Source organism: Microvirga splendida, assembly GCF_016427565.1.
Taxonomy (GTDB): domain Bacteria; phylum Pseudomonadota; class Alphaproteobacteria; order Rhizobiales; family Beijerinckiaceae; genus Microvirga; species Microvirga splendida.
This window is the reverse complement of record NZ_JAELXT010000002.1, coordinates 331770-389440: the sequence shown is the minus strand read 5'-3', so window position 1 is coordinate 389440 and position 57671 is coordinate 331770. Positions and strand designations below refer to the sequence as shown.

49 protein-coding genes and 1 pseudogene (1 of these 50 only partly in view) are annotated in these 57671 nt (G+C 66.2%); 33 read left to right on the top strand and 17 right to left on the bottom strand.

The features are described from left to right. Positions 1–39 precede the first annotated feature (39 nt). From JAO75_RS04000 to JAO75_RS03990, 3 genes are read left to right on the top strand one after another with little or no spacing between them, the layout of a single operon-like run. Positions 40–336, top strand: coding sequence for a hypothetical protein (locus JAO75_RS04000; RefSeq protein ID WP_199046852.1), 297 nt, complete (start codon positions 40–42; stop codon positions 334–336). Then, complete coding sequence (locus tag JAO75_RS03995; protein WP_199046851.1) at positions 336–2153, top strand: AAA family ATPase; 1818 nt, start codon at positions 336–338, stop codon at positions 2151–2153. Before JAO75_RS04000 ends, JAO75_RS03995 begins: the two co-directional genes overlap by 1 nt. Next, complete coding sequence (locus JAO75_RS03990; RefSeq protein WP_199046849.1) at positions 2150–3151, top strand: metallophosphoesterase family protein; 1002 nt, start codon at positions 2150–2152, stop codon at positions 3149–3151. Before JAO75_RS03995 ends, JAO75_RS03990 begins: the two co-directional genes overlap by 4 nt. On the opposite strand, the gene JAO75_RS03985 is transcribed toward JAO75_RS03990, so the two are convergent. Then, positions 3148–3798 (bottom strand): hypothetical protein, encoded by a 651-nt coding sequence (locus JAO75_RS03985; RefSeq protein WP_199046847.1) that lies wholly within the window; start codon positions 3796–3798, stop codon positions 3148–3150. The two genes, JAO75_RS03990 and JAO75_RS03985, sit on opposite strands and share 4 nt — an antisense overlap. A gap of 362 nt (positions 3799–4160) precedes the next feature. Between JAO75_RS03985 and JAO75_RS03980 the strand changes: the two genes are divergently transcribed. From JAO75_RS03980 to JAO75_RS03970, 3 genes are all read left to right on the top strand, one after another. Further along, entirely contained in the window at positions 4161–4832 is a 672-nt protein-coding gene (locus tag JAO75_RS03980) for a trna delta -isopentenylpyrophosphate transferase (RefSeq protein WP_199046845.1), read from the top strand. Positions 4833–4941: 109 nt separating this feature from the next. Next, positions 4942–7113 carry an SF1B family DNA helicase RecD2 gene (gene recD2 / locus JAO75_RS03975; RefSeq protein ID WP_246742345.1) on the top strand — a complete coding sequence of 724 codons (2172 nt, stop codon included), beginning with the start codon at positions 4942–4944 and terminating at the stop codon, positions 7111–7113. Between the two features lie 65 nt (positions 7114–7178). After that, positions 7179–7346: a hypothetical protein gene (locus JAO75_RS03970; protein WP_199046843.1), complete on the top strand. Its 168-nt coding sequence runs from the start codon at positions 7179–7181 to the stop codon at positions 7344–7346. Here JAO75_RS03970 and JAO75_RS03965 read toward each other — a convergent pair. Then, the gene (locus JAO75_RS03965; RefSeq protein WP_199046842.1) at positions 7289–9172 is read right to left on the bottom strand and encodes a glycosyltransferase; all 1884 of its coding nucleotides are present in this window, start codon (positions 9170–9172) and stop codon (positions 7289–7291) included. The two genes, JAO75_RS03970 and JAO75_RS03965, sit on opposite strands and share 58 nt — an antisense overlap. Positions 9173–9240: 68 nt before the next feature. On the opposite strand from JAO75_RS03965, the gene JAO75_RS03960 reads away from it, so the two are divergent. Both JAO75_RS03960 and JAO75_RS03955 read left to right on the top strand, forming a co-directional pair. Beyond that, positions 9241–10125: a transporter substrate-binding domain-containing protein gene (locus JAO75_RS03960; RefSeq protein ID WP_199046841.1), complete on the top strand. Its 885-nt coding sequence runs from the start codon at positions 9241–9243 to the stop codon at positions 10123–10125. 104 nt (positions 10126–10229) lie between these two features. Then, positions 10230–11951, top strand: a complete 1722-nt coding sequence (locus JAO75_RS03955; RefSeq protein ID WP_199046840.1) for a lysine--tRNA ligase — start codon at positions 10230–10232, stop codon at positions 11949–11951. 4 nt (positions 11952–11955) lie between these two features. Here the strand turns inward: JAO75_RS03955 and JAO75_RS03950 are convergent, their stop codons facing one another. Beyond that, on the bottom strand, positions 11956–12588 hold the full coding sequence (locus tag JAO75_RS03950; protein ID WP_199046838.1) for a S24 family peptidase: 633 nt from the start codon (positions 12586–12588) through the stop codon (positions 11956–11958). Between the two features lie 153 nt (positions 12589–12741). On the opposite strand from JAO75_RS03950, the gene JAO75_RS03945 reads away from it, so the two are divergent. Beyond that, complete coding sequence (locus JAO75_RS03945; protein ID WP_199046835.1) at positions 12742–13086, top strand: DUF952 domain-containing protein; 345 nt, start codon at positions 12742–12744, stop codon at positions 13084–13086. Further along, entirely contained in the window at positions 13083–14168 is a 1086-nt protein-coding gene (locus JAO75_RS03940) for a quinone-dependent dihydroorotate dehydrogenase (RefSeq protein ID WP_199046833.1), read from the top strand. Before JAO75_RS03945 ends, JAO75_RS03940 begins: the two co-directional genes overlap by 4 nt. 9 nt (positions 14169–14177) lie before the next feature. Here the strand turns inward: JAO75_RS03940 and JAO75_RS03935 are convergent, their stop codons facing one another. Next, entirely contained in the window at positions 14178–15515 is a 1338-nt protein-coding gene (locus JAO75_RS03935; protein WP_199046831.1) for an MATE family efflux transporter, read from the bottom strand. An 8-nt stretch (positions 15516–15523) separates the two neighbouring features. Further along, positions 15524–15787: a DUF6460 domain-containing protein gene (locus JAO75_RS03930; protein WP_199046829.1), complete on the bottom strand. Its 264-nt coding sequence runs from the start codon at positions 15785–15787 to the stop codon at positions 15524–15526. Between the two features lie 94 nt (positions 15788–15881). Between JAO75_RS03930 and JAO75_RS03925 the strand changes: the two genes are divergently transcribed. Then, positions 15882–16823 (top strand): alpha/beta hydrolase, encoded by a 942-nt coding sequence (locus JAO75_RS03925; RefSeq protein ID WP_199046827.1) that lies wholly within the window; start codon positions 15882–15884, stop codon positions 16821–16823. Here the strand turns inward: JAO75_RS03925 and JAO75_RS03920 are convergent. The 4 genes from JAO75_RS03920 to JAO75_RS03905 form a co-directional block, all read right to left on the bottom strand. Beyond that, positions 16820–17491 (bottom strand): response regulator, encoded by a 672-nt coding sequence (locus tag JAO75_RS03920; RefSeq protein ID WP_199046825.1) that lies wholly within the window; start codon positions 17489–17491, stop codon positions 16820–16822. The genes JAO75_RS03925 and JAO75_RS03920 overlap by 4 nt on opposite strands. A 128-nt stretch (positions 17492–17619) precedes the next feature. Further along, positions 17620–18072: a secondary thiamine-phosphate synthase enzyme YjbQ gene (locus JAO75_RS03915; protein ID WP_199046824.1), complete on the bottom strand. Its 453-nt coding sequence runs from the start codon at positions 18070–18072 to the stop codon at positions 17620–17622. Positions 18073–18074: 2 nt separating this feature from the next. After that, on the bottom strand, positions 18075–19823 hold the full coding sequence (locus JAO75_RS03910) for a cisplatin damage response ATP-dependent DNA ligase (protein WP_199046823.1): 1749 nt from the start codon (positions 19821–19823) through the stop codon (positions 18075–18077). Continuing rightward, positions 19820–20983 carry a ligase-associated DNA damage response exonuclease gene (locus JAO75_RS03905; RefSeq protein ID WP_199046822.1) on the bottom strand — a complete coding sequence of 388 codons (1164 nt, stop codon included), beginning with the start codon at positions 20981–20983 and terminating at the stop codon, positions 19820–19822. Before JAO75_RS03905 ends, JAO75_RS03910 begins: the two co-directional genes overlap by 4 nt. A gap of 602 nt (positions 20984–21585) precedes the next feature. Between JAO75_RS03905 and JAO75_RS03900 the strand changes: the two genes are divergently transcribed. Further along, a complete protein-coding gene (locus JAO75_RS03900) occupies positions 21586–22575 on the top strand; it encodes a class I SAM-dependent DNA methyltransferase (RefSeq protein WP_246742344.1) in 990 nt (329 codons plus the stop codon). Position 22576: 1 nt separating this feature from the next. On the opposite strand, the gene JAO75_RS03895 is transcribed toward JAO75_RS03900, so the two are convergent. Further along, positions 22577–23395, bottom strand: coding sequence for an SDR family oxidoreductase (locus JAO75_RS03895; protein ID WP_199046821.1), 819 nt, complete (start codon positions 23393–23395; stop codon positions 22577–22579). 268 nt (positions 23396–23663) lie between these two features. Between JAO75_RS03895 and JAO75_RS03890 the strand changes: the two genes are divergently transcribed. Together JAO75_RS03890 and pdeM are read left to right on the top strand one after the other, a co-directional pair. Continuing rightward, positions 23664–26306 (top strand): ligase-associated DNA damage response DEXH box helicase, encoded by a 2643-nt coding sequence (locus JAO75_RS03890; RefSeq protein WP_199046820.1) that lies wholly within the window; start codon positions 23664–23666, stop codon positions 26304–26306. After that, positions 26303–27004, top strand: a complete 702-nt coding sequence (gene pdeM / locus JAO75_RS03885; protein WP_199046819.1) for a ligase-associated DNA damage response endonuclease PdeM — start codon at positions 26303–26305, stop codon at positions 27002–27004. The genes JAO75_RS03890 and pdeM overlap by 4 nt, the downstream gene beginning before the upstream one ends. Positions 27005–27234: 230 nt before the next feature. Here the strand turns inward: pdeM and JAO75_RS03880 are convergent, their stop codons facing one another. From JAO75_RS03880 to JAO75_RS03870, 3 genes are all read right to left on the bottom strand, one after another. Beyond that, positions 27235–27996 carry a TIGR02186 family protein gene (locus JAO75_RS03880; RefSeq protein WP_199046818.1) on the bottom strand — a complete coding sequence of 254 codons (762 nt, stop codon included), beginning with the start codon at positions 27994–27996 and terminating at the stop codon, positions 27235–27237. Next, positions 27993–28922 (bottom strand): sulfite exporter TauE/SafE family protein, encoded by a 930-nt coding sequence (locus JAO75_RS03875; RefSeq protein WP_199046816.1) that lies wholly within the window; start codon positions 28920–28922, stop codon positions 27993–27995. Before JAO75_RS03875 ends, JAO75_RS03880 begins: the two co-directional genes overlap by 4 nt. Positions 28923–29025: 103 nt before the next feature. Further along, positions 29026–32181 (bottom strand): SEL1-like repeat protein, encoded by a 3156-nt coding sequence (locus JAO75_RS03870; RefSeq protein ID WP_199046813.1) that lies wholly within the window; start codon positions 32179–32181, stop codon positions 29026–29028. A 320-nt stretch (positions 32182–32501) separates the two neighbouring features. Between JAO75_RS03870 and JAO75_RS25450 the strand changes: the two are divergent. From JAO75_RS25450 to JAO75_RS03830, 9 genes and pseudogenes are all read left to right on the top strand, one after another. After that, positions 32502–32748: pseudogene (locus JAO75_RS25450) on the top strand (MerR family transcriptional regulator); the annotation flags it as partial. After that, positions 32746–32961 (top strand): MerR family DNA-binding protein, encoded by a 216-nt coding sequence (locus JAO75_RS24740; protein WP_343234546.1) that lies wholly within the window; start codon positions 32746–32748, stop codon positions 32959–32961. The pseudogene JAO75_RS25450 and the gene JAO75_RS24740, both read left to right, overlap by 3 nt. Positions 32962–33247: 286 nt before the next feature. Further along, the gene (locus JAO75_RS03860) at positions 33248–35041 is read left to right on the top strand and encodes an acyl-CoA dehydrogenase C-terminal domain-containing protein (protein ID WP_199046811.1); all 1794 of its coding nucleotides are present in this window, start codon (positions 33248–33250) and stop codon (positions 35039–35041) included. A gap of 125 nt (positions 35042–35166) precedes the next feature. Then, the gene (locus tag JAO75_RS03855; protein WP_199046809.1) at positions 35167–36375 is read left to right on the top strand and encodes an acetyl-CoA C-acetyltransferase; all 1209 of its coding nucleotides are present in this window, start codon (positions 35167–35169) and stop codon (positions 36373–36375) included. 146 nt (positions 36376–36521) lie between these two features. Beyond that, a complete protein-coding gene (locus JAO75_RS03850) occupies positions 36522–38726 on the top strand; it encodes an FAD-dependent oxidoreductase (protein ID WP_199046807.1) in 2205 nt (734 codons plus the stop codon). 48 nt (positions 38727–38774) lie between these two features. Next, complete coding sequence (locus JAO75_RS03845; protein WP_199046805.1) at positions 38775–39284, top strand: DinB family protein; 510 nt, start codon at positions 38775–38777, stop codon at positions 39282–39284. Next, positions 39281–39829, top strand: a complete 549-nt coding sequence (locus JAO75_RS03840; protein WP_199046803.1) for an acyl-CoA thioesterase — start codon at positions 39281–39283, stop codon at positions 39827–39829. Before JAO75_RS03845 ends, JAO75_RS03840 begins: the two co-directional genes overlap by 4 nt. A 52-nt stretch (positions 39830–39881) precedes the next feature. After that, positions 39882–40505, top strand: a complete 624-nt coding sequence (locus JAO75_RS03835) for a 2-hydroxychromene-2-carboxylate isomerase (protein ID WP_199046802.1) — start codon at positions 39882–39884, stop codon at positions 40503–40505. Between the two features lie 9 nt (positions 40506–40514). Then, positions 40515–41222, top strand: coding sequence for an aspartate/glutamate racemase family protein (locus tag JAO75_RS03830; RefSeq protein WP_199046801.1), 708 nt, complete (start codon positions 40515–40517; stop codon positions 41220–41222). Between the two features lie 57 nt (positions 41223–41279). Here the strand turns inward: JAO75_RS03830 and JAO75_RS03825 are convergent, their stop codons facing one another. Continuing rightward, positions 41280–44789 carry a PAS domain-containing hybrid sensor histidine kinase/response regulator gene (locus tag JAO75_RS03825; RefSeq protein WP_199046800.1) on the bottom strand — a complete coding sequence of 1170 codons (3510 nt, stop codon included), beginning with the start codon at positions 44787–44789 and terminating at the stop codon, positions 41280–41282. A 72-nt stretch (positions 44790–44861) separates the two neighbouring features. Continuing rightward, a complete protein-coding gene (locus JAO75_RS03820) occupies positions 44862–45776 on the bottom strand; it encodes a LysR family transcriptional regulator (protein ID WP_199046799.1) in 915 nt (304 codons plus the stop codon). A gap of 100 nt (positions 45777–45876) precedes the next feature. On the opposite strand from JAO75_RS03820, the gene JAO75_RS03815 reads away from it, so the two are divergent. The 5 genes from JAO75_RS03815 (at position 45877) to JAO75_RS03795 (ending at position 49771) form a co-directional block, all read left to right on the top strand. Next, positions 45877–46311 carry a DoxX family protein gene (locus JAO75_RS03815; protein ID WP_199046798.1) on the top strand — a complete coding sequence of 145 codons (435 nt, stop codon included), beginning with the start codon at positions 45877–45879 and terminating at the stop codon, positions 46309–46311. Positions 46312–46322: 11 nt separating this feature from the next. Continuing rightward, positions 46323–46817 (top strand): VOC family protein, encoded by a 495-nt coding sequence (locus JAO75_RS03810; protein ID WP_199046797.1) that lies wholly within the window; start codon positions 46323–46325, stop codon positions 46815–46817. A 57-nt stretch (positions 46818–46874) separates the two neighbouring features. After that, on the top strand, positions 46875–47309 hold the full coding sequence (gene mscL / locus JAO75_RS03805; protein ID WP_199046796.1) for a large conductance mechanosensitive channel protein MscL: 435 nt from the start codon (positions 46875–46877) through the stop codon (positions 47307–47309). A gap of 112 nt (positions 47310–47421) precedes the next feature. After that, positions 47422–48624, top strand: a complete 1203-nt coding sequence (locus JAO75_RS03800; RefSeq protein WP_199046795.1) for a pyridoxal phosphate-dependent aminotransferase — start codon at positions 47422–47424, stop codon at positions 48622–48624. 97 nt (positions 48625–48721) lie between these two features. After that, positions 48722–49771: an AbrB family transcriptional regulator gene (locus JAO75_RS03795; RefSeq protein WP_199046794.1), complete on the top strand. Its 1050-nt coding sequence runs from the start codon at positions 48722–48724 to the stop codon at positions 49769–49771. A 3-nt stretch (positions 49772–49774) separates the two neighbouring features. On the opposite strand, the gene JAO75_RS03790 is transcribed toward JAO75_RS03795, so the two are convergent. After that, positions 49775–50662: a MurR/RpiR family transcriptional regulator gene (locus JAO75_RS03790; protein WP_343234545.1), complete on the bottom strand. Its 888-nt coding sequence runs from the start codon at positions 50660–50662 to the stop codon at positions 49775–49777. 142 nt (positions 50663–50804) lie between these two features. On the opposite strand from JAO75_RS03790, the gene JAO75_RS03785 reads away from it, so the two are divergent. The 5 genes from JAO75_RS03785 (at position 50805) to JAO75_RS03765 (ending at position 57340) form a co-directional block, all read left to right on the top strand. Continuing rightward, complete coding sequence (locus tag JAO75_RS03785) at positions 50805–51575, top strand: N-formylglutamate amidohydrolase (RefSeq protein WP_425523149.1); 771 nt, start codon at positions 50805–50807, stop codon at positions 51573–51575. Between the two features lie 162 nt (positions 51576–51737). Further along, positions 51738–53273: an amino acid permease gene (locus tag JAO75_RS03780; RefSeq protein WP_199046789.1), complete on the top strand. Its 1536-nt coding sequence runs from the start codon at positions 51738–51740 to the stop codon at positions 53271–53273. Between the two features lie 59 nt (positions 53274–53332). Then, entirely contained in the window at positions 53333–54703 is a 1371-nt protein-coding gene (locus JAO75_RS03775; RefSeq protein ID WP_199046787.1) for a glutamine synthetase family protein, read from the top strand. A 70-nt stretch (positions 54704–54773) separates the two neighbouring features. After that, positions 54774–56165, top strand: a complete 1392-nt coding sequence (locus JAO75_RS03770; RefSeq protein WP_199046785.1) for an aldehyde dehydrogenase family protein — start codon at positions 54774–54776, stop codon at positions 56163–56165. Between the two features lie 11 nt (positions 56166–56176). Beyond that, a complete protein-coding gene (locus JAO75_RS03765) occupies positions 56177–57340 on the top strand; it encodes an iron-containing alcohol dehydrogenase (RefSeq protein ID WP_199046783.1) in 1164 nt (387 codons plus the stop codon). A gap of 61 nt (positions 57341–57401) precedes the next feature. On the opposite strand, the gene JAO75_RS03760 is transcribed toward JAO75_RS03765, so the two are convergent. Next, a protein-coding gene (locus JAO75_RS03760; RefSeq protein ID WP_199046782.1) for an NADPH-dependent FMN reductase crosses the window boundary here: on the bottom strand, positions 57402–57671 show its final stretch. It continues 327 nt past the right edge of the window; the window shows 270 of its 597 coding nt (coding positions 328–597); the start codon falls outside the window, past its right edge; it ends in the stop codon at positions 57402–57404.

The window sequence follows — 57671 nt, the reverse complement described above, 5'->3', positions numbered from 1 at the left end:
TGAAGCTCGACCATTCACCTGCAGCGGAGCCGCGATTCCATGACCAGCCTGTCACGCCTCGAAACAGACCAGCTCCGCCGCCTGGAGGAGATGCGCAAGACCTTCGATAAATTGCGCGCCGAGCGGATCAGGGCCGAGGGCGAGGTCGAGCGTCTGGCGCGTGAACTCGAAGAGGCGCGCGCACTCGCCAAGGCAGAGCTCGGAACCGACGACGAGGCGCAGATCCAAGGCTTGATCGACGAGGCCCAGGCACGAAACGCCAAGCTCGCGGAGGAGTTCGGCGTAGCCCTGCGCGAAGTCGAGACGCGCCTCAGGCAACTTGGAGACGAGCGTTGATGTTGGCCTCTGCCACTCACGATGTCGGCCGCGCTGAGGCATCGCTCGCGCGCCTCGAAGGGCGGCGCGATGCTATCCGCACGCGGGTCAACGAGCTGACGCGCGAGATCGAATTCGCCAAGGGCCGCCTTGCGGTCAAAGACGAGGTGGAAGCCTTCATCGAGGCTGTTCATGGCTCGGCGAGCCGCCGCAGCCTTGCGGCCTTCGAGACGCTGCTGACGGCCCTCGTGCAGGAGGTGCTGCCCGGCGAGAAGCCTGTGGCTCTGGAACTGTCGACAGAGCGGGGCCTTGCCTCCCTCGACATCTGCGTGCGGCGCCCGGACGGCTCGCTTGAGGACGTGCTGGAGGACAATGGCGGCGCGCTCACCAACGTCATCGGCATGGCCCTGCGCCTGATCGCCGTGGTCAAGGCGGATGTCGCGCGCTTCCTGGCGCTGGACGAAGCGGATTGCTGGATCGCGCCGGAGCGCGTGTCGTCCTTCTACACGGTGCTGGAAGACGGCGCGGCACGCCTTGGCGTGCAGTGCCTTGCGGTCTCGCATCATGACCTGTCGCAGTTCTCCGGCAAGTTTCATATCGCGCGCATCGTCGGCGAGCCCGCCACCGGCGTCGAGGTGCTGTCCTCCGACACCGGCCAGCTTTGGGACGATGCCCAGCCGGGGCTGCGCTTCATCCGCCTCGTCAACGTGCAGGCCTATACGGATGCGACGCTGCATCTCGGCCCCGGCGTCAATGCGCTCATCGGGCCGAACAACCGCGGCAAGTCCACCTTCATCCGTGCTCTGCGGGCGGTGTTCTACGGCGAGGCCCGCGACAGCCTCGTGCGCGCCGGCGCGAAATCCGCCATGGTGGAGATCGGCGTCGCCGGAAACCGCCTTTTGCGCTTCACGCGCCAGCCGCGCCGCTCGCCTGTCAACATCTGGTCCCTGCATGAGGCCGATGGCTCCGTCGTCGAGGCGCAGGGCATGCGCTACGAGACCGGTGGGCGCGCGGTGCCGGATTGGGTCGCCGATCTCATCCGCATCCGCAAGGTCGAGGATCTCGACGTCCACATCGCGCATCAGAAATTCCCCGTTTTCCTGCTGGGCGAAACGCCGTCGCGCCGCTCTGCGGTTCTCTCCATCGGCCAGGAGGCTGGCTATATCCGCGACATGCTGGTCATCCACCGTGAGCGCTGCCGCCGTGACAACGATCTCGTGCGAAACGGCGAGCGGGAGCTGATCGCTTTGAGCGAGACGCTCGATGGGCTCGCCGAACTCGAGCCTTTGAAGGAGAAGCTGTCCGCTGCGCGCCGGCAGGCGGAGCATCTCACCATGGAGGCGGCACGGCTGGAGCAGCTGCAGAAGCATGCGGCGCAGCTTGCCACGACGCGTCGGCGACTGACGACGGCCGAGGCGCGCGCCCGCATTACCGAGATGCTTCCTCCCGCGGAGCGGCTTGCCGATCTCACCCGTACGGTCGAGCGCGCCCGCGAGCGTGAGCGCATCGGGCGGCAGGTGCTGCAGCTCGGCCGCGATCTGACGCGTGCCCGAGCGCGGCTGGACGCGTTGCATGGCCTGCCGCAGGCCGTGCCGGCCCTTGAAAACACCGCCTCGGCACAAAATATCCTGAAGCGGATGAACGATCTTCATGCAGCCTCCCGGATTGCCGGAAGCCGCATGGCTCAGGTCGACGAGGGGCTGACATCCCTGCAGGCCGAGATGGCGCGCCTCGTCGAGGAGACCGGCGGGCTGTGCCCCACCTGCGGTTCGCCCGTTAGACCTGAGACCCTGCTCGACCACCACGCCCATTCGCCCACGGAGCGGCTCACCGCATGATCCTGACCGGAGATCGTCTTCCCTCTTTTGCCTGCAACGGCATTCTCGTGATCGGGGACCCGCATGTGGGCTCGCGGCGTCCGGGTCGGCGCAAGGATGCGGTGTGGCCTCAGGCCGTGCTCGGCAAGCTGGAGCGCTGCGTGTCCATCGCCAACGAGCGGCAGCTCGCCGTTGTCATTCTCGGCGACCTCTTCGACCGTCCGGTTGAGACCGATGTGGCGCTCAAGAACCAGCTCATCCGCGTGCTGAAAGGCTTTCGCCACCGGCCCCTCGTGAACGTGGGCAACCACGACATCCAGCACACGACGCTCACCGACAGCGACTCGCTGGCGCTGCTGGGTCTCTGCGATGTGGTCGACGTGGTGGCGACATCCGCGCCTGTGGCCGAGTTCGAGATCGGAACCCGCCGGGTCGGCGTCGGCATGACGCCCTACGGCCAGGCCATTCCCACCGATGCGCGCGGCTCTTTCACCAGTGTCGATCTCCAGGCCTGGTTCACGCATCACGATATCGCCTTCGACGGGGGCTATCCCGGTGCCGTTCCGCCGTTCGCGGTCGAGGGCTGCGATGTGCTGATCAACGGGCACATCCATAAGACGCAGAAGGCCGTTCTTGCGGGCCGCACGCGCTGGCTCAACCCCGGCAACATCACGCGCCAATCCGTCGATCTCGTGGATCACGTGCCGCGCGCCTGGGTTCTGGATGGCAGCGGCGAACTGGAAGCGCAGGCGCTGCCCTTCGAGAGCAACGTGTTCGATCTCACCGGACGCGTCGTCGACGCCGCCGACGAGGCGCTGGTGGCGCGCGAGGTGGAGAGCGCCTTCGTCACCCTGCTTCAGGCAGAATCCTCAACCGAGCTGAAGCGCAGCGGCGACGGCTCGATCATCCGCGACGAGATCGAGGCGAAGTTTACCGCCGACAGCACCTCGGACGCCGTGCGCGCCATCGTACGCTCGCTGCTGGGCGAGGCGGTGGAGCGTCACGCGGCGCAGTCTTAAAACGCAAACGGGTCTGCGAAGGGGAGGCGGCGCCGGCGCACCTGTGTCTCGGGCAGGATCGGGCGGTTGATGTCGACCGCAACCAAACCCTCGCAGGCGAGCGCCAGAACGGCCGCGACACCGTCCTGCGTGTTCATGACGGCGCTGGCGCAATCGACGAGCCGCATGGTGCCGAGTTCGTCGAGTTGGTGCAGGATACGCACCCGGTCGCCCGCCGTCACCGGCGTGCGCTTGCAGGCCATGATCAGCCGCATGGCGGTAAAGCGCGGCTCCGCCCGGATGCTTGCCGCCGTCTCGATCAGGAAGGGGCGACCGTCGGCGGCGGTGATGCCATGGATCGAAGCCGCGCGCAGGGGATGGATCAGAAGATCGTCGTCCGTCACCACGTCCACCAGATAAGCCGAGCCGTCGCGCACGATCTCGAAATCGGCCACATGCTCGATTGCCTCGTCACCGATGGCGAAGGTGGCCGGGTCGGCGGGTGCACGCAGGGACTCGACATCCGCATCCAGTTCGCAGAGCGCCAGGAAGTCCGCGACCAGGGCGTTTCGTGTGAGGGGCGTCGCCGGGCGCTTGGCAGCCCGGCGGGCGCCGCCACGGCGGGCGGGGCGTCGATCCGAAAGGTCGAGGATCGCTTGCGCGGACATCCGGTCCTCCAGGGTGGCGGTTATGACAGGCAGTTAGGCGTCCGTGAGATCCAGCGGATTTTTGCCATTCTGACGATGAGAACATATATAGAACAAGATGCATATGGTCAAATCATGACGCTTCATCGGATCGCTTGAGCAGGGCTCGTGACCTGAAGAGAAGAAGCTGGCGATTGGGACAAAATGGCACACTCATTAAGTTGCTGATATTTATCAGATAAAACGTCACGGGTGCTGTACCCGAATTGGACCTGGAAACTGAAATTTGCTATAGAACAAAAAACGAACACGCCAGCCGCAGAAGACGATTTCGACAAGAGCGTGAGCCGATGTGCGGGCCCTGATAAAAGGTAGGATCGAGGATGAATACGACCGATAAGAAAATCTCCGAGGTGCTGGCCAAGTTCGGCGAACCGATGGCCGGCAATGTCTGGCGGGTCCAGGGAACGGCCGTGGTCTACCACAAGACGCTTGAGCGCATCGCCGCCCAAGCCAACGTGGTCTTCGACGAGCCCAAGATCATTCGCGCCGAGCGCGACGAGGCAGTGATCCAGGTCACCGGCCGCATGGGCGATCGGGTCGAATGGTCGATCGGCGAGGCGCTGATCGGCGTGAACTACCGCGTCTCGGGCAAGCAGGCAGCCTATGTGTATGCCATGGCCGAGAAGCGCGCGAAGGACCGCGTGATCCTCAAGCTCATCGAGCTGCACGGCTATGTCTATTCCGAGGAAGAGGCGGACGAGTTCAAACAGGGCCGTCCGGGCTTCACCGATCCGCACGTGGAGCTCGAGAAGACCGACACCCAGCCGCAGAAGGGCAGGATCGAGGCCGCTGCCGCCGACGGCAAGGTCGAGGACGACCTGAGGGCGAAGATCAAGAAGGCCAAGACCATCAACGCGGTCACGGACCTGATGCTCCATGCCGACACGCAGAAGGTGCTCGCCGAATTGCCGGAGGGCATCCGCGACGAGATCCGCGATTATGCCAAGGCACGGCTCGTCGAACTCGGCTGGCCGACCAAGAAGGCGGCCTAAATTCCGCTTTGATCATGGGCGAGACGGGACAATGCCGTCTCGCCCTTTCTCTTATCCAGTGGCGTCCCGGCGCTCATGGTCTCTCTGATCGATGCCGAAATCCTCCGCCATGGCTGCTTCCGATCAGGAGGCGCTGCTCCTCTCCGAATATCTCGTCGGCTCCATCGAGCGGGTGACGTTCCACAACGATGAAACCGGCTTCTGCGTGCTGCGCGTGAAAGCGCGCGGACATCGCAAGCCCGTTGTCGTCGTAGGTCATGCGCCGTCGGTCGCCATCGGCGAGGTGGTGGACGCAAGCGGCGGCTGGCTGCACGACCGCAACCACGGGGTCCAGTTCCGCGCGAGCGAACTCGTCACCACGGCGCCGACCACGGCGGAAGACCTGCAGCGCTTTCTCGGCTCCGGCCTCCTGAAAGGCGTCGGGCCCTCTCTTGCCCAGAGGCTCATCGCATCGTTCGGCGCGCGCATCCTCGATGTGATCGAGACGAAGCCGCACGAGCTGACACGCGTGCATGGCATCGCGATGGCCAAGGCGCTCAGCATCGGCGAGGCCTGGGCCGAGCATCGTGCGCTGAAGGACATCGCAGCTTTCCTCAACGCCCATGGCATCGGCGGCTTTCTGCTCACGCGCATCTACCGCGCCTATGGCGTCGGGGCGATCGACATCGTCAAGGCCAATCCCTACCGGCTCGTCCTCGACATCCCCGGCTTCGAGTTCGCGCTCGCCGATCAGGTGGCGCTGCAGCTCGATGTGGAGCCCACCGCCGCCATCAGGCTGCAGGCCGGTCTGTCACAGGTCCTCTCCGAGGCCGTGAGGGAAGGGCATTGCGGCTTGCCGGCCGAGGAACTGCTGCGGCAGGCCAGCCGCCTGCTCGAAATAACAGAAGCCGAACTGAAGCCGGTGCTCGATGCACAATGTGCGGCAGGCCAGTTGATCGCCGACGAACTCGATGGGTGCCGCAGCATCTTCCTGAAAGGCCTCTACGGCGCCGAGCTCTTCATCGCCCAGCGCGTGAAGGAGATCGCACAGGGGCTGCACCCCTGGAACGGGTTCGACAGCGAGCAGGTGATCGCAGAAGCCGAAGCCGCCATCGGCGTGTCCTATTCGCCGAGCCAGCGCGAGGCGCTGGCCAAGGCTTTCCGCTCGAAAGTGCTCGTCGTCACCGGCGGGCCCGGCGTCGGCAAGACGACGCTGATCAGGAGTCTGACGCATCTGTGCGCGCAGCACGGGCTGACGATTGCGCTCTGTGCACCGACCGGGCGGGCTGCGAAGCGGCTGTCGGAAAGCACGGGCTTTCCGGCCAAGACCGTCCACCGCCTGCTGGAGGCCTCTGAAGGCGGCTTCCGGCGCAATGCCAAGATGCCGCTCGACTGCAATCTCCTCGTGGTCGACGAGGCCTCGATGCTCGACATCCGCCTGATGGCCGCGCTGCTGCGCGCCTTGCCGGACGAAGCCTCGCTCGTGCTCGTGGGCGACGTGGACCAGCTGCCGTCCATCGGCCCCGGGCAGATCCTGTCCGACATTATCGCATCCCATGCCGTACCGGTGGTGCACCTGAGGGAAGTGTTCCGGCAGGAGCGGGAGAGCCGCATCATCACGACAGCTCATGCCATCAACCGCGGGCTCGTCCCGGATCTTGGGCATCAGCCGGATTCTGATTTCTACTTCGTCGAGGCCGACACGCCGGCCGAGGCCATGGCCAAGATGACCATCCTGATCCGAGACCGCATTCCGCGACGCTTCGGCCTCGATCCGGTGCGGGACGTGCAGGTGCTGTGCGCCATGAACCGTGGACGGCTCGGCACGCATATGCTGAACGGAGAACTGCAGCAGCTTTTCAATCCGCCGGGCCTCGAGAGCCTGCACCGGGCAGGCTGGAGTTTTGGGCCTGGCGACAAGGTCATGCAGGTGCGCAACGATTACGAGCGCGATGTCTATAACGGCGAGGTGGGCATCGTGCGCGAGGTGCGGCGCGACCATGGCGAACTCACCGTCGCTTTCGACGACAGGCTGGTGGTCTATTCCCTTCAGGAACTCGACGAGTTGGCTCTCGCCTACGCGGTGACGATCCACAAGGCGCAGGGCTCCGAATATCCGGCCGTGGTCATTCCGGTCGCCCTGCAGCAGGTCTCGATGCTGCGGCGCAAGCTTCTCTATACGGGGGTGACGCGTGCAAGCCGTCTGGTGATCCTCGTCGGCAGCCGCGCCGCCCTCGTCCAGGCCGTCGGCTCGGAAGAGGAGCCGCGCCTGTCCCGGCTCAGGAACTGGCTTGAGGCCTGATCTCTTCCGCCAAAGGCCAAAGCACTCTATATCTGCTCCTGCAGAGGCACCCTCTGGAGCAGGGAATGAGCACAGAGACCGAGCATACCGATCGGCAGGAGCAGCGGGCCCGCGTGGGCCTCGTCGCGGCAGCAATCCTGTGCCTGGTGGCCTCCGGCGGCCTTCTGTGGTGGCGCTATGGTGGCGCCGTGTTCACCGATCTGGTGACCGCCGGGCTGGCTTGGTGCTTCTGAAAAAGCCCGGCCCGCGAGGTGCGGGCGAGGCCATGGCTCGTCTTGTTCCAGCGGAACGGCGCGACGGCCAGCTCCCATAAACCCCTCCAGGCAGCAACGCTGACGAGGCCGTAATAGAGCGGCAGCAGCAGGATCCACGGCATAAGCCGCCAGAGTCCGCGCCTGTGCAGGGCGACGCAGGCGGGAACGACCATCGCGAATGCACCGGACACGAACAGCGTCAGCGCATAGGCGTTGACCGCTGTCGTCCAGCGCAGGGCTTGGACCTGTTCGGTCTCGACGAGCCATGACGCCAGATACAACCCGGTGAACAGCGGATAGACCAGAGCGCTGAGCACGGCTCCCCAGGTCAACGCAAGAGCGCCGGAGAAACGCCAGAACCCGAGCTGGCGCAGCATGATCCAGGGCCTGCGCGTATGGCTCGCGGCGGTCTGCACGTAGCCCTTCATCCATCGCGTCCGCTGGCGCATCCAAAGTATCAGGGTGCCTGGTGCCTCCTCGAGGGTGGATGAGGGGAGGTCCTTCACCTCATAGCCGAGCCGCGCCAGGCGAATGCCGAGATCGGCATCCTCGGTCACGTTCCAGGCATCCCAGCCATGGATTCTTCGAAGCACTGGGGTGCGGAAATGGTTCGAGGTGCCGCCCAGGGCGATGGGACTGCCGATCTCCGCCAAACCCGGATTGAGCACGTCGAACAACGCCGCGTATTCGATGGTGAAGAGCCGTGTGAGCCAGGTGTCGTCGGTGTTGTCGATGGTCAGCCGCGCCTGCAGGCATGCGATGCGCGACGGGGCGTCGGCAAAGCGGGCCACGGCCAGGCGCAGCTGCCCCGGATCGGGCACGTCCTCCGCGTCGTAGATCACCGTGTAGCGGCCCAGCGCCAGCGGCAGGGCGACATTGAGCGCGCGGGGCTTGGTACGCGGCTCGCCAGGCGGGGCGATGAGGATTTCGACATTGCCCGGCAGGGCGATAGAGCGCAGAGCCTCCGGCGTCTCACGGTCGTCGGTCTCCAGCACGAGCTTGATGTCGAGCTTGGCGGCCGGATAATCGAGCCGCGCCAGGGCTTCCAGAAATCGGGCGACGACGCGCTTTTCCCGATAGAGGGCGGCGATGATCGTGTAGACCGGCAGATCCGCGTCCTCGGCACGGGGCGGCTGGGCCAAGGGTTCGACCGGATTGCTCAACCCCGATGTGGCGAGCCGGAGAACGATAACCCCGAGGAACAGGGGGCCCATCGCTGCGCCGAGAACGCCGATGGCAGGTCCGGGCGCATGGAAGAGACCGAACGAGATCAGCGTCAGGACGACGAACAGGAGGGCGATCTGCCCGTAGCTGATGCCGGTCGCCGGGTCTGGAGCCTTGTCGGCCAGGTCATGGGCGGCCCGCCGGGCGATGAGCGGGGCTTGAGCCCGAAACACGGCCTTTCTCAGCCGTGTGGGCGTGGTGATGGCCAGCAGCCGACCGGCGGAACGGCTCCTGATCAGGTGAGCCAAAGCGGAGCCCCGGGGCGCCGAGACGAAGCCCGGTTTTGGCCGGGCGAGAGGGGCGATGCCGGCCAGGATGCTTTCCGGATAGCGCACCTTCGGCGACAGGCGCGGGCTTGCCAAGAACGGCAGGCCGAGTTCGGCCGCAAGGGCTCGGTAGAACTCATCCTCCGGGATCAGCCCCTCCCGGATAAGATATTCATCGGCCGATACCCCAGCGGCTTGGGCGAAGGCGGCGGCCTGCCACAGGACTTCCGGGGCATGCCCGTGATGGCTGAGAAACCCGATCTCGATCGGCAGCGCTGTTGACTGTGCGGCCCTGTCCGCTAGACCCTGCCTCATGAGCGTCGGGTGCTTCCCTTAGGCATTCCTGAGCAGCGCAAAGCCAAGTGCAAGAGAATGTCGCCCTGATGGTCCTAAATATCGTTACATTGGTCGCCCGCCTTTGCCGCAAGATCAAGCCCCTCGGGTGGGCCGAGGTGGTTCTGCCCCTGGCGGCGGCGCTCACGGCCGGCGCGGTTCAGGCTCAAGGGGTGAACATCCCGAATTTCTGGGATCCTCGGACCCAGCTCGAGCGCCCGGAGCTGCCGGCCACCCGCACGATCCGCTTCCTGGTCGACGACGATTTTCCGCCGCTCCACTTTCCCGGCCTCGACGGCAACCCGACCGGGCTGTCGGTGGAACTCGCCCGGGCGGCCTGCGAGCGCTTAGGCCTGACCTGCACGGTGCAGGTGCGCCGCTTCGATACGCTGTTGGAGGCCCTCGGCGAGAAGCAGGGCGACGTAGTGGCAGCCGCCATCCCCATCACGGCCGATCTGCGGCGCCGCTTTGCCGTGACCGGCCCCTATTTCAAGATCCCGGCCCGCTTTGCCGTCCGCAAGGACAAGAGCCTGCCGGTGCCCGACGCCAAGGCGCTGCAGGGCAAGACCCTCGGCGTCGTCGGCGGCACGGCCCATGAGGCCTACGCCAAAGCCTTCATGGGAGGAGCTACCCTCAAGCCCTATCCGGAGCTGGCGGCGGCGCAGGCCGCCCTCAAGGCCGGTGAGATCGACTACCTGTTTGCCGACGGGCTCGGCCTTTCCCTCTGGATCGGCGGCGAGGAGGCGGCGGGATGCTGCGACTTCTCGGGCGGCCCCTATCTGGAAAGCCGCTTCTTCGGCGAGGGCATCGGCTTCATCACGCGGACCGAGGATGAAGCCCTGCGGCGGGCTCTCGATTTCGCGCTCCAGCAGCTCTGGCGGGAGGGGAAATACGCCGAGCTCTACCTGCGCTTCTTCCCGACGAGTCCCTACTGAGGCTTTCCGAGCCATCAAGGGAAGGGTTTACCGCATTGACCCTCGCGGGTCTGATCCCTAGTGTGCCGCGCTTCTGGAAGCATTTCCTTTAAGCACTTAGGCCCATGTCCCGAACCCTGTCTCTCGATCCTGCCCTGATTGAAGCCGCCCAGACCGCCAATGCCTGGCCTTTCGAGGAGGCCCGCAAGCTCGTCGAGCGTCTCAAGAAAACGGGCAAGAAGGAGGCTCTGTTCGAGACCGGCTACGGCCCCTCGGGCCTGCCTCATATCGGCACCTTCGGCGAGGTGGCCCGCACCAGCATGGTGCGGCATGCCTTCCGGGTGCTGACGGGCGACGCCATCCCGACCCGCCTCGTCGCATTTTCTGACGACATGGACGGCCTGCGTAAGGTGCCGGACAATGTCCCTAACAAGGAGCTGGTAGCTGCCTCCCTCGGCAAGCCCCTGACCCAGGTACCGGACCCGTTCGGGACGCATGAGAGCTTCGCGCATCACAACAATGCGCGCCTGCGCGAGTTCCTCGACGCCTTTGGCTTCGACTACGAGTTCATGTCCGCGACCGAGTGCTACAAGGCCGGCAAGTTCGACAAGACGCTGCTCACGGTGCTCGAGCGCTACGATGCGGTGATGGCGATCATGCTGCCCTCGCTGCGGGAGGAGCGCCAGCAATCCTATTCGCCCTTCCTGCCGATCCACCCGAAGACCGGCATCGTGATGCAGGTGCCGCTCGACGAGCGCAGGCTCGATGCCGGCACCATCGTGTGGCGCGATCCCGAGACGGGCGAGCGCTTCGAGACGCCGGTGACCGGCGGCCATGCCAAGCTGCAGTGGAAGCCCGATTGGGCCATGCGCTGGGTGGCGCTCGGCGTCGATTACGAAATGGCCGGCAAGGATCTGATCGACAGCGTGAAGCTCTCGGGAGAGATCGCCAAGGCGCTCGGCGGCCTGCCGCCGGAAGGGTTCAACTACGAGCTCTTCCTCGACGACAAGGGCCAGAAGATCTCCAAGTCCAAGGGCAACGGCCTCACCATCGACGAGTGGCTCACCTACGGCACGCCGGACAGCCTCCGGTTGTTTATGTTCAACAAGCCGCGCGAGGCGAAGAAGCTTTATTTCGACGTGATTCCGCGCCAGGTGGACGACTACCTGACCTTCCTGGAGAAGTATCCGGCGCAGGACGCGAAGGCGCGCCTGATGAATCCGGTCTGGCATCTCCATGGCGGCGAGCCGCCGGCACCCGAACTGGTGTCTTCGGAGGGCTCCAACCAGCCCGGCACGACGATCTCGTTCTCCATGCTGCTCAACCTTGTGGCGGTGGCGAATTCCGAGGATCCCGGCGTGCTTTGGGGCTTCATTCGCCGCTATGCGCCAGGCGTCTCGCCCGAAACGCACCCGCGCCTCAACAGCCTCGTGAAGCGCGCGGTGCGCTACTTCGAGGATTTCGTGAAGCCGCAGAAGACCTATCGCCTGGCGGACGAGGTCGAGGCTGCTTCCCTGCGGCGCCTGGAGGAGGTGCTCGGATCCTTCGAGGCAGGCGAGCGTCCCGCAACGGCGGAAGCGATCCAGGAAGAGATCTACAATGTCGGCCGCGCGGAGCCGCGCTACCAGGATCTCAAGGCCAAGGGCGCGACGCCCGAGCGCCCGGGCGTGTCCATCGAGTGGTTCAACACGATCTATCAGGTGCTGCTTGGCGAACCGCGCGGTCCGCGCTTCGGCTCGTTCGTCGCTCTCTACGGCGTGAAGGAGAGTCGGGCGCTGATCCGCAAGGCGCTCGACGGCGAACTCGTGCGCGAGCACGAAGCCTTCCTGAAAGATCGCGCCGCCTGACGGCTTACTGCCTGGCCCACATGATCCGGGCTGTCCACGCGATCTCCTCGGTAGGGATCGCCTGATCCTCCTGGTCCCTCACGAGGGAGGTCATCTCCAGGGTCTTGGCCGAGCGGCGCTTGAGCTCCTTGGCTAGGATCTCCCCGTTCGTGGTGCACACCACGATCCGGTCACCCTTTCGGGTGCTGGCGGTGGGCGACACGATGAGCACGTCCCCGTCCCGGTAGAGCGGCGCGAGCGTGTCGCCGGTGACCTCGAGGGCGAAGACCTTCTCCTGGCCGAAGTCCGGGAACTCGAGTTCGTCCCAGCCGGAGCCTTCCGTCGGCGTGCCGTCCTCGTTGAGGATCTTCCCAGAGGCGGCTTCCTCCATGCCGATCAGCGGGATCATGGAACGGCGCAGGGAGCCGGTGGGTTCGACGAGGCGCAGGAAATCCTCGAGCGTTGCTCCGGTGGCTTTCAGGATCTTCGAGATCGACTCCGTCGAAGGCCAGCGCTCCCGGCCCTCGGGGCTGACGCGTTTCGACCTGTTGAAGCTTGTTGCATCGAGACCGGCCTTGCGGGCCAAGCCCGATGCGGTCATGCCATGACGTGATGCTAACGCATCGATAGCAGCCCAAACGCGTTCGTGGGACAACATCGTAAAAACCTTCGCTAGAAGCGAATAACTGAAAGCGAACCTATGAATAGGAATTAAGATTGTTCTAAGGCATAGACAACGGGCTCCCGCCTCTTGAGACAATATGTCTAATCAGGGTTGCTCCTGAAGCGACGCACGACTAATCGGTTTTTCATGCACATTATCTACAAAATATGCCCGGCATTGCTCTGGCGCGAGGCTGAAGCGGCCGGTTTCTTCTCGGGAGCGCCCATCGACATACAAGATGGGTACCTCCACTTCTCAACCGCCGAACAGGTTCACGAGACGGCCATGAGACACTTTGCCGGTCAAAGCGATCTTCTGCTGATCGCCATCGATGCCGACTCACTCGGGCCCGCCTTGCGTTATGAGCCTTCGCGTGGCGGGGATCTCTTCCCGCATCTCTACGCTCACCTGCCTTTATCGGCTGTGCGATGGGTGAAGCCGCTGCCTTTGGGCGACGATGGCCAGCACGTGTTTCCGGATCTCGACGCATGATCGGCGCGCTGTTCTCCCTTGCGCGGCCGGCGCTGCATGCGCTCGATGCCGAGACCGCGCATCAGCTGACGATCAGGGGCCTTTCCCTGATGCCGGTGATGCCCGCGCCTGCGGACGATCCCCGTCTTTCGGTCGACGTGTTCGGCCGGTCGTTCCCCAATCCCATCGGGCTCGCGGCCGGGTTCGACAAGCAATGCGAGGTGCCGGATCAGCTCCTCGGTCTCGGGTTCGGCTTCGTCGAACTCGGCGGCGTCGTGCCGAAGCCGCAAGCGGGCAATCCGCGACCGCGCGTCTTCCGTCTCGCCAAAGACGAAGCGGTGATCAATCGCTTCGGCCTCAACAGCGACGGGCTCGACGTCGCCTGCCGGCGCCTTTCGCAGCGACGCGGGCGACCCGGCATCGTGGGCGTCAATATCGGGGCGAACAAGGAATCGGCCGATCGCATCGCCGATTACGTCCAGTGCATCCAGCGCCTGTGCGGGCTTGCCGACTTCCTGACCATCAACGTGTCCTCGCCCAACACGCCGGGCCTGCGCGATCTGCAGGGCGAGGCGTTTCTTGACGATCTTCTCGCTCGCAGCATGGAGGCGCGGGACAGGGTCGAGAAGGGCAGACATAAGACGATCGTGCTCCTGAAGATCGCGCCGGACATCTCGCTCGATGCGCTCGACGCCATCGTCGCCACGGTGCTCAAGCGCGGCATCGAGGGGCTCACGGTGTCCAATACGACCGTCGCCCGGCCCGACACCTTGCAGGAGAAAGCCCTGGCCTCGGAGACGGGCGGCCTCTCGGGCAAGCCTCTGTTCGTTCCCTCCACGAGGCTTCTGGCCGAGTCCTTCCTGCGGGTCGAACGCAAGATCCCGCTCATCGGCGTCGGCGGCGTGGATTCCTCCGAGACCGCATGGGCGAAGATCCGCGCGGGCGCCAGCCTCGTGCAGTTCTACTCGGCCATGGTCTACAAGGGTCCGGGCCTCGTCGGCGACATCAAGAGTGGTCTGGTGAAGACGCTTGAGAGCGAGAATACATCGCTGGCGCAGGCGCTCGGACGCGACGCTGCCGCGATTGCCCGCGGAGAGTTCTGAGTTCTGTCTTCAGCCGAGGCTGGCGAAGGTCTTCCTCGCCAGCCTCGGATAGAGCATGAACTGCCCAAGGCCTCGCGCGCCCAAGAAAACGAGCAGCGCGATCCAGAGCGACGTGTTGCCGAGGCTGCCGGCGGCGAGAAGGATGCCGGCATACACCACGAAGGCGACGACCATCAGGTCGCGCATGGAGCGGGTCCAGGTCGCGCCCGTGTAGATGCCGTCGAAGGCAAAGGCGGCTGCGCCGACAAGAGGCGTCAGGGCTGCGAAGACGAGATAGTCGCGTGCATAAGCCCGCACGTCCGGATTGGTCGACACGAAGTCGATGAACGGCCCGCCGCCGATCAGGAAGAGCGCCGAGACGGCAAGGCCGAAGCCGAGGCTCCAGACCAGGCTCAAGCGGGTGGCGCGGCGGAAGCTGCGCTCGTCGCGGGCGCCGATGCTCTGGCCGCACAGGGTCTCGGCCGCGGTGGCGAAGCCGTCGAGGAAATAGCCGCCGATCAGGAACATGTTGTAGAGCACCGCATTCGCCGCGAGCGTCACGTCGCCGGAGCGGGCTCCGAGCGCGCTGAAGATCGAGAACGCGAGGATCAGCGCCACGTTGCGGATCATGATGTCCCGGTTCATGGCGAGCGTCTGCACCATCGCGGCCCGGTTCAGCACCTCGGGCCATGTGACGGCGAACGGGTTCGATCCGAGACGCCGCAGCACGACGATGCCCAGGCCCACGCCCAGCACCTCCGCCAGCGCCGTGCCGATGGCCGCGCCTGCGATGCCGAGGTCGAGACCCAGCACCAGCGCCATGGTGAGCAGGATGTTGATGACGTTGATCGCCACCTGCAGGAACAGGCCGAGATCCGTGCGGCCGCGTCCCAGGGTGGAGCCCAGGATGACGTAGTTCGCCAGGGTGAAGGGGGCGGACCAGATGCGGATGAAGAAATAGGTCGAGAGCGCCTCGGTCACCGCCTCGCTGGCACCCGCCATGGAAAACGCGAAGGCCGCTATGGGCCATTGCAGCAGGATCAGCACGAGACCGGTGGCTGCCGCCACCAGAAAGGCACGGGCGAGCGTCACATCGACCTCGTGCCGGTTGCCGGCGCCCGTCGCTTGGGCCGTGAGGCCGGCTGTGGCCATGCGCAGCGACCCGAAGCTCCAGAACACGAAGTCGAAGATGACGGCGCCGAGCGCCACCGCGCCCAGAAGATGCGCCTCGCCCAAGCGGCCGATCACCGTCGCGTCGACGAGCCCCAAGAGGGGCGTCGTCACATGCGACAGGGTCATCGGCAGCGCGAGCGCCAGGATGCGGTAATGGGAGATGTCCAGCCGCTGCGTGCTCGGTGAGCCGTCCATGGCGGGTCTCAGCGCCGGCTGCCGAACAGGCGGGAGATCAGCCAGAGCGGGACCACGATGACGGCGCCATACAGGATCCAGAGGCCGACCTCCTGCACGGTCTCGAAGCTGAGATCGAGAACCGAGGCGATCCAGTTGAACAAGCCCTCGATCAGCCCGAGGGGCGTGATGTCGAGGAAGGCCAGGAAGGCGCCGACGAGGAGCGACAGGAAGATCAGCTTCGCCAGCACCGAGCCGGGGGAGCCGCCGAGAAAACGGTTCAGGTTGGACATGCACTCATCTCGTCAGAAAGCGTAATGGACCTTGAGCTTTGCGTGTGCTTCATCGCAGGGGCCGGCGACGAACGCAACCCAACCCGAGTTCCGCATGATCGACCCCGCCCTCTTCGATCCCTCCGCCGTCAGTGAGGAGATCCGTGCCCAGAATGCCGAGATCGTGGCCAAGCTCTCGAAGCTTGGACGCTATTGGGAGGCGCCTCCCGCCCTGATCCGGGAGAACCGGCGCAAGGGCCTTGGGGCCTTCCCGCTCATGCCCCTGAGCAGCAAGGCCAAGCTCATCACCATCGACGGACCGGGCGGGCCGCTTACCTTACGCATCATCGCCCCGGAGAACCCGCGGGGCGCCTATCTCCACCTCCATGGCGGCGGATGGACCATCGGCACCGCCGACGAGCAGGACCCCTGGCTCGACCGGCTGGCCGACAGGTGCGGGCTCGCGGTGGTGTCCGTCGAATACCGGCTGGCGCCCGAGCATCCATTTCCGGCCGGTCCCGACGATTGCGAGGCGGCGGCCCTCTGGCTGATCCGCGAGGCGGAGAGCCGGTTCGGCACCTCGCGCCTGTTCATCGGCGGCGAGTCGGCCGGAGCCCATCTCTCGGCCCTGACCTTGCTGCGCCTTCGTGACAAGCATGGGCTCACCCCGTTCAGGGGCGCCAACCTCTTCGCCGGCTGCTACGACGTCAGCCTGACCCCGAGTGCGGCCAATTGGGGCGACGAGCCGCTCATCCTGAATACTCCCGGGGTCAAGATTTTCGCGGACAATTTCTGCGGCCCGGATCTCGACCGGCGCGATCCTGCGGTGTCGCCGCTCTATGCGGATCTGAAGGGCCTGCCGCCTGCGCTGTTCTCGGTGGGCACCCGCGACCTGCTTCTGGACGACACGCTGTTCATGGCGTCCCGCTGGGTGGCGGCGGGCAACAAGGCCGACCTCGCGGTCTGGCCGGGCGGTGCCCACGTGTTCATTCGCTTCGACAGCGCGCTCGCCGAGCAGGCGCTGTCGCGGATCGATGCCTTTATCGAGGGTCTTTAATCCACGCCCGCCTGGGAGGGGCGCTGGGTCACGCCGATCTTGGAGGCGGCGATGACCGCCTGGGTGCGGCTGTCGACCCCGAGCTTGTCGAGGATCGCCGAGACGTGGGCCTTCACGGTGGCCTCGGAGACGCCGAGCTCGTAGGCGATCTGCTTGTTGAGCAGGCCCTCTGACAGCATGGTCAGCACGCGCACCTGCTGCGGGGTCAGGGTGCCGAGACGGCGCACGAGATCGGCGGTCTCCGCATCCTCCGTCGCCGAGAGGTCCACGTCCGGCGGGGTCCAGGTGTCGCCGGCCAGCACCGCCTGGATCGCGCCGCCGATGCTGTCGATGTCGATTGATTTCGGGATGAAGCCGGAGGCGCCGAAATCCATGGCCCGGCGGATCACGGTCGGCTCTTCCGTTGCGGACACGATCACGACGGGCAACTCGGGATACTGCGCCCTCAGCGACATCAGGCCGGAAAAGCCCTGGACGCCCGGCATGGTCAGGTCGAGCAGGATCAGGTCGACGTCGCGTTCCTGCGAGAGGGTGGCGTTCAGGTCATCCATGCCGCTCGCTTCCATCACCCGGGCCTGGGGCATGATGGAGGCGACGGACTGCCTCAGCGCGCCGCGAAACAGCGGATGGTCGTCGGCAATGATGATCGTGGTGGACTGACTTTGCACGTGTGCCTACTCCCACGAGACGCTTGCCTTGTGCCTTAGCCGCATCCTTGAGGATATGGCAAGGCGGCAAACGCCATTCTCCGCTATTCTAAGGGAAACTACGGAGGCGTCACATGCAATCATGTGGATTACGCCCCGATCAGATGGACGATCAGGTCGCGGGTGTGCGGCCGATCCCGGTGCTCGACGAGGTAGACCCCCTGCCAGGTGCCGAGCACCATCTGGCCGTCCACCACGGGAATGCTGAGCGACACCTCGGACAGCATGGTCCTGATATGGGCCGGCATGTCGTCCGGCCCTTCCGTTGCGTGAACGTAGCCGGCATCGCGTGGGGCCAGCCGGTCGAGGGCCGCCATGAGGTCCTGGCGAACGTCCGGGTCGGCATTCTCCTGGATCAGCAGCGAGGCCGAGGTGTGGCGGCAGAACACCGTCAGCAGGCCGTTCAGGACCCCGGTGCCGAACACCCAGCGCGACAGGGCCTCGGTGATCTCGATGAAGCCCTGGCCGTCGGTTTCCACCACGAGCCGGCCGTTCACCTGCTGGGTCACGCTCGCTTCCGAGAGGGTTTCCACGTCGAGCATCGTCACGCCTCCTTCCGCTTCTTCCCTGGCCGCTCGGCTTGGTCCTCCTTCAACGGATGAACCTCCTTTTCGCCCCGCTCCAGGATTTTCTCCAAGGTCTCGATCCGGTCGGCTTCCGCCGCAGGCTTGTCCCAGCGGATGCGGTTGATGCGGGGGAAACGCATGGCGACGCCGGATTTGTGCCGGGTCGAGCGCTGCAGCCCCTCGAAGGCGACCTCCAGCACGAGCCCCTTGTCCTTGCCGTATTCCACCTCGCGCACCGGGCCGAAGCGTTTGACCGTGTGGTTGCGGACAAAGCGGTCGAGCTTCACCAGCTCCTCGTCGGTGAAGCCGTGATAGGCCTTGCCCACCGGCACCAGCTCCTCGCCGCCGGGCCCGTCGCGCCAGACGCCGAAGGTGTAGTCGGAATAGAAGGATGAGCGCTTCCCGTGGCCGCGCTGGCCGTACATCATCACGGCGTCCACGAGATACGGATCGCGCTTCCACTTGTACCAGTAGCCCTTCGGGCGGCCGGGGAGATAGGGGCTGTTCGCCCGCTTCACCATGCAGCCCTCGATGGCATCCGCATCGGGCCCGGCCCCGACCGAGGCCGGATCGGCGCGGGCGGCGGCGAGATCCTCCCAGGTTGTGAACGGCACCATGGGCGAGAGGTCGATGCGCGGATCGTCGAGCCGGGCGACCAGCGCCTCCAGGCGCCGCCGCCGTTCCGCGAAGGGCAGGGAGCGCAGGTCCTCCTCGCCCTCGAACAGGATGTCGTAGACGCGCAGGTGAGCGGGGAATTCCGCGATGAGCTTCGGGGTCACGGCCTTCCGGTTCAGCCGCTGCTGGAGCACGTTGAAGCTCTGCACCCGGCCCTCGCGCACGACCAGCAACTCGCCGTCGATGGCGCCCTCGAAGTCGAGCGCGTCCACGAGGTCGGGAAAGGCGCGCGACACGTCCTCGCCGGTGCGGGAATAGATGCGCCGCACCGGGCGGCCGTCGCTGCCGTGACCGGAGGCGGCCTGGAGGCGGATGCCGTCCCATTTCCATTCGGCCAGGAACTCGGACGCCTCGAGCTTCGCGAAGTCCTCGTCCTCCAGCGGATGCGAGAGCATGGACGGGCGGAACGGCGCGGGGTTGCCGGATTCGGGCTTTGGCCCGCGGCCTTCGACCCAGGCGAAGAGATCCTCATAAGGAGCCTCCAGCCCGTGCCAGACCAGCTCGACCTCGTCCGGCTCGATCTGCCCGAGTTGGGCAACGGCCGTCTTGGCGAGCCGCGCCGAAACGCCGACCCGCAGCTCCCGGGTGATCAGTTTGATCAGCGCCCAGCGCCCGGTTTCGTCCAGCGCATCCATCCACCCGGCCACTCGGGCCGGCAGGTCGCTCTTGCTCGTGGTCGCCAGCGTCTCGATCACCTCGGTGAGGGTCGGCACATGGGGCGGCGGGTTGTTGTGGCCGATAGTGGGCGTGCCGTCTACTTTCGCCGCTGCATCATGCCCCGGAGCGGGCCAGATCAGGGCCACGGTCTCCGCGAGGTCGCCCACATAGTGATAGGACATCCGGAACAGCTCCGGGTCGGTCCGCTCTTCAACCAGGCCCCGGATCAGGCCGGGCTTGGCCTCCTTGAACATCAGCGCGCCGGTCATGGCCGCGAGCGCATAGCCGCGATCGGGATCGGGCGTATGGCGAAAATAGTCCGTGAGCAGCCGCAGCTTCGCGTTGCGGCGCGGCTCGTAACCCAGGCGGTCGAGGAGGGCGGCGAAGCGGTTCATGCCATATCCTCCCCTTGAGGGGGAGGATCGGCTCGAAGAGCCGAGGTGGGGTGATCGGCGCCGTCGCTTTCCGAGGTTGGTGTTTCCACCCCACCCCGCTCGCGATGCTCGCGACCCTCCCCCTCAAGGGGAGGGTGGGCAGCCTCCTCCGCCTCGCCCTCGTCGCCATAGCCCAGCATGTGCAGGGGCCGCGCCCGGATGCCGTGGGTGGTGCACCAATGGACCAGGGCATCCTCCTGCCCATGCGTGACCCAGACCTCGCCGGCGCCGGTCTCCTGGATCGTGCGGCACAGATCGTCCCAATCGGAATGGTCGGAGATCACGAGCGGCAGCTCGACGCCCTTCTGCCGGGCCCGCCCCCGCACCCGCATCCAGCCGGAGGCGAAGCAGGTGACGGGATCGGGAAAGCGCCGGGACCAGAGGTCCTGGATCGAGGAGGGCGGGCAGATCACGATGGCGCCGGCGAGCTTCGAGCGCTCTGCAGCCACGACCTTCGGGGTTTCGCCCAAGGGAATGCTCTCGGCTTTGTAGAGCTCGGTCAGGCGCTCCATGGCGCCGTGGAGATAGATGGGCTTTTCGTAGCCCTCCTCGCGGAGCAGCGCCATGACCCGCTGCGCCTTGCCGAGCGCATAGGCCCCGACGATATGGGCGCGTTCGGGAAAGAGGGCTGCGGAATCGAGGAGCTTGCGCACCTCGCCCCGGGTGTCGGGATGGCGGAACACGGGCAGGCCGAAGGTCGCCTCGGTGATGAACACGTCGCAGGGCACGACCTCGTAGGGCAGGCAGGTCGGATCCTCGGCGCGCTTGTAGTCGCCCGACACGACGATGCGGGTGCCGCCGGCCTCGATGGCAATCTGCGCCGAGCCCAGCACATGGCCGGCCGGCGAAAACCGCACGGTCACGTCGCCGATGCGGATGCTCTCGCGCAAGGGGGCCTCCTGGGTCGAGCCGGCGAAGTCCTCGCCATAGCGCACCCCCATGATCCGCAGGGTCTCCCGGGTCGCCATGACGGAGCGGTGGCCCGAGCGCGCATGGTCCGAATGGCCGTGGGTGATCAGGGCCCGCTCCACGGGCCGGACCGGATCGATGTGGAAGTCGCCAAGGGGGCAGTAGAGCCCTTGCGGGGTCTGGGTGAGGATGTCGGTGGAACGCAGCGCCATGGTTGGGAATATAGGGTCCGGCTTGTCGATGTCAGGCCGAGGGATAACGCCGAACCAGCACCTTGTGGCCCGCAGCGGGTGCTGCGAGCCGTCAGGGTGATCGAGGGTGGCGCTTCGTGCAGCCCGGCTCGATGGTTGTGTGGAAGGTGAGAGCCAGACTGCTCGTCACGCGCGGTTTGTTTCAGCGGACCTGGTCGGAGCCAGGATCGGCCACCCGCGATCACAGGTGTGCGAGACCTGCGGCGGGACCGCTTCCCACCCCACTCCTGCGACGCCTCGCGAGCGCGCCCCTCGAAGGGCGGGAATGCACAACGATATAGCCGAGCTTAAGGCAGCTGTCAAGAACAAAATGAGAACATGCGCCACCTTCCCTCTCCCCTTTAGCGGGAGAGGGTGGCCTGCGCAGCAGGTCGGGAGAGGGGCCGTGCTCGACCGGACGTCCCCTCTCCCGGCTCGCTCCGCTCGCCACCCTCCCCCGCAGAGGGGGGAGGGACACCCGCGTCCGATCCTGCACGCGATCCCGGATCGGCTTTTGCCGTCCGGGATGACGGGGCAGGGAAGACAGGAGCGGCGCTCTCTTCCTACGAGGCGCGGGGAAGTGCATGTATGGGCGCCTGCTGCCCGCCATTGACAGCCTCTCCGCTCTCCCGCATCCAAAAGCCATGCCGCCAGCCTCCACCGCCCGATCCACCGGCGATTTTCGCGCCGACCGCCGTTACGAATATGCCCGCGCCGCCTTCGACGAGCGCGATTTCGAGGCTGCGGCCGATCTCGCCCGGCAGGTGCTGGAGCTGGCGCCGGATTTTGCCCCCGCCCATGCCATGCTGGGACGTTCGCTGGCCGAGCAGGGTCAGCGGGAGGAAGCGGTAGGCGCCTTGCGCCGGGCGCTCGCCCTGGAGGCTGCCGACGAGCTGGGCGTGCGCCTCGACCTCGCCAAGCTCGGCGCATTGCCGCCCGGTGAGGCCATCACGGAAGGCTATGTGCGGGCGCTCTTCGACGATTACGCGCCGAAATTCGACCGGCACCTGACCGGAAGCCTTGCCTATCGTGGGCCGGAGCTGATCGCTGGCGCCTTACGCCGCGCCTGCTCCGAGCGGGATCGGGAGCACCGCTTCGGCCTCACCCTCGATCTGGGCTGCGGCACTGGGCTGATGGCCCAGGCGCTCGCCGGGCTGTGCACGTCCATCGAAGGCGTGGACTTGTCTCCCGGCATGCTGGAGAAGGCGGAGAAGACGACGCTCTACGATGCCCTGCATAAGGGCGAGCTCGTCGCGTTCCTGCAGGGCCGCGCAACCGCCGAGGCCGATCTCGTGGTGGCGGCCGACGTGTTCGTCTACATGGCGGCGCTCGATGCGGCGTTCCGCGAGGCGCACCGAGTTCTGAAGCGCGAAGGGCTCCTCGCCTTCACGGTTCAGGCCCATGAAGGCGAGGGCTTCATCCTCGGCGCGGATGCGCGCTATGCTCACAGCGAGAGTTATGTGCGCGAACTTGCCGAGGCGGTGGGTTTCACCATCGTGCTCTTCGAGCCGGTGTCGACCCGGGAGGATCGCGGCGTGCCGGTTCCCGGGTTTTTGTGCGTGATGCAGCGGTAGCTCATTGCGCCGGCGTCGAGGGATGCGGTGCGCTCTCGTAGCAGCCCAGCACCGACTGGTCGAAGTCGATGATCGAGCCGGTCATCATGCCGGACTCGGGTGATGTCAGGAACGCCACGGCGCGGGCCACTTCCCGCGGGTCCAGGAGGCGGCCGAAGGGCTGTTCGGCGGCTGCCTTTTCCAGCCAGCCGTCCTGCGCCCCGTGATAGGTCTTCATGATCCGGTCCTCGCCGGGCGTGTTCATCCAGCCGATGTTGAGGCCGTTCACGCGGATGCGCCACGGCATCAGGCTGAAGGCGGCGTTCTTGGTCAGCGTGGCGAGCGCGCCCTTCGAGCCGCAATAGGCCGAGATGAAGGGCTGGCCGCCATGGGCCGACATGGACAGGATGTTGACCATCGTGCCCTCGATCTTTTCCCGCCGCATGATCTTCGCGGCCTCCTGCATCAGGAAGAACGGCGCGCGCACATTGACCGCGAACATGCGGTCGAAGAGTTCCGGGGTGGTGTCGAAGATGGTCCCCCGGTCGGTGATGCCGGCGGCGTTCACCAGCACGTCGACCCGCCCGAAGACGCTGTCGGCCCGCGCCACGACCTGGCGTGCCTCCTCGACGCTTTCGAGATCGGCGCGCACGAACTCCGTGTGGCAGCCCTGGTTGGAGATCTCGCGGGCCACCGCATGCCCGCGCTCCTCGTTGCGGCCGCAGATGACGATGCCCTTGGCGCCCCGTTCGGCGAGCGTGCGGGCGATGGCCTCGCCGACCCCTTGCGTGCCTCCGGTGACGACGGCGACGGCGTTCTGGAACTGGGTGACGTGCGGCATGGGGTTTCGTCTTCTCTGTGTCGTGGTTGGCGTGGGTTGAGCTGAGGCGATCCCGGGCCGGATGGCAAGCGGCCATCGGAAGGCGTTCACATGTTCTGAGGCTGTGCCGCCGTTGTCATCCCCGGCGAGCCGCAGGCGAGGGAAGGGGATCCATGGTTCAGCACGGGTGAGTAGATTCCCTTCCCCTCCGCTGCGCTGCGGCCGGGAATGACAAGGGAGTGTGCCCGGCCATAGCGGAACCATTCCAGGGGCCCTATCTTGAGGATTCATGTCTCAAGCCTCCGCCACCCTTCTTCCCAAAACTTTCCGTGACTGGTTCAAGAGCCGTGGCTGGAAGCCGAGGGCGCACCAGCTGGACCTGCTCGCCAAGGCGCGCGAAGGGCGCTCCGTGCTGCTCGTGGCGCCCACGGGGGCGGGCAAGACGCTGGCCGGGTTCCTGCCGAGCCTCGTGGAGCTGGCCGAGCGGGGGCCGGGCCGGGGCACGGCCCAGGACAGGCGCGGGCTCCACACGCTCTACATCTCGCCCCTGAAGGCGCTCGCCACCGATGTCGCCCGCAACCTGGAAGTTCCGGTGGCCGAGATGGCGCTTCCAATCCGCATCGAGACTCGCACGGGCGATACGCCCTCGCACAAGCGCGCCCGCCAGATCGAGCGCCCGCCGGACATTCTGCTCACCACGCCCGAGCAGCTGGCGCTGCTTCTGGCCCATGCGGAGGCGCAGGAGTTCTTCCAAAATCTGCGCCGGGTAGTGCTGGACGAGCTGCACTCGCTCGTCACCTCGAAGCGCGGCGACCTGCTGTCGCTGGGCTTGGCAAGGCTGATGACCATCGCCCCGCAGGCGACAGCGGTCGGGCTGTCGGCGACGGTGCGCGAGCCGGACGACCTGCGGCGCTATCTGGCGCCGCAGCGCGCCGCGAACACCTCCCCCTTGAGGGGGGAGGTCGCACCGGAGGTGCGGGAGGGGGTGGGAAACTCCACATCTGCGAATGTCGCGCTGCCACCCCACCCCAGCCTGACGGCTGACCCTCCCCCTCAAGGGGAGGGTAAGGAGGCGCTCGCCGACCTCGTCGTGGTGCAGGGCGGCGCGCAGCCGGACATCCGCATGCTCGACCTCGACGAGCGCCTGCCGCTTGCCGGCCACACGGCCTCGCTGTCGATGCCGGCGATCTACGGTCTCATCCGCACGCACAAGACGACGCTCGTGTTCGTCAACACGCGCCTGCAAGCGGAATACACGTTCCAGGAGCTGTGGAAGCTCAACGACGACAATCTCGCCATCGCGCTCCACCACGGCTCCCTCGACGTGGCGCAGCGCCGGCGCGTCGAGGAGGCAATGGCGGCTGGAAAATTGAAGGCGGTGGTGTGCACGGCGACGCTGGATCTCGGCATCGACTGGGGCGATGTGGATCTCGTGGTGAATGTGGGCGCGCCGAAGGGGGCGTCCCGCATCATGCAGCGCATCGGCCGCTCGAACCATCGCATGGACGAGCCGTCCGAGGCCTATCTCGTGCCGGCCAACCGCTTCGAGATTCTCGAATGCCGCGCTGCGCTCGATGCCGTGCACGAGGCCGCCCAGGACACGCCGGATGCGCGCATCGGCGCATTGGACGTGCTGTGCCAGCACATTCTCGGCATGGCCTGCGCCGGGCCGTTCGGCCTCGAGGACCTGTACGAGGAGGTGCGCTCCGCCGCACCCTATGCGGGGCTGACGTGGGAGAATTTCGAGGCGTGCGTGGCTTTCGTCGCGACGGGAGGTTACGCGCTTCGTGCCTATGAGCGCTTCGCCAAGATCGTGCGGGGCAATGACGGTTTGTGGCGCGTGCGCGATGCCAGGGTGGCGCAGCAATACCGGCTCAATGTCGGCACCATCGTCGAGTCGAGCATGATCAAGGTGCGGCTCGGCAAGTCCATGCGCTCGCGCCCCGGTACTGTGCTGCCGCGCGGAAGAATCTTGGGCGAGATCGAGGAGTACTTCGCCGAGACGCTCACGCCGGGCGACACGTTTCTGTTCGCCGGCGAGGTGCTGCGCTTCGAGGGCATCTCCGAGGACGAGGTGCTGGCGACCCGCGCGGGCGCCGGCACCGATCCGATGATCCCGTCCTACGAGGGCGGCAAGTTTCCGCTGTCCACGTTTCTTGCGGCGCGTGTGCGGGAAATCCTGGCCGATCCGTTCGAGTGGGACCGCCTGCCGCCGCAGATGACCGAATGGCTGGTGCAGCAGCGGCGCCGCTCCATCGTGCCGGGGCCGCGGGATTTGCTCGTCGAGACGTTTCCGCGCGGCAATCGCTTCTACATGACCTGCTTTCCGTTCGAGGGCAGGCTTGCGCACCAGACGCTCGGCATGCTGCTCACCCGACGCCTGGAGCGCGCCAAGCTTAAACCCCTTGGGTTCGTCGCCAACGATTACGGCATCGCGGTCTATGCCTCGGGCGACATCGCAGGCCGCGCCGCACGCGATCCCGGCTTCATGGACGAACTGTTCTCCGAGGACATGCTGGGAGACGACCTCGAGGATTGGCTCGCGGAATCCTCCCTCATGAAGCGCACTTTCCGCCAATGCGCGGTGATCGCGGGTCTCATCGAGCGCCGGTTCCCGGGGGAGAAGAAGACCGGGCGGCAGGTGACGATTTCCACCGATCTCGTCTATGACGTGCTGCGCAAGCACGAGCCCGATCACGTTCTGTTGCGCGCCGCCAGGGCGGATGCGGCAACGGGACTCCTCGACGTGAGGCGCCTCGGCATGATGCTTGAGCGCATCCGGGGGCGAATCATCCACAAGCCGCTCGACCGGGTTTCTCCCCTAAGCGTGTCCGTCATGCTGGAGATCGGCCGCGAGCGCGTCTATAGCGACAACGCGGACGAGATTCTGGCCGAGGCGGAAGCGGCGCTTCTCGACGAGGCTTTGGCGTGACGGCATTGCGAAAGAACAAAGAGACAACACACGAGATCGGGCTGAAGGGCCAGCCGGCGCTGCTCGACCTGACGGGGGCGATGTACCTTCCGGCCCACGATGCGCTGCTCGTGGCCGACCTGCATTTCGAGAAGGGCTCGTCCTTCGCCCGGCGCGGCATGATGCTGCCGCCCTACGACACCCGCGAGACGCTTCTGGCGCTCTCCGACGCGGTGTTCCGCTTCAACCCGAAGACCGTCATCGCGCTGGGCGACAGCTTCCACGACATCGGCGGACCGGACCGACTCGGCGGGGAGGAGCGCACGACGCTTGCTGAGGTGCAGCAGGGCCGCGACTGGATCTGGGTGACGGGCAATCACGACCGGATTCTCCCCGACAGCATCGGCGGGCAGGTGGTGGAGGAGATGGCGCTCGGTTCGCTGACCCTGCGCCACGAGCCCGTGGCCGGCGAGCAGGCTGAGATCGCCGGCCATCTGCACCCGGTGGGCAAGGTGGTGATGCGGGGGCGCTCCACGCGGCGGCGCTGCTTTCTCACCGATGGGAGCCGATGCGTGATGCCGGCGCTGGGCGCCTATGCGGGCGGCTTGAACGCCTGCGATGCCGCCTTCAAGCCGCTCTTCGCCAACGGCTTCACCGCGCATCTCATCGGCACCGAGCGGATCTTCGCCATTGCGAAGTCCATGCTCTGCCGGGACTAAACTTCAAAATGCGTCATGCCCGGGCTTGTCCCGGGTATCCACGTCTTCATGGCGCCGTGGTTCAAAGACGTGGATGGCCGCAACAAGTGCGGCCATGACGTGGTGGGTGTCATCCCCGGCGGCCGCAGGCCGGGAAGGGGACCCAGTCACACCCTCGGCGCCATGGATTCCCTTCCCCCTCGCTGCGCGTCCTTCCGGGAATGACATCGGGGGACCGCAGCAGCCTCCGGCTAGTCTCTCCTGAAGATCACGTTGGCGAGCCAGCCGAAGAAGATGGCGATTGCAGCCGTTGCGAGGCCGTAGAGCAGCGACCAGTCGCGGGCCACGACGCCGATCCGCTCCTCGAAGCCCGTCTTGACGAGCTCGAAGCTGGTGCTCGTGCGGGCCAGGATCACCGTGTCGGCGAAAAGCGTCACATCCACCTCGTAGTTTCCGGGCGGTGCCGTTGCCGGCAGGGGAATGGCCGCGCGGAAGATGTCCGAGGTCAGGAAGGTCACGCCGCGCTCGTCCTCGATATAAAGCCCCTCCTGGGTTTTCAGGCGGTGCAGCGCTTCGCGGAACGGCTTGTCCGCGCCGTCGCGGGCATAGGTGAAATCGTTGGCGTTGATGATCGACTCGAGGCCGATCTTCTGCCGCTGGCGCAGCTGCTCGCTGGTGATTTCCGTGATGGGCCGGGAGGTCATCACGGAGATGTAGGCGGGGACCGACGGAAACTTCTGCTGTTCCTGGTTGATCCAGACCGGGCCGAGGCGCTCCTTCTCGCGCACGGTCAGGAACTGGTGCGGGCCGCGCACCGTGACGACCACGTCGTAGGTCGTGGCGCGGGCAACCGTCTGGGCATCGCGCTCGATGGCGCCGAACACGGCGATCTGCGTGCCGGTATAGTTGGAGTTGATCAGCACCCGATGGTTCGACAGGGACGTGATCAGGGTCTCGGCGCGGGCGGGAACGAGGCCGGCCAGCACGAGCAGGAGGATGGCGAGAGCCCTCATGAGCGCACCTCCTGCACGGAGATGGAGAAGGGCTCCTCCGGCTGCAGCACCAGCTCGAGCCCGAAGCGCAGGCCCACGGCCAGCAGCAGGAGCGCGAGCAGGAAGCGGAACAGCTCCGCCCGCAGATGGCGCCCCATCCGGGCGCCGAACTGGGCGCCGAACACGCCGCCGACGATGAGCAGGATCGCCAGCACCATGTCCACCGCCTGGTTGGTGATCGCGTGGAGGATGAGGGCCACGAGGGTGGTGCAGACGATCTGGAGCTGGGAGGTGCCGACCACCACCGTGGTGGGCACGCGGAAGATGTAGAGGAGCGCCGGCACCACGATGAAGCCGCCGCCGATGCCCAGCAGCGCGCCCGCGAAGCCGATGAACAGCGACAGCCCGACGACGGGAATGACGCTGACATAGAGCTTGGAGCGGTAGAAGCGCATGCGCAGGGGCCAGCCGAGATAGGCCGCATGCTCGCCGGCCTTGCGGCGCAGGCGCACCGTGCCGCCCTTCCGCCTGTGCCAGAATTCCCGAATGCTCTCCTTCAGCATCAGGCTGCCAACGACGGTGAACAGGGTCACGTAGGAGACGACGATCACGAGATCGAGTTGGCCGGCGCGCCGCGCCGCCGCGAAGAACCAGACGCCGAGCGCCGACCCGACGAGGCCGCCCGCCACCAGGATGGCCCCGAGCTTGCGGTCGAGGGCGTTGCGCCTGAGCGCGCTGAGCACGCTGGTGGTGGAGGAGGCGACGATCTGCGCCGACTGCGTGGCGACCGCGACCGCGGGCGGAATGCCGAGGAAGATCAGGAGCGGCGTCATGAGAAAGCCGCCGCCGATTCCGAACAGGCCTGATATGAAGCCCACCGCCGCACCCATCCCGAGGATGAGGAGAACGCTCACAGGCATCTCAGCGATCGGCAAATAGATTTGCAACCCGGTTCCCCCAATGGCCGGTGCAGCCACGTCGTTGTTACAGCATCATGCAGGCGATGTAACGGTCATGGTCTGAACGAATGATGACAGAGCCTGCCTGTTTTCAACTCCTGTCGGGTGAAGATCGATCCAGGGCGGCCGTCCATTCCGGAGCAGTGGCCGGGGCCTCGTTGGCGACCGGGTCCACGGCGCGCGGGCGCCAGCGATCGACCGCCGCCTTGGCGTTCTCCAGCTCCGCCGGGCTCAGGCGAGCGGCCAGCTCATCGCGCTTGCGGGCGGCCTGCGCATCGCCCTGGGCGGCCGCGAGGGAAAACCACTGGAAAGCCTTGGGCAGATTGGGTTTGGCCCCGATGCCGCGGGTGAGCAGGAGGCCCGTGTTGAACTGGCTGTCGCGGAAGCCCGCCTCGGCGGCCTCGCTGTACCAGCGCAGGGCCGCGCCGTAATCGGGCTTGCCGGCGGCGCCCGACGCCACCAGGGTCGCGAGGTTGTGCATGGCCCGGACATGGCCGCCCATGGCCGCCCGTTCATACCAGAAGACGGCCTGCTTGAGATCGCGCCCGCCCCCGAGACCCTTCTCGAACATCCTGGCAAGGCGCTCCTGGGCCGGCGGGAGGCCCGCCTGGGAGGCGCGCTCGAAGAGCCGGATGGCCGTCGGCAGGTCCTCGGCCACGCCGCGTCCCTCAGTCAGCCGAGCTCCGATCTCGTAGAGCGCCGCCGCATCCCCGGACAGGGCCGCCTGCCGCAGGCCCGCCGGAACCTCGTCCGGGATTGCGCCGATTGTCGCCGGGTCCACGAGGAACCGGCCGGCGGCCGGAAGGGCCGGGCCCAAGGACGCTTGGCTCGAGGGCTGTGCGGCAAGGCTCGATGTCTGGAACAGGCTCCACTCCTGCTTGGCCGCAGGAGCCGCCGGCGTGTCGGGGGCTTCCGGCTCGGGAGCCTGGACCAACTGCGCGGCACCTGCCGAAGCGCCGGACGGAGCGCCCGGCCCGCCCGACAGGATCTGTGCGGTGCCGGCAGCCAGGACCAGGAACGCAAGCCCCAGAAGGAGCGGACGGCTGTGGTTGTCGAAGGTCCGGCGCAGGCGCTCGAAGAGGGAAGGCTGCGGCGCAACCGTTCCGGCCTCGCCGTCATCCTTCTCGCCCGTCAGGCCTGCCTCCTGCACGAGGGAAGGCTCCGCGGTCTCCGGCCCGGCATTCTGCGCAGCCCTTCGGGCCGCCGCGATGAAGCTCGCGCGCACAAGTCCGGCATCCTCGTCCGCCGCAGCAATGGGCGTTGCCTCTGCCGGTTTCGGGTCATGCACGGGAGCGTTGGGAATATTGAGCGTGGTGTCCTCGACCCGGGACAGGGTGACCGCATGAAGCTTGCGCACAGCCGCTTCGAGACGGTCCGCTGGCGGCAGTTCCGAGGGCGGCTGTTCGGAGGCTGGGAGGGGCAGGGGGGCGGCCCCCGTAGCTGCCTGGCCCGGCAGGCGGGACGCCAGCGCCTCAAGGGCCTCATGGACCGACCTGAGGGTTTCCTGGGTTTTCCTGTCCGAGCGGGTGTGAAGGGCCTTCAGCTCGACGAAGCCGTGCTTGAGGGCGTCCAGATCGCCGGCATCCGGCAGGGCGGGTCGGATGTCGTTCAACGCGGCACGGGCGGCGCGCTCGGCGATTCCGGCCGCCGCCTCCAGGGCCTTGTGCAGCGGCTCGCCGGGCACGGACCCGAGGCGCTCCGCAAGCGCCGCGACCTGCCGCTCCAGGGCGTCGAGGCCTGCCGGTGGAGCGGCAGGTCGGTCGAGCTTTTCTTCGATGGTGCGGAGCATCTGGGCCACGCCGGCGGGCTCGGCCCGCCGGTCGAGCTGGCGCAGTTCCTGCTCGATCCGGTCGAACCGCTGCAGGAGCGGTTCATGGGAAAGCGTCTCCCGCTCGGCCAGGGCCCTGATCTGGACCGACAGGCGCTCCTCCATTCCGCTTGACGCTTCGCCCTCGGGGGAGCGGCTGCCGGACAGGGCGGCCATGCGCTCGGTCAGGAGCGCCAGCTGCTCGCCGATCGGCGCGAGATCGGCCGGTTTAGGCTCCGGGCGGCGGACCAGGAGATCGAGGCGGCGGTCCACGCTTTCCAGCAGTTCCGGAACCTTGCTGGTGTCCTGGGCCGTGGCGGTGACGTAGAGGGCTGAGCAGACATCGTCGAGTGACCGCTTCAGGGCGGTGAGGTCGCCCTTGCCGACCTGGTGAAGGCGCATCTCGGCGATCTGCCGGCTCAGGGTCTCGATCTCGCCGGAGAGCCGGGCCATCTGCTCCGGCTCGGCGCGGCTTGCCAGGTCGTGACGCAGGTCCACGATCTGGCCGCTCAGGAAGTCGATCACCGTGCGGTCGACGCCCGTTCCGGCCATACGGTCGATCTTCTCCGCGATGCGGTCGATCCCCAGGCCGAGGTGCTGATGCAGCTCGTGGTTGACCTGCTCGGAGAGGGTCTGGACCTGTTCGTAGACGACGCTCATCGAGCCCGCGAGACTGTGCAGGTCCTTGCCCGTCGGCCCCTGCCCGAGATCCCTGGCGATGGATCCGAGGGATGTGCCGAGGGCGGCGATGTCCCGGCGGGTCGCCAGATGCTCCATGCCGGAGCGCAGCGTGTCGATCTCGGCGCGGATCGTCTCGACGGCCGGCGAGACGTCCGGGGCCGGCTGCTCCAGGCGGGCGGCGAGCCGGGTCATGTCGGCCCGCAGGCCGGATAGGGTCTCGGATACGGGAGCGAGGGCTCTGAGCGCCTCCTCGGTGGGAAATTCGATGCGCGGCGGAGGGGCCTGCTCGGAGGCGACCCGGCGCTCGACCGTATCGAGGCGCTCCTTCAGGGACGACAGGGCCTGGGACAGGATCGCCGCGATGCGGTCCTGCTGGTCCGCGGACGCGCGGGCCGCCTCGTCGAGGCGGGTCTCGGCCTGCTCGATCCAGCTTGCCATCGACTCCAGAGCGATGGCCGTCCGTGCAGTCTGATCCTGGGCCTGCCGCTCGCTCTCGGCCGCAATGGCGGCCATGAGGGCTTCGTAATCTCTTGTCGGTTCGGGACGGGACGCAGGCGACATGCGGGCGATCAGGGCATCGAGATCGCTGCCGGCCCTCCGCTGCGGGGGGCGTGGGCGCAGCGCAGGCTCGTCCTGCGGGTCGAGCACGGCGGCGGCCCATTCCTCGAGGCTCAGACCGGCCCGGCGCGCGGCGGCGGCCGCCAGCGCGCGGGCATCGCGGTCCAGGTCGTCAAGGCGTGAGAGGACGTGTCGTCTCATGGCAGGCTCGCGGGGATACGCTGGAACTCCTCAAGACGAACCAGGGCCCCGTGCCGATGTCCGCCCGGCGAGCAAAGGGTGCCGACAGGAGGCGAATCACGGCGCCTCCGGACCCTTCATCCGACGCCGCAGCTTTCGTCGGGCGTAGTAAAAAACCCGTTAAATGGAGAGGGTTTGGGGCAGATTGCCCGTTTGGGAGGCAGAAACTTCCCTTTGGTCATGCCGCAGGAGGCAGGTTCTGCTGCCCTACCGGCACAGGATCTTTGTAATACTCTTGCATCTTCTGAAACATATGTTCTATCATTTCGTTACCAAAGGGGATGTGCGCTGTGCACCGAGCCGAGAACACTGAGACGATGGGGCATTCCATGGACCAATACGCAATCGGCGCCAAAGCTGACAATGAAGCAGAGGGCGCCAAGTACTACACGATCGGCGACCTCGCACGCGAGTTCGGGGTGACCCTCCGGACGCTCCGCTTCTACGAGGATCGCGGCCTCCTGTCCCCCCCGCCGGGATGGCACCGCCCGCATCTACGACGCCCGCGACCGGGAGCGTCTCTCCGTGATCCTGAAGGGCAAGCAGCTCGGCTTCACCCTGACCGAGATCCGCGCCATGCTGGCCGAAGAGCGGTCGGGCAACGGCCCCGCCCTGAACCTCAAGCTGTCGCTCGATCAGATCGAGGACCAGATCCAGCATCTCGAGCAGCAGAAGAAGGAAATCGAGGAAGCCCTGGTCGAACTCCAGGCCCGCCGCGCCGGCGTGGCCGCTGCCGCCTGATCCTCGCGCCTCGCGCAGCCCTCTAAAACAAGCCCTTCGGCATCAGGCTCTCCGCCCTGATACCGGAGGGCTTTTTGTTTGTCCGCTCGAGGTCGTGCAGGCAGGGCCCGGCCCGGGGCGGCCGGCAAGCCTCCGCTCCGGGCACAACCTTCCTTCTCTCCCTCGGAAGATTTAGCGCCCGCCTCTTCCAAATGCGGCTGGATAGTTTATATGTGAACTATCTGCTTGGCCGATGGCCTTCCATATGGGAAGATGCCTATCGGCAAACGACCTGGGAGACATCCGAATGCCGGTCTACAAGGCCCCCGTCGAAGACGTCATGTTCCTTCTGAACGACGTGTTCCCCATCGAGCGCTACAACAACCTGCCCGGTTTTGCCGATGCGACCACCGACACGGTGGAGGCGATCCTCGCCGAGGGCGCCAAGCTCTGCGAGGAGGTCTTCGCGCCCCTGAACCTCTCCGGCGACCAGGAGGGCTGCACCCGCAACCCGGACGGAACGGTCACGACGCCGAAAGGCTTCAGGCAAGCCTACGAGGCCTATGCCGCCGGCGGCTGGATGGGCCTGGCGGCGCCGGAGGAGTTCGGCGGGCAGGGGCTCCCGTCCGTCCTCAACACCATCATGCAGGAATTCGTCTCCTCGTCGAACCTGGCGCTCGGCATGTATCCGGGCCTGACGCAAGGCGCCATCGCGGCGCTCATCGAGCACGGCACCGAGGAGCAGAAGCGAACCTATCTGCCCAAGATGATCGAGGGCACATGGACCGGCACCATGAACCTCACCGAGCCCCATTGCGGCACGGATCTCGGGATGCTCAAGACCAAGGCCGTGCCGAACGGCGACGGCTCCTATGCCATTTCCGGCACCAAGATCTTCATCTCCGCCGGCGATCACGACATGGCGGAGAACATCGTCCACCTGGTGCTCGCCCGCATCGAGGGCGCGCCTGCCGGCACCAAGGGCATCTCGCTCTTCGTGGTGCCGAAGGTTCTCGTCAACGAGGACGGCTCGCTCGGCGAGCGCAACGGCGTCTCCTGCGGATCGCTCGAGCACAAGATGGGCATCCACGGCAACGCCACCTGCGTCATGAACTACGATGGCGCGAAGGGCTGGCTCGTCGGCCAGGAAAACCGCGGCCTCAACGCCATGTTCGTAATGATGAACGAGGCGCGGCTCGCGGTGGGCGTGCAGGGGCTGGCCCAGTCCGAGGTCGCCTATCAGAACGCGGTCGCCTATGCGAAAGACCGCCTGCAGGGCCGCTCGCTCACGGGCGCGAAGTTCCCCGACAAGCCCGCCGATCCGATCATCGTGCACCCGGACGTGCGGCGCACGCTGATGTCGATCAAGGCCTTCAACGAGGCGGGCCGCGCGCTCATCGTCTGGACCGGCCTCAACAGCGACATCGCACACCGCTCCTCCGACGACGCGCAGCGCCAGACGGCCGAGGACTACATGGGCCTCATGACCCCGGTGGTGAAAGGCGTGCTCACGGATCTCGGCTTCGACAATGCCGTCAAGGCGCAGCAGATGTTCGGCGGCCACGGCTATATCGAGGAATGGGGCATGTCGCAGTTCGTGCGCGATGCCCGCATCACCCAGATCTACGAGGGCGCCAACGGCATCCAGGCCATGGACCTCGTGGGCCGCAAGCTCGGAAAGGATGGCGGGCGCGCCGTCATGACCTTCTTCAACGAGGTCGGCGCCTTCTGCCAGGAGAACGCGGGCGACGAGAGCTTGCAGTCCTATATCGCGCCGCTGCAGCAGGGTCTCGGCCATCTCCAGCAGGCCACCATGTGGTTCATGCAGAACGCCATGGCGAAGCCCGACAATGCCGGCGCTGGCGCCACCGACTACATGCATCTCTTCGGCACCGTGGTCATGGGCTATATGTGGGCCAAGATGGCGAAGGCCGCTCAAGGCAGGAAGGCCGAAGGCAACGGCGTGGCCGACAGGATGGACGCCAAGCTGCTCACCGGCCGCTTCTACATGGAGCGCATGATGCCTGAGACCGCCACGCGCCTTGCCCGCATCACCACGGGCGCGGACACCACCATGGCGCTGCCGATGGAAGCCTTTTGATAGCAAGCGTTATCCCGGCCGAAGAGCCGGGATCGCATGACGAGTACAGCGTTCTAATTTTGCCAACGATCCCGGGTTCTGCTCCGCAGCCCCGGGATGACACATGATCGTTCTGGGAGGCCTCCATGGCTGAAGCCTATATCTACGACGCCGTCCGCACGCCGCGCGGGCGCGGCAAGCCGGATGGTTCGCTGCACGAGATTCCGGCGGTGGACCTCGCCGTCACCGCGCTCGACGCGATCCGCAAGCGCAACGATCTCGACCCGAAGCTGGTGGAGGACGTGGTGCTCGGCTGCGTCGACCCGGTGGGCGAGGCGGGCGGCGACATCGCGCGTGCGGCGGCGCTCAAAGCCGGCTTCGGCAAGGAGGTGCCGGGCGTGCAGATCAACCGCTTCTGCGCCTCCGGCCTCGATGCGGTGGCGCTCGCCGCCGCGCAGGTCATGTCGGGCATGAAGGACATCACCATCGGCGGCGGCGTGGAATCCATGAGCCGCGTCGGCATGGGCGCCTCGGGCGGCGCATGGCCGGTGGATCCGGGCATCGCTATTCCCAACTACTTCCTGCCGCAGGGCATCTCGGCCGATCTGATCGCCACCAAATACGGCTTCTCGCGCGATGACGTCGATGCCTACGCGGTCGATTCGCAGAAGCGCGCCGGAAAAGCCTGGGACGAGGGGCGCTTCTCCAAGTCCGTCGTGCCGGTGAAGGACATCAACGGCCTGACCATCTTGGCGAAGGACGAGCACATGCGGCCGCAGACCGACATGCAGTCGCTGGGCCAGCTCAAGGCCGCCTTCGTGCAGATGGGCGAGATGGGCGGCTTCGACGCGGTGGCGATCGCGGCTCACCCGGACGTGGAGTTCGTCAACCACGTGCATCATGCGGGCAACTCGTCGGGCATTGTCGATGGCGCCGCTGCCGTTCTCGTCGGCAACAGAGAGGGCGGCGAAAAGGCTGGCCTGAAGCCGCGCGCCCGCATCAAGGGCTTTGCCTCCATCGGGTCCGATCTCGCGCTTATGCTCACCGGCCCCATCGACGTGTCGGAGCTGGCTTTGCGCAAGGCCGGCATGACCAAGGACGACATCGACCTCTTCGAGATCAACGAGGCGTTCTCGTCGGTGGTGCTGCGCTACATGCAGGCGATGGATCTCGATCCGGCGAAGGTCAACGTGAATGGCGGCGCCATCGCCATGGGCCATCCGCTGGGCGCCACCGGCGCCATGATCCTCGGCACGGTGCTCGACGAGCTGGAGCGCACAAACAAGCAGACGGCTCTCGTGACGCTGTGCGTCGCCGCCGGCATGGGCACGGCTGCGATCATCGAGCGGGTTTGACGAAACGCAACGCAAGCATCCTCATCCTGAGGAGGCGCGAAGCGCCGTCTCGAAGGGCGAGGATGCGGATCCAGAGCATACTGGACCATCCTTCGAGACGCCCGCTCAATGCGGGCTCCTCAGGATGAGGTCCGAGGGAGGATGAGATGAACTTCACCAATTTCCGCTTCGAGACCGACGCCGACGGCATCGCGCTCGCCACCTGGGACATGCCCGGCCGCTCCATGAATGTCATCACCCCCGAGGTGATGGGCGAGCTGGAGCAGATCATCGACAAGGTTGCCGGCGACGAGGCCATCAAGGGCTGCGTCATCACCTCCGGCAAGGAGGCGTTCTCGGGCGGCGCGGACCTCACCATGCTCCAGGGCCTCGGCGCGGAGTATGCGCGCTTGGCCAAGGAGAAGGGCGAAGAGGCTGCCATGCAGTTCTTCTTCGACGAGTCCCGCAAGCTCTCGCTGCTCTATCGCCGGCTGGAAACCTGCGGCAAGCCGTTCGCCGCAGCCGTGCACGGCGTGTGCCTCGGCGGCGCCTTCGAGCTCGCGCTCGCCTGCCATTTCCGCGTGCTGTCGGATGTGGATTCCACCCGCGTGGGTCTGCCCGAGGTGAAGGTTGGGCTCTTCCCCGGCGCCGGCGGCACGCAGCGCGTGGCGCGCCTCATGCAGACGGGCGACGCCCTGCAGATGCTGTTCAAGGGCGAGCAGATCCGCCCCTTGATGGCGCGCAACATGGGCCTCGTGCATGCGGTGGCGCCGCGCGACGGGATCGTGCAGGCCGCCAAGGACTGGATCAAGCAAGGCGGGTCGGCCGTCGCACCGTGGGACCAGAAGGGCTACAAGCTGCCCTCCAACAAGGTCTATTCCGCCGCCGGCATGCAGATCTGGCCTCCGGCCAACGCCATCTACCGCCGCGAGACGCAGGATAATTACCCGGCGATCCGGGCGATTCTCGAATCCGTCTACCAGGGCTTGCAGCTCCCGATGGATCTCGCCCTGAAGGTGGAGTCGCGCTGGTTCGCCAAGATCCTGCGCTCGAAGGAGGCGGCGGCGATGATCCGCACGCTCTTCATCTCCATGCAGGACCTCAACAAGGGGGCGCGCCGTCCCAAGGACGTGCCGGCCACGAGCCTCAAAAAGGTCGGCGTGATCGGCGCGGGCTTCATGGGCGCGAGCGTGGCCTACGTCACGGCCAATGCGGGCCTCGAGGTCGTGCTCATCGACCGGGACGTGGAAGCGGCCGAGAAGGGCAAGGCGCATTCGCACAAGCTCATGAGCGACCAGATCATGAAGGGCCGCGCCAAGACCGCGGACCGCGACGCGCTGCTGGCGCGCATCACGCCCTCCGCCGACTACAAAGATCTGAAGGATTGCGATCTCGTCATCGAGGCGGTGTTCGAGGATCCGAAGGTGAAGGCCGAGGTGATCCGACAAGTTGAGGCTGCGATCCGGCCGGACTGCATCTTCGCCTCCAACACCTCGACGCTCCCGATTTCAGGCTTGGCGCAGCAGTCGAAGAATGCCGGCCAGTTCATCGGCATCCACTTCTTCTCGCCGGTCGAGAAGATGATGCTGGTCGAGGTCATCATGGGCAAGGAGACGGGCGACAAGGCGCTCGCCACCGCGCTCGACTATGTGCGCCTGATCAAGAAGACGCCCATCGTGGTCAACGACTCGCGCGGCTTCTTCGCCAATCGCTGCGTGCTCGCCTACATTCTCGAAGGCCATCTGATGCTCACCCAGGGCGTGCCGGCCACGATGATCGAGCAGGCCGGCAAGCAGGCTGGCATGCCCGTCGGGCCGCTCTCGCTCAACGACGAGGTCGGCGTCGATCTCGGCCTCAAGATCCTGCGCGCCACCAAGGCGCAACTGGGCGAGGCCGCCATCATCCCGGAGCAGGAGGAGCTTCTCACCACGCTCGTGGAGAAGGAAGGACGCTTCGGCCGCAAGAACCGCAAGGGCTTCTACGACTATCCGGAAGGCGCACCCAAGCGTCTCTGGCCCGGCCTGAAGGACCTGCAGGTGAACCCGGCGGCGGCCGAACTCATCGACATGGACGAGTTGAAACAGCGCCTGCTCGTCACGCAGGCCCTGGAAGCGGCGCGCACGGTCGAGGAGGGCGTCGTCACCGATCCGCGCGAGGCGGATGTGGGCTCGATTCTGGGCTTCGGCTTCGCGCCCTATACGGGCGGCGCGCTGTCCTACATCGACTTCATGGGCGCGAAGACCTTCGTGGAGCTGTGCCGGACATTGCAGGCCAAGCACGGGGACCGCTTCGCGCCGCCGAAGATCGTCGTGGACATGGCGTCAAGCGGCGAGACCTTCTACGGACGCGCTGCGGCCAAGAAGGCGGCTTGACCTAATAGCCCTCTCCCGCAAAGGGGAGAGGGCATAAGGGGGAACTGCATGAAACAGCACTTCGCCATGATGGCGGGCTACAATGCCTGGTGCAACGAGCGTCTCTATGAGGTTGCCGCGCAATTGCCCGATGCGGATTATCGCGCCGATCGCGGGGCGTTCTTCAAATCGGTTCACGGCACCCTCAACCATCTTCTCGTTGCCGACCGCATCTGGATGAGGCGGTTCACAGGCGAGGGCGAGGCGCCGAACCGGCTCGATGCCATTCTGTTCGAGGACTTCGCCGAGCTTCGTGCGGCGCGGAAGCAGGAGGACGAGCGGATCGTCGCTTATGTCCATGGTCTCTCCGAAGCCGATCTCGTGGGTCGCTTCCGTTACCGGACGATCACGAACCCAACGGATGTCGAGCAGCCTCTGGCACCGGCCCTTGCGCATTTCTTCAACCATCAGACCCACCATCGCGGGCAGGTGCATTGCCTGTTGACAGGCTTCGGCCTCGAGGCGCCTTCCCTCGATCTCCTCCCGTACCAACGGCAGACCGGGATCGGCCTCACATGAACCTCTGGCTTCGCGTTCTCCACCTCATCATCGCATCCTTCGTCCGGCCGAAGCTGAATCCGGTAAGGGACGTGTCGCGCCTGACCTTCCGCGTATGGCCGCACGATCTCGACACCTCGCTGCACATGAACAACGGACGCTACTGGACGCTCATGGATCTCGGCCGCACCGACATCATGATCCGCTCCGGCCTGTGGCGGCCCATTCTCAAGCACGGCTGGGTGCCCGTGGTGGCCGCAGGGCAGATCCGGTTCCGGCGGGAGTTGAAGCCTTTCCGTGCCTTCACGATGGAGACGCGGATCCTCACCTGGTCGGACAGCCATGTGGTCATGGAGCACCGGCTCGTTTCCCGGAACAAGGACGGCAGCCCCATCCTCAATGCCATCGCCCTCGTGCGGGCAGGGCTCTACGACCGAAAGGAGCGGCGCTTCGTCCCCATGGAGCGCCTTCTCGGCGAGATCGGCGTGCAGGCGGAGACGCCGGTCGCGGCCCCCGAGGTCGAAGCCTTCCTCATGGCGGAAGAGACGTTGAAGAGCGCGGCCTGATGGTTCAAGCTGGAGCATCGCCGCTCCGGCCTGCCAACCCCGAATCGGACCCATGCCCCGCATCATCGACTATTACTTCTCCCTCGTGAGCCCCTGGGCCTATATCGGCCATGCGCCCTTCATGGAAATCGTCCAGAGGCACGGCGTCGAGGTCAATTACAAGCCGGTCTTTCTCGGCCGTGTCTTCGCGGAAACCGGCGGCCTGCCGCTGCCCCAGCGCCATCCGGCCCGCCAGCGCTACCGGATTCTGGAACTCCAGCGCTGGCGCGAGAAGCGCGGGCTGTCCTTCAACATCACCCCGAAGCACTGGCCCTTCGACGTGAACCTCGCGGACCGTTTCGTGATCGCCATCAATGCCTCCGGCAAGAGCCCGGATCCCTTCCTGCGCCGGGCCTACGCGGCAATCTGGGAGGAGGAGCGCAACCTCGCCGACCCGCTGGTCCTCACGGAACTGGCGGAGCAGGCCGGCTTCGACTCGTCCACGCTGATGGACGTGGCCACCGGCAGCACCACCGAGGCGATCTATGCGCTCAACCTCGAGAACGCCGTGGCGGGCGATGTCTTCGGCTCCCCGGCCTATGTGCTCGACGGCGAGGTGTTCTGGGGTCAGGACAGGCTCGACCTGCTCGACGATGCGCTTGCGAGCGGCCGCGCTCCCTACACGCCCAATCCATAAAGGTCCGCGATGAAGATCATTGGGCTCATCGGCGGCATGAGCTGGGAAAGCTCGGCCGAGTATTATCGCATCATCAACCAGGAGACGAACCGGCGGCTCGGCGGCGTACATTCGGCGCAATGCCTGATGTTCTCGTTCGACTTCGACGAGATCAAGCGGCTCCAGCACGACGGTGAATGGGAGAAGCTTGCCGAATTGATGAAGGAAGCAGCACTCCGGCTGGAGCGCGGCGGAGCGGATTTCATCGTCGTCTGCACCAACACCATGCATCGCCTGGCGGATGACATCACGTCGGCGGTGAGCATCCCGCTGCTTCACATCGCCGATCCCACGGCCGAGAGGATCAAGGCTTCGGGCTTCGAGCGGGTCGGTCTCCTCGGCACCGCCTTCACCATGGAGCAGGATTTCTACAAGGGCCGCCTGCAGCAGCGCCACGGCCTCGACGTGATCGTACCGGATGAGGACGACCGTCGGGTCGTCCATGAGATCATCTACAAGGAACTCGTGCTCGGGCAGGTCAGGCCGGAGTCGCGCCAAGCCTATCGCGAGATTATCGCGCGCCTGATCGAGCGCGGCGCGCAATGCATCATCCTCGGCTGCACCGAGATCATGCTGCTCGTCAAGGATGAAGACAGCGCCGTGCCGCTGTTCGACACCACGACCATCCATGCCGTTGCGGCGGTCGATGAGGCGCTGAGGTCGGCTAACACGCCGTAAGGAGCATCTCTCGCGTCATCCCCGGAACAAGTCCGGGGATGACGAAGGAAACCGTCTTTATTCCGCCGCCACCCGGGTGGCCCGCCATTGGGTCAGCAGCGCCCGGAAGGCCGCAGGCTTCAGCGGCTTGTTGAGAACGTGGATGTTCATGGCCGCGGCGGCCTCGCGCACGGCCGGCGTGCGGTCGGCCGTCACGAGCACGGCGGGCGTGTCGACCTGCGTCTTCCACCGCAGGGCCTTGATCAGCTCCAGCCCGTCCGTGTCGTCGAGGTGGTAATCGGCGATGATGACTTCGGGCAGCCCCTTGTGCGTGCGCAGCGCCTGATGGGCCGTCTCGAGATCCGACGCCGTCCAGACCTCGCACCCCCATCCCGTGAGCAGAAGACGCATGCCCTCCAGGATGGCGGGCTCGTTGTCGATGACCAGCACGCGCAGGCCCGACAGCACGGTCGCCGGAGCTTTCGGCGGCTCGGGCGCTGCGGCCGTGGCCGGCAGAGCCGCCACCACGGGCACCTCGACCCGGAAGACCGAACCGCGCCCGACCTCGGAGTTGAGCGTGATCGGGTGCTTGAGCACGCGGCCGATGCGCTCGACGATGGAGAGGCCAAGCCCTAGGCCCCGCGCAACCTTCATGCCCTGGTCCAGGCGCTGGAATTCGCGGAAGACCACACGCTGCTTGGAGGTCGGAATGCCGAGGCCGGTGTCCCAGACCTCGAGAACGAGATGCCCGGCGCGCCGGCGCCCGCCGACGAGCACGCGCCCAGCAGGCGTGTACTTGATCGCGTTGGAGATCAGGTTCTGCAGCAGGCGGCGCATGAGGCGCCGGTCGGAGCGCACCGTCAGGGAGGAGGGGACGAAGGTGAGCTTCAGGTTCTTGGCCTTCGCGACAGGCTCGAACTCGCGCTGCAGCTGGCGGAACATCTCGTCGATGCGGAAGCTCGACCATTGCGGCTTCATGGCGCCCGTATCGAGACGTGAGATGTCGAGAATAGCGGTAAGGATCTCCTCGACGGCATCCAGCGATGCATCGATGTTCTCGGCCAGCGTTCCGTCGCCGGCTTCGCGGTCCCGCTCCACGAGCGACGTGGCATAGAGGCGCGCCGCGTTGAGCGGCTGCAGGATGTCGTGCGAGGCGGCGGCGAGGAAGCGCGTCTTGGAAATGTTGGCCTCGTCAGCCTCCGCCTTGGCGTTCCGGAGAGCCTCGTTGAGGCGCGTGAGTTCCTCGGTCCGCTCGCGCACCCGCTGCTCCAGGGTCTCGTTGGCGCGACGGCTCGCCTCTTCGGCCAGAACGGTCTCGGTGACGTCCGTGTAGGTGGTCACGTGGCCGCCGTCGGGCAGAAGGTTCGAGCGGATCTCGATCACCTTGCCGGAGGGATAGAGCCTGAGGCGCACCGGCTCCACATCGTGGCGGAAGGAATGGAGGCGTGCCGCCACGAGATCCTCGATCTTGCCGGGCCCGTAGGAGCCGCGCGAGGCGTTGTAGCGTACGATCTGCTCCATGCCGATCCCGACCTGCACGAAGTTGGGCGGCATGTCGTAGAGGTCGAGAAAGGCCTGGTTCCACGCCAGCAGACGCAGGTCGCTGTCGATCACCGTGATGCCCTGCTTGGCATAATTGAGGGCATGCTGGAGAAGATCGCGGCTGTGCTGGATCGCCGCCGATGCATCGTCGAGCAGCTTGAGGGCGGCTTCCGTGGAGACGGTGCGGCGGCGCAGCAGCAGCGACAGGGCAAGGCGCGAGGAGGCGGTGCCGATGGCCGAGGCCAGAAGGTGCTCCGCATAGCGCAGGAGATGGATATCCGCCTCGGCGCGGGTGTCCAGGCTCTGGCCCCGGCTGTGGGCGAACCCTTCGAACGAACGGGACGTGCGCTCCTCGCCGAGATAGCGCGCGACGGTGGCGCGCAGCTCGCCGACGCTCACGCTGGCGCGGAACAGGCGGAAGCTCGGTGTCGCGGAAGCCGCGGCCTCGCCGAGGAACACGTTGGCCTGGATCTGCTCCATGGCCGTGACCGGCCGCCACAGGGAGAAGGCGACGTAGCACAGGATGTTCAGCGTTAGGCTCCAGACGACGCCATGGGTGAGCTGAGGCAGATCGACCCCGAACAGGGATGTGGGCTTCAGGGCCGTGATGCCGAACGGGCCCGTGACCACCACGTCCGACCAGAACACGCCGTCCCAGACGAGGCTCGGCAGAAGAAGCGTGTAGGCCCAGGTGGTGAAGCCGACCACAAGGCCGACGCTGGCGCCGAGCGCCGTGCCGCGCGACCAGATGAGGCCGCCGAGGAATGCAGGCGCCACCTGGGCGATGGCGGCGAAGGACAGGAGCCCGATGGCCGCGAGCGCTGCCTCTCCCGACGCGCGGTAGTAGGCATAGCCCAGCAGGATCACCACGACGATGGAGACACGCCGTACGCCGATGACGAAGCCGCCGGGGTCGATGCCCGCGAAGGCGCGCCGCCGCAGGACGATGGGCATGACGAGATGGTTCGAGATCATCACCGCCACGGCGACGGAATCGACGATGACCATGGCGGTGGCCGCGGAGAAGCCGCCGAGGAACGCGATCACCGCGAGCGTGCCGGCATTGTCCATGAGCGGCAGCGCGAGCACCGTCATGTCCCGGTCGATGGTCCCCTCGGGAAAGGCCGCCATGCCTGCCAGGGCGACGGGAATGACGAAGAGATTGATGAGGATGAGGTAGAGCGGGAACAGCCAGGCGGCGCGCTTCAGGTCCGCGTTGTCGTGGTTCTCGACCACGGTGACATGGAACTGGCGCGGCAGCAGAAGCGTGGCGCAGGTCGAGAGCAGGATGAGCGTGATGTAGCTGCCGAAGCCCGATGTCCGCTCCATCAGGGCGGAGGTGGTGCCCTGCGCGTCGAGGCGCTGGACGATGTCGCCATAGCCGTCGAACATCACGAAGGTGATGTAGCCGCCGATGATCAGGAAGGCGACCAGCTTCACCAGGGATTCGATGGAGATGGCCAGCAGAAGGCCATTCTGGTGCGCGGTCGCATCCGTGTGGCGCGTGCCGAAGGCGACGGCGAAGCCCGCCAGGACGAGCGCGACCACAAGGGCGAGATCGCCGAGGAACGGCAATTGGGTCAGGGACTCGCCGTTGGCTGCCGTCAGGAACACGTCGAGCGACGACGCGACCGCTTTGAGCTGCAAGGCGATGTAGGGCACGGAGCCCACGAGGGCGATGAGGCTCACCAGGGCCGCCACGCGCTCGCTCTTGCCGTAGCGGGCGGCGACGAAGTCGGCGATGGAGGAGATGTTCTGGGTCTTCGCCACCCGCACCACCCGGGCGACGAGCGGGAACCCTAAGCCGATCACCAGGATCGGGCCGATATAGATGGCGAGGAAGTCGAAGCCCGAATGGCTCGCAAGCCCGACCGATCCGAAGAACGTCCAGGACGTGCAATAGACCGCGAGCGCGAGGGCCGCGATGGTGGAGCGGGCCGGCCCCTGAACGAAGCGCCGCCCCCAGTTGTCGCCCCAATAGGCCACGGTGAACAGGAAGCAGAGATAGACCAGTGCCGACAACACGACGGCCCAGGTGGCGACCATAGGCGTGAACCCTCGAAAACAGACGTCGATTAGCTTTAGCCGCTAAAGGATAACAAGGCCACCATCAGCTGATCACAGGCCCCGGTCCCATTCGGGCTCCGGCGCAAAGCGCCGGGCCAGGAATTCGATGAAGGCGCGCACCTTGGCCGGGGCCTGGCGACCGGAGGGCATGACGGCATGAATGCCGGGCTGGTAGGTCGGATAGCCGCCGAGCACGCGCACGAGGCGGCCGTCGCGCAGGCAATCGCCGACGATGAAGGTGGGCTGATAGATCAGCCCCTGTCCGGCGACGGCTGCAGCGAGCAGGGCGTCGCCGTTGTTGGCGCGAAGGTTGCCCTGCACCGGCACGACGGTCTCGCCGTCCTGGCCGAAGGTCCAGCGGTTCGCCCCGATGGTGCTCGGCAGGGTGTAGCCCAGGCAGTTGTGCCGGGCGAGGTCGTCGAGGGTTTCCGGGGTCCCATGCTCCTTCAGATAGGAAGGGGCGGCGCAGACCACCGTGCGGCAGAGGGCAAGGCGTCGGGCCACAAGGGTCGAATCCTTCAGCCGCCCGATCCGGATCGCCAGATCCCACCCCTCCTCGATGAGATCCACGAAGCGGTCAGCGAGGCCGAGATCGAACGAGACGGCCGGGTGAAGACGGGTGAATTCAGGCAGGGCCGGGGCGATATGGCGGAAGCCGAAGGTGAGGGGCACGTTGAGCCGCAATGTCCCTCTCGGCTCGATCCGGTCGAGGCTGGCGGAGGCCTCCGCCTCCTCGATCTCGGCCAGGATGCGCTCGCAGGCCGCCAGATAGGAGCGGCCGCCCTCCGTCAGCACCAGCCTGCGGGTGGAGCGGTGCAGCAGCTTGACCCCGAGCCTCTCCTCGAGGGCCGCCACATGCTTTGTGACCATGGTCTGGGAGAGATTGAGCGCCCGTGCGGCCGCCGAGAAGCTGCCGAGCGCAGCGACCCGGACGAAGACCTGCATGCTGGTGACCCGGTCGAGCATGGGATGATCTCACTCTCTCGGTGTGAGTTGATATTCCAGTGCTGGGATTATCACGTCGCGGGTTTGAAGTCATATCGGAGGACCATTCAGGAGATTCTCGATGATTGACACCCGCACCGCTCCCTACGCCGCGCTGATCCTGCGCATCACGCTCGGCGTCCTGTTCCTGGCCCATGCCGGCCTGAAGTTCTTCGTGTTCACGCCTGCCGGCGCCGCCCAGTTCTTCGGCAGCCTCGGCCTGCCCCCGGCGCTGGCTTACCTCACCATCGCGGCGGAAGCAGTCGGCGGCATTGCCCTGATCCTCGGCCTGTTCACCCGTTGGGTGTCCTTGGCCCTGATCCCAATCCTCCTCGGCGCCATCATGTTCGTTCACGGCAAGGCCGGCTTCTTCTTCAGCAACCCGAACGGCGGCTGGGAATTCCTCGCTTTCTGGATCGCGGCTCTTGCGGCTCAGGCCCTGCTCGGCAATGGCGCATTCGCCCTTCAGGGCGGATCGGCCAAGGCTGCTCCCGCGTTGTCCACGCGTTCCGCCTGAAGGAGACGGCGATGACGAACCCTCGGCCCATCGACCCCGGCGTCAGGATCGGCCATGTCCACCTGAAGGTGGCGGATCTCGAGCGCGCTCTCGCCTTCTATTGCGGCGTTCTCGGTTTCGAGCTGATGCAGCGCTACGGCACCCAGGCCGCCTTCGTGTCGGCCGGGGGCTATCACCACCACATCGGCCTGAACACCTGGGAGAGCCAGGGCGGCTCCCCGCCGCCTCCCGGCACCACGGGGCTCTACCATGTGGCGATCCTCTATCCGACGCGGGCGGCCCTGGTCGATGCGCTCTACCGGCTCGTCGAGGCCGGGATCCCGCTGCAGGGCGCGAGCGACCACGGAGTGAGCGAGGCGCTCTACCTGAGCGATCCCGACGGCAACGGCATCGAGCTCTACGTGGACCGGCCGCTGGATCAGTGGCCGAGAACGTCTGAGGGCGAACTCCAGATGGTCACCCGCCGGCTGGACCTGCAGAACCTGCTCGCCAGCCGCACCGCTTGACGAAACTCCGTTGCCGGACAGCTTAAGCTTGGCAGCCAAGCAGGAGGAGGTCCGGCCATGTGGAACGAGTTCAAGCAATTTGCCCTTCGCGGCAACGTGGTCGATCTGGCCATCGGCATCATCATCGGGGCTGCCTTCAGCAAGATCGTGGATTCGCTGGTGGGCGACATCTTCATGCCCGTCGTCGGGGCCGTCACCGGCGGGCTCGACTTCTCGAACTACTTCACGGCCCTGTCGGGCGACGTGACGGCGGCCTCCCTCGAGGAAGCCAAGAACCAGGGAGCCGTGCTCGCCTGGGGGAGCTTCATCACCGCTGCCATCAACTTCATCATCATCGCCTGGATCCTGTTCCTGCTGGTCAAGGGCATGAACCGCCTGCGCCGCACGGAGGACGCGAAGACCGGCACGGCCGACAAGCCGCCCGAAGTGCCGGCCGACGTGAAGCTGCTCACCGAAATCCGCGACCTGATGAAGACCGGGCGCAGCCTCTAATCATCACCGGTTTCGATCGAACTCTTTGCCTTTTGTCATGAGACAACTTCGGCGCTTGCCTTGAGCGGGCGAACGGGCCATGCCTGTTCGCCCCATCCCAAGGAAGCTGCCCATGAATGCGTCCGCGCCGATCCCGTCCGTTCTCAGCCTGCGCCCCGAAGCGGAGCAGGCGCCGACCAGCGGCATCGTGGACGTGTTCAGCTACGGCCGGCTGAAGCCCGGCATCATTCCGCTCTGGGTGGGCGAGGGCGACCTGCCGACCCCCTCCTTCATCTGCGAGGCGGCGGCCCAGTCGCTGGCTAAGGGCGAGACCTTCTACACCTATCAGCGCGGCATTCCCGAACTGCGCCAGGCCATCGCCCGCTATCACGAGCAGGTCTACCGCAAGGCCTTCGATCCCGAGCGGTTCTTCGTGACCTCCGGCGGCATGCCGGCCATGCAGATCGCGTTCCGCATGCTCGCGGGCAACGGCGACGAGGTGCTGATCCCCACGCCGGCCTGGCCGAACTTCGCCGGTGCCATCACCATCGCTGGGGCGCGTCCCGTGCCCGTGCCGATGACCATCGACGACAAGGGCTGGCACCTCGATTTCGAAGGGCTCGAGAAGGCGATCACGCCGCGCACCCGGGTGCTCGTGGTCAACTCGCCGTCGAACCCGACCGGCTGGGTGGCGAGCCATGCCGATCTTCGCGCGGCCCTCGATCTCGCCCGCCGACACGGGCTCTGGATCGTGGCGGACGAGATCTACAGCCGCTTCATCCATGATCCGTCTCTCACCATCGACGGGCGCACGCCTTCGTTCCGCGATGTGATGGAGCCGGACGACAAGATCATCTTCGTTCAGACCTTCTCCAAGAACTGGGCCATGACCGGCTGGCGCCTCGGCTGGTTGGAGACCTCGCCGGCCCTGGGGCAGGTCATCGAGAACCTGGTGCAGTACCAGACGTCGGGAACGCCGGTCTTCATCCAGCGCGCGGGCGTCGCGGCCATCGAGCAGGGCGAGAGCTTCCTGGCCGACCAGATCGCCCGCGCCCGCCAGGGCCGCGAGATCGTCGGACGGCTCGCAGAAACCGGTCTCGTGGAATTGCCGCCGCCGAGCGGCGCCTTCTACGCGTTCCTGAAGATCAAGGGCGCGACCAGCTCCAAGGACATCGCCTTCCGCCTCATCGACGAGGCGAATGTGGGCCTGGCGCCGGGCTCCGCCTTCGGCGAGGCAGGCGAGGGCTATCTGCGCCTGTGCTACCTGCGCAAGCCCGAGGACGTGGAAGAGGCGGTCCGCCGCATCGGCGAGGCCCTGCCGCGGCTCGTGGCTTAAGCGCCGTTCCGTGCCGGCACACTCGCCCATCGCATGGCCTGTGCGCGCCAGCGACATTTGACGGGCGGGGGAAGGGCGTCCATTGAGCAACACCGTGATGCGTCCCTTTCTCGCCCAGCTCGTCCAGATCCTGATCGCCGCCCTCGGCGGCCTCGTGTTCCACTGGCTCGGCGTTCCGGCGGCGTGGCTGTCGGGAGCTGCCATTGGGGCCACCCTGTGGGGCCTCACCGGATGGGCCGTGCCCCTGCCGCGTGCTCTCGCCGACGCAGCCATGCTGATCTCGGGCGCCGCCATGGGCGCGGCGGTGACGCCGGAAGCCATTGCCGCCATGGGCCGCTATCCCGGCAGCCTCGTTCTTCTGGTGATCGGCGTGGTGGCGATCTCCGCGGCCTCGACCGCGTGGCTCACGCGTATCTCGGGCTGGCGCAGGGCCGATGCGGTGCTGGCCTCCGTGCCGGGCGCACTATCCACCGTTCTTGCCGTGGCGGCCGAGCGCAAGGCGGAGGTCGCCTCCATCGCCATCGTGCAGAACTTTCGCCTGTTCGTGCTGATCGCCCTGCTGCCGAGCCTCGTGGTGCTCACGGGCGACGGCGGCAACACGGGCGCGCTGATCGGCGAAGGCTTCCCCGTCGAGAGCCCGGGCGGCATGGCCTTCATCCTCCTCGGCGGATTGGTCTTGGGAGCCGTGTTCAAGCAGTTGAAGGTTGCCGCTCCCATCCTGCTCGGCGCCACGGTGATGAGTTCGGTCAGCCACGGGACCGGATGGGTCACCGGCGTGATCCCTCCGGTCATCGCAACGGGCGGTCTCGTGCTGATCGGCCTCTTCATCGCCGAGCGGTTCCGCAACATCCAGCGCGCGACCCTGAAGCGCGCCTTCATCGCGGCGCTCGGCTCGTTCACCGTCGGCATGGTGGTGGCCGCGCTGTTTGCCGGCATGGCCGCGTGGATTGCGGGCGTGAGCTTCGCCAACGGGCTGGTCGCCTTCGCGCCGGGCGGGCTCGAAGCCATGACGGTTCTCGCGCTCATTCTCGGGCTGGACCCACTTTACGTGGGCATCCACCACCTGGTGCGCTTCCTCGGCATCGGCCTCGTGCTGCCGTTCCTGATCGGCTGGCTGCAGCGGGACAGGACCGCGGCTGCGGAATAGCCCTCAGGATCGCTCGTTGCGCAGCCGCTCCACCGCCTCCATGCGCGGCTTTGCGGTCTCCCACAGGCGCTTGGTCACGGCCGCCACGAGAGCCTCAGTCAGCAGCAGAAGCCCGGCCGATGAATCCCAGTTCGACGGGGCGACGATGTGAGCCGGCAGCACGTGCCGTGCGACACGAGCGATCGGGGAGAGCCAGGGATCGGTCAGGAGCACCACCGTCGCACCCTGTTTCGCGGCGGTTTCGCAGAGCGCCGTGACATCCTCCTGGTAGCGGCGGATGTCGAAGGCGACGATCACGTCCTTGCGGCCGATCTCGATCATCCGGTCGCGCCAGAGGGCGGGCTGGCCCTCGATGAAGTCCACATGGCTGCGCACGATGCGGAAATGGCTCTCCGCATAGCGCGCGAGCGCGCCCGTGAAGCGCCCGCCCGTGAAATGGATGTACCGGCGCGGATCGGACAGGAGCGCCACCACCGCGTCGAACTCGGCCGGCGCGATGTTCTCCACCGTCGCCCGCAGGTTTCCGATCACGGCTTCCGCAAAGGACGCGAGAGCCGGAGCGCCCTGGCCCTTGTCGGAGGGGCCTGCCTTGGCGAGCGGGGACAGCAGCTGCGCCTCGAGTTCTTCCCGCAGGTGCTTCTGGAAGTCCGGGAAGCCGCCGAAGCCCAGCCGGGTCACGAAGCGCAGGACCGACGGGGCCGAGATGCCGGCCCGGGAGGCGAATTCGGCCACCGTGTCGAGGCCGGCGAAGGGATAATGGCTCAGGAGCAGGTGGGCGGCGCGCTTTTCGCTGGGCGTGAAGGATTCCATGTCCAGCCGGATGCGCTCGGCGAGGCTCGGCGGGTCTGCTGGAGGGAGGCGATGGTCGTCGCCCATACCGGATTGATTCACAGCCCCTCCTTGACGCTTCCCAAAAGCTGTATCAGAAATTTCAGAACGTGAGAATTCGATAAGAAACGTATCAAGCGTTCAACCGGGGACAATTCCTGCCCAGGGCAGGTCGACGGAGAACCGCATGACGCAGGCGAGTCGGGTGACAGCCGGTCGAGCCTCTGCCGCTACGGCAGGGCAGCCGGTTGCCGCCATCGAAAACCCTCATGGGTGCTCGCCGATCCTTCTCATCTGCGAACATGCCTCCAACCATCTGCCGGCACGCTACGGCACCCTGGGGCTCGGGCCAGACGCACTCGAAAGCCACATCGCCTGGGATCCCGGCGCGCTCGGCGTGGCCAGGGAGCTTTCGCGGCTGCTCGACGCGTCGCTGATCCACGCGACCGTCTCGCGCCTCGTGCTCGACCTCAACCGCGAACCGTCCGCGCCGGATTCGATCTGGACCTTGAGCGAGCGCACCACGATTCCGGGCAACCTCGACCTCGACGCGGCGGAGCAGGCCTATCGGGTACGCGAAGTCTACGATGCCTTCCACGATGCGGTCGATGCCTTTGCCGATGCACGCCACGCGGCCGGGCAGATCGGCGCCATCGTGTCGATCCATTCCTTCACGCCCGTCTACCGGGACGTGCCGCGCCCCTGGCAGGTCGGCCTCATCTTCAACCGCGACGAGCGTTATGCCCGCCATGTGGAGGCCGGTCTCCGGCAGGATCCGGCGCTCACCGTCGGCATGAACGAACCCTATTCGCCAGCGGACCGGGTGTTCCACACCCTGGAGCGCCACGCCGAGAGGCGTGGCCTGCCGCCGCTGATGATCGAAATCCGCAACGACCTGATCCGCACACAAGACGGACAGGCGTCGTGGGCCAATCGTCTGGCGCCGCTTTTGAGGGAGGGGGCACGGACGCTCTAGCGCATCGCGTGGACCTCCGGTTCCGCACGATGCGCCGCTTGAGAAGGGGCATCGGATAGGTCCCAAAAGTGGAATCCACTTTTGGGTCCGATGCTCTGATCATGGGCATGGCGCATGACGTGCCGTGACCCGAGAGGCAGACTATTCTTGGAGGAAGAGTCGATGTCAGTCGGACAAGGAAACCCTGGGGTTCACGCCCCGCCGGCCGGTGTGCAGAATGCCGCCGGCGTCACCTACACCACGGTGGATCAAAACTACTTCGAGGCCCGGCGCCTCAAGCGTCACGCACGCGTCTGGTCGCTCTGGGCGCTCGGCGTCGGCGCGGTGATCTCGGGCCATTACTCGGGCTGGAATCTCGGCCTTGCCAACGGCTTCGGGGCGATGTTCTTCGCCACGATCATCATCGCCATCATGTATCTGGGCCTCACCTTCTCGCTCGCCGAGATGTCGCCGGCCCTGCCGCATACGGGCGGCGCCTATTCCTTCGCCCGCACGTCCATGGGGCCGTGGGCTGGCTACGTCACGGGCATCGCCGAGAACATCGAGTTCGTGCTCACGCCTGCGGTGATCGTGTTCTTCATCAGCTCGTATCTGTCGGCCATCTTCGAGACGGCGCCGGCCTTCCAGCCCGTCTACTGGGTGCTGTGCTACGCGCTGTTCGTCGGCCTCAACATCATCGGCGTCGAGCTCTCGTTCAAGGTCACGGTGGGGGTCACGGTGGCCGCACTTGCTGTGCTGGGCTTCTTCTACGTCTCGGTGCTGTTCTCAGGCCAGTTCGACTTCTCGCGCTGGGCCCTGAACATCGGCCCCGACGGCGCTGAGCTGCCGAACGGCGGCGGGCCGTTCCTGCCCATGGGCATCGGCAGCATTCTGGCCTCTCTGCCCTTCGCGGTGTGGCTGTTCCTCGCTATCGAGCAACTGCCGCTCGCGGCGGAGGAGTCGCACGATCCGCAGCGCGATATGCCCAAAGGCATCATCGCAGGCATCCTGACGCTGATTGCCTCCGCTTTCCTCGTGCTCTTCCTGAACACGGGCATTGCGCCGGGCGCAGCAGGGTTGGGTAAGTCCGGAGAGCCGCTGCTCGACGGGTTCCGCACCCTCTTCGGCACGGACATCGCGAAGATCCTCGCGGCCATTGCGGTCATCGGGCTCATTGCCTCGTTCCACACCATCATCTTCGCCTTCGGCCGGCAGATCTACTCGCTCTCGCGGGCAGGCTACTTTCCGAGCGCGTTGTCGGTGACCCATGGCGAGCGCAAGACCCCTTACGTTGCGCTGATCGCTGGGGCGATCCTGGGTCTCCTGGTGATGCTGATCATCTGGTTCTCGCTCGGCGCGGATTCAGGCGGAGCCCTGATCGGCGGCACGCTGCTGAACATGGCGGTGGCGGGCGCAATGCTGGCCTACTTCATGCAAGGCATGTCCTATGTCGTGCTTAAAAAGAAGTTCCCGAACCTGCATCGCCCCTACAAGAGCCCGTTCGGCGTTGCGGGTGCGGTCATCTGCATGGTGATCGCTGCGGTGACGCTCTACTTCCAGCTCACCGACTCGGTCTTCCGCACCGCCGTCATCGGCGTCGTGGTCTACTACGCGGTGATGATGGCCTACTTCCTGCTCGTCGGGCGGCACAAGCTCATCCTCTCCCCGGAGGAGGAGTTCGCGCTTACCAAGGGCGAGAGCGAGTACAAGTCCTACTAACCCTTCGGGAGCGCGTAAGCGCGCGCTCCCTTTCTCCTATTGCGGTCAAGGTTTTTCGTATGGACGCTCCCAAGATCAAGAACGCCGCCGATGCCATGGAATACGTGCGCAGCCGCGATCTTCCCTTCGTGAAGATCGGCCTCACGGACGTGGACGGCATCATGCGCGGCAAGTACATGGCCCGCGACAAGTTCGAGTCCGCGCTCGAGAAAGGCTTCGGCTTCTGCGACGTGGTGCTGGGCTGGGACTCCAACGATCAGCTCTACGACAACACCACGCTGACCGGCTGGCACACGGCCTATCCCGATGCGACGGCGCGCGTGATCCCCGAATCCATGCGGCTCGTGCCCTTCGAGAACGACCTTCCGTTCTTTCTGGCGGAGTTCGAGGGCTATGCGGAGGCGGCCTGTCCGCGCGGCGTGCTCCGCCGCGTGCTCAGAAAAGCCGAGGACATGGGCTTTGCGGTCTCGGCCGCGGCCGAGTTCGAGTTCTTCCTGTTCGAGGAAACCCCGCATTCCGTGCGGGAGAAGAACTACCGCGACCTCAAGAACATCACGCCGGGCTTCTTCGGCTATTCGGTGCTGCGCTCCGGCGTGCATGCGGATTTCTACCACGAACTGCTCGATCTGGCGAAGCAGATGGATTTCGAGATCGAGGGCTTGCACACGGAGACCGGCCCCGGCGTGCTCGAGGCGGCGATCCGCGTCGACGACGCCTTGCGCGCGGCCGACAAGGCGGCGCTCTTCAAGACCTACACCAAGATCCTGGCCCAGCACCGCGGCTGGATGGCGACCTTCATGGCCAAGTGGTCGCGCGACTGGCCAGGCCAGTCCGGCCACCTGCATGCGTCCCTGCAGGATCTCAAGACCGGCAAGGGCGCGTTCTACGACCCGAACGGCAAACACGGCATGTCGGAGACCATGCGCTGGTTCGTGGGCGGCCAGCAGAAGCTGATGCCCGAGATCCTGGCCATGGTGGCCTGCACGGTGAACAGCTACACGCGGCTGATCCCCGGCTTCTGGGCGCCCACCGACTCCGCCTGGGGGGTGGAGAACCGCACCACGGCTTTGCGCGTGATTCCAGGCTCCGAGAAGTCGCAGCGGGTCGAGTACCGGGTCGCGGCCGCCGACATCAATCCCTACATCGCGCTCGCGGCCGCCATCGGCTCAGGGCTATGGGGCATCGAGAACCGGGTCGATCCGGGCGAGCCGGTCCAGGGCAACGCTTATGCGGTCGAGCACCCGAAGGAGCGGGCCCTGCCGCGCTCCCTCGGCGAGGCGGCCGAGCGTCTCAAGGGCTCACAGGCCGCGCGCCAGCTCTTCGGCGACACCTTCGTGGACCATTATGCTGCAACCCGCGAATGGGAGGAGCGCGAGGCGCGCAAGGCTATCACCGATTGGCAGCTCGCCCGTTACTTCGAGATCATCTAAAAGCTTTTCGAGACTCAAGCACAGGAGAAGACCATGGCCTGCCAGGTCATGGTCTTTGAGGCATCACATCATGGCCGATACCGATATCGTCTGCATTTCCCCCATCGACGGGCGCGAGCTCGTCCGCCGTCCCATCATGACCGAGGCCGCCATCGATGCGGCGATCACCTCCGCCCGCGAGGCGCAAAAGGCGTGGCGCAGCACCACTATCGCGGAGCGCGCGAGCAAGGTCTCGGCCTTCCTCGATGCGCTGCTCGCCATGAACCAGGAGGTGGTGCCCGAGATCGCTCAGCAGATGGGCCGGCCCGTGCGCTATGGCGGCGAGTTCCGCGGCGTCGAGGAACGGGCGCGCTATATGATCGGCATCGCCGAGAAGAGCCTGCAGCCGATTCCGGCCGATGACGAGAAGGCGGGCTTCCGCCGCATGATCAAACGCGAGCCCGTGGGCCTCGTGCTCGTCATCGCCCCGTGGAACTACCCGTATCTGACAGCCATCAACACCATCGTGCCGGCGCTCATGGCTGGCAACGCGGTGCTCTTGAAGCATGCATCCCAGACGGTGCTGGCGGGCGAGCGCTTCCAGATGGCCATGGACCGGGCTGGCATGCCGAAAGGCCTGTTCCAGAACCTGCATCTCTCCCACGACCAGACGAGCCGAATTCTGAGCAACGGTCTGGTCGACCACTGCAACTTCACCGGCTCCGTCTCCGGCGGGCGCTCCATCGAGCGCGCGGCGGCGGGCTCCTTCACCTCGCTCGGCCTTGAGCTCGGCGGCAAGGACCCGGCCTATGTGCGCGAGGACGCCAATCTCGACCATGCCATCGAGAACCTGGTGGACGGCGCCTTCTTCAATTCGGGCCAGTGCTGCTGCGGCATCGAGCGCATTTACGTGCACGAGAAGCATTACGACCGCTTCGTCGAAGGCGCGGTCGATCTCGTGAACAAGTACGTGCTCGGCAACCCGCTGGAGGAGGCGACGACGCTCGGCCCCATGGCGCACAAGCGCTTCGCAGACCTCGTGCGCAGGCAGAATGCGGAGGCGGTGGCGAAGGGCGCGACAGCGCACATCGACACGAAGCGCTTTGCCGCGGATGCCGGCGACACCGCCTATCTCGCCCCGCAGGTGCTGACGAACGTGGATCACTCCATGAGCGTCATGCGCGAGGAGAGCTTCGGCCCCACGGTCGGCATCATGAAGGTGAAGGGCGACGAGGAGGCGACCCGCCTTATGAACGACTCGCCTTATGGTCTCTCGGCCGCCATCTGGACATCCGACGTGGATGCGGCGGAAGCCATCGGCGAGAAGCTCGAGACCGGCACTGTGTTCATGAACCGCTGCGACTATCTCGATCCTGCGCTCGCCTGGACGGGCGTGAAGGACACAGGCCGCGGCGCAAGCCTGTCGCGGCTGGCCTACGAGTCGCTCACCCGTCCGAAATCCTACCACCTCCGCCAGATCTGATTGAAAGCATCATGACCATGTCTCCCCGTTCCAACTGGAGCTATCCCACCGCGATCCGTTTCGGCGCAGGCCGCATCTCCGAACTGGCCGAGGCCTGCAAGTCGGTGGGCATGCAGGCGCCGCTCATCGTCACGGACCCGTTCCTCGCCACGCAACCGATGACGAAGGCGGCGCTCGATCAGCTGACCTCCGCCGGCCTGAAGGCTGCGATCTTCTCGGACATCAAGCCGAACCCGGTCGAGACCAACGTCTACAAAGGCCTGGAGGCCCTCAAGGCCGGTAAGCACGACGGTGTCGTGGCCTTCGGCGGCGGCTCGGCGCTCGATGCCGGCAAGGTCATCGCCTTCATGGCGGGTCAGACCCGGCCCATGTGGGACTTCGAGGATGTCGGCGATTGGTGGACCCGCGCGGACCCCAAGGGCATCCAGCCGATCATCGCTGTGCCGACGACCGCCGGCACGGGCTCGGAAGTGGGCCGCGCCGGCGTGATCACCCAGGAGGCGACGCACACCAAGAAAGTGATCTTCCACCCGCTGATGATGCCGAAGATCGTGATCTGCGATCCGGAGCTGACGGTCGGCATGCCGCCCCACATCACGGCCGGCACGGGGCTCGACGCGCTCGCGCATTGCCTCGAAGCCTATTGCGCGCCGGGCTATCACCCTCTTGCCGACGGCATTGCGGTGGAGGGCATCCGCCTCGTGAAGGAATACCTGCCGCGCGCCTACAAGGACGGCAAGGACATCGAGGCCCGCGCGCAGCTGATGTCGGCGGCCGCCATGGGTGCCACCGCGTTCCAGAAGGGGCTCGGCGCCATCCATGCGCTCTCGCATCCGACCGGCGCGCTCTACGACACGCATCACGGCCTGACCAACGCGGTCTTCATGCCCTACGTGCTGGTCTATAACCGCAAGGCGATCGAAGAGCGGATCACGCGGCTTGCCGCCTATATCGGCCTCGAGCCCTCGTTCCAAGCCTTCCTCGACTGGGTGCTGCAGCTGCGCAAGGATCTCGGCGTGCCGCACACGCTGGAAGGATTGAAGGTTGACAGCGCCCGTTTCGACGAGATGTCCGAGATGGCGCCCAACGATCCCACCGCCGGGGGCAATCCGGTGCCGATCACCAAGGAGAGCGCCCGCAAGCTCTTCGAGGATGCGCTGGCCGGACGGGTCTGATCCAACTGATCAAACGAGAAAGGCACCGCTGATAACCTCAGCGGTGCCTTTGCTTTGTGTCTCAGGCAGCGGCCTTCAGGGGAGATTTGCGCTCAGCCCGCAGGGACTTGAGGGCTTCCGTCCAGCGGAGGAGCTCGTCCAGCATCGTCGCGGCTGACGTCCTGTAGATGTCGAGGGGCTTGAGCTTGCCGTTCTCGTCCAGGTTCTGGAACACCATCGGCATTGGCACGCCTTCCGGGATCGGCATCATCTTGAGGGTGGTAACGATCTGCTTCGCCACCTGCACCGAGCGCAGGCCGCCCGAGATGCCGCCATAGCTCACGAAACCGGC

Coding starts and splice junctions, on each gene's coding strand:
- JAO75_RS03850 (WP_199046807.1), top strand. CDS start 36,522: ATGAACTTCACCAATTTCCGCTTCGAGACCGACGCCGACGGCATCGCG.
- JAO75_RS03895 (WP_199046821.1), bottom strand. CDS start 23,395: ATGCCGCACGTCACCCAGTTCCAGAACGCCGTCGCCGTCGTCACCGGA.
- JAO75_RS03955 (WP_199046840.1), top strand. CDS start 10,230: ATGTCCCGAACCCTGTCTCTCGATCCTGCCCTGATTGAAGCCGCCCAG.
- JAO75_RS03815 (WP_199046798.1), top strand. CDS start 45,877: ATGATTGACACCCGCACCGCTCCCTACGCCGCGCTGATCCTGCGCATC.
- JAO75_RS03835 (WP_199046802.1), top strand. CDS start 39,882: ATGCCCCGCATCATCGACTATTACTTCTCCCTCGTGAGCCCCTGGGCC.
- JAO75_RS03765 (WP_199046783.1), top strand. CDS start 56,177: ATGACCATGTCTCCCCGTTCCAACTGGAGCTATCCCACCGCGATCCGT.
- JAO75_RS03775 (WP_199046787.1), top strand. CDS start 53,333: ATGGACGCTCCCAAGATCAAGAACGCCGCCGATGCCATGGAATACGTG.
- JAO75_RS03970 (WP_199046843.1), top strand. CDS start 7,179: ATGAGCACAGAGACCGAGCATACCGATCGGCAGGAGCAGCGGGCCCGC.
- JAO75_RS03845 (WP_199046805.1), top strand. CDS start 38,775: ATGAAACAGCACTTCGCCATGATGGCGGGCTACAATGCCTGGTGCAAC.
- JAO75_RS03915 (WP_199046824.1), bottom strand. CDS start 18,072: ATGCTCGACGTGGAAACCCTCTCGGAAGCGAGCGTGACCCAGCAGGTG.
- JAO75_RS03860 (WP_199046811.1), top strand. CDS start 33,248: ATGCCGGTCTACAAGGCCCCCGTCGAAGACGTCATGTTCCTTCTGAAC.
- JAO75_RS03930 (WP_199046829.1), bottom strand. CDS start 15,787: ATGTCCAACCTGAACCGTTTTCTCGGCGGCTCCCCCGGCTCGGTGCTG.
- JAO75_RS03900 (WP_246742344.1), top strand. CDS start 21,586: ATGTATGGGCGCCTGCTGCCCGCCATTGACAGCCTCTCCGCTCTCCCG.
- JAO75_RS03820 (WP_199046799.1), bottom strand. CDS start 45,776: ATGCTCGACCGGGTCACCAGCATGCAGGTCTTCGTCCGGGTCGCTGCG.
- JAO75_RS03935 (WP_199046831.1), bottom strand. CDS start 15,515: ATGGACGGCTCACCGAGCACGCAGCGGCTGGACATCTCCCATTACCGC.
- JAO75_RS03910 (WP_199046823.1), bottom strand. CDS start 19,823: ATGAACCGCTTCGCCGCCCTCCTCGACCGCCTGGGTTACGAGCCGCGC.
- JAO75_RS03830 (WP_199046801.1), top strand. CDS start 40,515: ATGAAGATCATTGGGCTCATCGGCGGCATGAGCTGGGAAAGCTCGGCC.
- JAO75_RS03840 (WP_199046803.1), top strand. CDS start 39,281: ATGAACCTCTGGCTTCGCGTTCTCCACCTCATCATCGCATCCTTCGTC.
- JAO75_RS03940 (WP_199046833.1), top strand. CDS start 13,083: ATGATCGGCGCGCTGTTCTCCCTTGCGCGGCCGGCGCTGCATGCGCTC.
- JAO75_RS03905 (WP_199046822.1), bottom strand. CDS start 20,983: ATGGCGCTGCGTTCCACCGACATCCTCACCCAGACCCCGCAAGGGCTC.
- JAO75_RS03925 (WP_199046827.1), top strand. CDS start 15,882: ATGATCGACCCCGCCCTCTTCGATCCCTCCGCCGTCAGTGAGGAGATC.
- JAO75_RS03950 (WP_199046838.1), bottom strand. CDS start 12,588: ATGTTGTCCCACGAACGCGTTTGGGCTGCTATCGATGCGTTAGCATCA.
- recD2 (WP_246742345.1), top strand. CDS start 4,942: ATGGCTGCTTCCGATCAGGAGGCGCTGCTCCTCTCCGAATATCTCGTC.
- JAO75_RS03780 (WP_199046789.1), top strand. CDS start 51,738: ATGTCAGTCGGACAAGGAAACCCTGGGGTTCACGCCCCGCCGGCCGGT.
- JAO75_RS03870 (WP_199046813.1), bottom strand. CDS start 32,181: ATGAGACGACACGTCCTCTCACGCCTTGACGACCTGGACCGCGATGCC.
- JAO75_RS03995 (WP_199046851.1), top strand. CDS start 336: ATGTTGGCCTCTGCCACTCACGATGTCGGCCGCGCTGAGGCATCGCTC.
- JAO75_RS03945 (WP_199046835.1), top strand. CDS start 12,742: ATGCACATTATCTACAAAATATGCCCGGCATTGCTCTGGCGCGAGGCT.
- JAO75_RS03825 (WP_199046800.1), bottom strand. CDS start 44,789: ATGGTCGCCACCTGGGCCGTCGTGTTGTCGGCACTGGTCTATCTCTGC.
- JAO75_RS03990 (WP_199046849.1), top strand. CDS start 2,150: ATGATCCTGACCGGAGATCGTCTTCCCTCTTTTGCCTGCAACGGCATT.
- JAO75_RS03855 (WP_199046809.1), top strand. CDS start 35,167: ATGGCTGAAGCCTATATCTACGACGCCGTCCGCACGCCGCGCGGGCGC.
- JAO75_RS03795 (WP_199046794.1), top strand. CDS start 48,722: ATGCGTCCCTTTCTCGCCCAGCTCGTCCAGATCCTGATCGCCGCCCTC.
- JAO75_RS03965 (WP_199046842.1), bottom strand. CDS start 9,172: ATGAGGCAGGGTCTAGCGGACAGGGCCGCACAGTCAACAGCGCTGCCG.
- JAO75_RS03810 (WP_199046797.1), top strand. CDS start 46,323: ATGACGAACCCTCGGCCCATCGACCCCGGCGTCAGGATCGGCCATGTC.
- JAO75_RS03800 (WP_199046795.1), top strand. CDS start 47,422: ATGAATGCGTCCGCGCCGATCCCGTCCGTTCTCAGCCTGCGCCCCGAA.
- JAO75_RS03880 (WP_199046818.1), bottom strand. CDS start 27,996: ATGAGGGCTCTCGCCATCCTCCTGCTCGTGCTGGCCGGCCTCGTTCCC.
- JAO75_RS03980 (WP_199046845.1), top strand. CDS start 4,161: ATGAATACGACCGATAAGAAAATCTCCGAGGTGCTGGCCAAGTTCGGC.
- JAO75_RS04000 (WP_199046852.1), top strand. CDS start 40: ATGACCAGCCTGTCACGCCTCGAAACAGACCAGCTCCGCCGCCTGGAG.
- mscL (WP_199046796.1), top strand. CDS start 46,875: ATGTGGAACGAGTTCAAGCAATTTGCCCTTCGCGGCAACGTGGTCGAT.
- JAO75_RS03960 (WP_199046841.1), top strand. CDS start 9,241: ATGGTCCTAAATATCGTTACATTGGTCGCCCGCCTTTGCCGCAAGATC.
- JAO75_RS03890 (WP_199046820.1), top strand. CDS start 23,664: ATGTCTCAAGCCTCCGCCACCCTTCTTCCCAAAACTTTCCGTGACTGG.
- JAO75_RS03770 (WP_199046785.1), top strand. CDS start 54,774: ATGGCCGATACCGATATCGTCTGCATTTCCCCCATCGACGGGCGCGAG.
- JAO75_RS03985 (WP_199046847.1), bottom strand. CDS start 3,798: ATGTCCGCGCAAGCGATCCTCGACCTTTCGGATCGACGCCCCGCCCGC.